Below are 55,886 nucleotides of genomic sequence, written 5' to 3' on the forward strand. Positions count from 1 at the left end.
CTCATGGGTTCAGACCGTCTCGGCCTCGGGGTCGGTGCGCTCCAACTCGTAGCTGGCCGCCACCAGCGCCAGGCGGGCGATCACGCCGTACATGTAGAAGCGGTTCGGGCCGTTGGTGCCGGGCTTGGCTTCCGGGTGGGTGACGTTGAACTGCTCGTCGAACGCCAGCGGCACGAAATGCATGCCGGGGGAGTTGAGGTTTTCGCTCGGGCCGCGGTCGGCGTGCACGCGGTAGAAGCCGCCCACCACATAGCGGTCCATCATGTAGACCACGGGTTCGCACACCGCTTCCTGCAGGCGCTCGATGCTGGGAATGCCTTCCTGGATGATGACGTCGTGCACCTCCATGCCTTCCTTCACCACGCTCATCTTGTTGCGCGTCTTGCGGTTGAGGTCTTTCACTTCGGATGCGTCGTGCACCATCATCACGCCCATGCCGTACGTGCCAGCGTCGGCCTTCACGGCAATGAAAGGTTTTTCGTGGATACCGTACTCCTTGTACTTCTTGCGCACCTTGGCCAGCACCGTGTCCACCGCGTCGGCCAGGCAGTTCTCGCCCTGGCGCTCCTGGAAGTCGATGTTGCCGCACTGGGTGAAGTAGGGATTGAGCATCCACGGGTCCACGCCGATGAGCTTGGCGAAGCGCTTGACCACATCGTCATAGCACTTGAAGTGGGTGGACTTGCGCCGCACCGTCCAGCCCGCCTGCAGCGGCGGCAACACATACTGCTCGTACAGCCCTGCGAGGTTGGCCGGCACGCCGGACGACAGGTCGTTGTTGAGCAGGATGGTGCAGGGGTCGAAGTCCTTGGTGCCCAGGCGGCGCTTGCCGCGCACCAGCGGCTCCAGCAGCAGCTCGCCGCCGTTGGGCAGTTGCACATGCTTGGGCTCGGTGATGGTGTCGTCCACCGTGCCCACATGCACCTTGAGCCCGGCCTGGTGGAAGATTTGCGTCAGCTTCGCCAGGTTTTCCAGGTAGAAGGTGTTGCGCGTGTGCTTCTCGGGAATCAGCAGCAGGCCCTTGGCCTCGGGGCAGATTTTCTCGATCGCCGCCATCGCCGCCTGCACCGCCAGCGGCAGCATTTCGTCCGACAGATTGTTCCAGCCGCCGGGAAAGAGATTGGTGTCCACCGGGGCGAGCTTGAAGCCGCCGTTGCGCAAATCCACCGAGGCGTAGAACGGCGGCGAATGCTCCATCCACTCCAGCCGGAACCAGCGCTCGATGGCGGGCTGGGCTTCGAGAATGCGCTGCTCGAGTTCGAGCACCGGGCCGCTTTCAGTGGAAATGAGATGGGGAATCATGCGAGAACGTATCGTTGGAGTTTGGGGGCGGCTGCATCAAGAGCCAAAGGCCGGGCGTCGAGCGCGGAACCCGCAAATTGTGACAGAGGCGCGTGATACCTGCCCGCGCACGTCTGACGGCGCCCCATCAAAAAGCCCGGCTCGAGGCCGGGCTGAACATTCCGCTGGAGATGCGGCCGGGGCGAGAGGATCACCCCGGATGAAAGCCAACTTGCAACTCAAGCCATGGCTCAGAGCACCTGCTCGCCATGCAGGCTGATGTCCAGACCTTCGCGTTCCTGCTCTTCGGTCACGCGCAGGCCGATGGTCATGTCGACCAGCTTGAGAATGATGAAGCTGACGACGGCGTCGTACACCACGGTGACCGCCACGCCCTTGGCCTGGATCAGCAGCTGGCCGATATTGCCTTCGAGCACGCCGGCGGTGCCGCCGATGGCCTTGACCGCGAACACGCCGGTGAGCAGGGCGCCGAGGGCGCCGCCGATGGCATGCACGCCGAAGGCGTCGAGCGAGTCGTCATAGCCGATCATTTCCTTCATGTACACCGCGGTCCAGAAGCACACCACGCCGGCGGCGATGCCGATGGCCAGCGCACCGCCAGGGCCGACAAAGCCGGACGCCGGGGTGATGGCCACGAGACCGGCTACAGCGCCGGAGCAGATGCCCAGGATGGTGGGTTTGCCGCGCGACATCCACTCCGCGAACATCCAGCCCAGAGCTGCAGAGGCGGTGGCGATCTGCGTTGCGGCCATCGCCATGCCGGCGCGGTCGCTGGCGGCAACTGCCGAGCCGGCGTTGAAGCCGAACCAGCCCACCCACAGCAGCGAGGCGCCGATCATCGTCAGGGTCAGGTTGTGCGGCGGCATGGCTTCCTTGCCGTAGCCCACACGCTTGCCCAGCACCAAGGCCGCCACCAGACCGGCCACGCCGGCGTTGATGTGCACCACGGTGCCGCCGGCGTAGTCGAGCACGCCGTCGCCGCCCAGCCAGCCGCCCGGACCCCACACCATGTGGGCGATGGGCGCGTACACGGCCAGCAGCCAGATGCCCATGAACCACAGCATGGCGGAGAACTTCATGCGATCCGCGAACGAACCCACGATGAGCGCCGGCGTGATGATGGCGAAGGTCATCTGGAAGGTCATGTAGGTCGATTCAGGGATGGTCGGCGCGAGCGGGTTCGCCGCGTCCAGGCCCATGCCATTGAGGAAGAACCGACTCAGGCCGCCGATGAAGCCACTGCCCGGGGTGAACGCCAGGCTGTAGCCGATGATCATCCACAGCACCGTCACCAGGCAGGTGATGGCAAAACTTTGCATCAGCGTGGCCAGCACATTCTTCTTGCGCACCATGCCGCCATAGAACAGCGCCAGACCCGGGATGGTCATCATCAGCACCAGCGCGGTGGAGGTCAGCATCCAGGCGTTGTCGCCGGAGTTGATGAACGCCGCGGGGTTGGGGGCTGCAGGCGCGGCTGCGGGGGCTGCCGCAGGCGCCGGAGCGGGAACCGCTGCCGGTGCCGCCGCGGCAGGTGGCGTGGAAGCCGGGGCGCTGGCCACCTGCGCCCAGACTGGCGCTGCGGTGGTCAAGGCGACCAGGCTCAGCGCGAGAGATGCGAGAAACTTTTTCATGTCGAGGACCTTTCTAGGAGGGCGGGTGTCAGAGCGCGTCGCCACCGGTCTCGCCGGTGCGGATGCGAACCACCTGTTCGAGAGCCGAGACGAAAATCTTGCCGTCGCCAATCTTGCCGGTGCGGGCTGAGTTTTCGATGGCTTCGATGGTGCGTTCGACCAGGGTTTCGGGCACGGCGGCCTCGATCTTCACTTTCGGCAGAAAGTCGACGACATACTCCGCGCCGCGATACAGCTCGGTGTGGCCCTTCTGCCGGCCGAAGCCCTTGACCTCGGTGACGGTGATGCCCGTCACGCCGATGCCGGACAAGGCTTCACGCACCTCGTCGAGCTTGAACGGCTTGATGATGGCCATGATCATTTTCATGGGTTGCTCCTTCCTGATGGGGGTGGGGGGTGGGTGCTCAGAACGAATAGACGCCTTGCAACTCGAGCGAAGTTTGCTTGGTGGTGGAAGCACCGTTCTTGGTGAAAACTGCCGCGTCGGACTTGTCTTGACGAATCTCCGCCGTGAGCTTGAAGTTCGACATGGGTGTGTAGTTCAGCGCCAGGGTCAGTTCCTTGAGCTTGTTGGACAACACGCCAGCAGGCAACACGCCGCCAGCGTTCGTTGTCACGATGCCGTTCTTGTCGTCGATGTATTCACCCCGAGCCGACAGCATGAACTGAGGATTGATGGCGTAGTTGGCATACAGGGCCAGTCCGTTGGCTTTGCCGGTACCCGTCGTGCCGTCGGGAAGCAGGGTGTTGTCCTTGGACAGAATGTCGACGTTGCCGACAAAGCTCAGGCTATCCGTTGCATTGATGGTGCCGACCAAGTCCAGCAGTTGCAGAACTCCGGTGGTGCTGCCGCCGTACAGCGGCGACTGCCCGCGGTAATACGCGCCGGAGTACGAGAACATCTTGTTCGGCGAGCCCGATGCGCCAAGCTCGATCGTCTTGGCGGTGCCGGCGGGCGAACTGGTGAAGTTCCAGCCGTTGTTGACGCCGGCCGTCAAGGTCAAGGCGCCGGAAACCGCGTAAGCCGCGCGCAGGCCCGTATGCGTGCCGGGCTCCATGTCCCAGAACAGCAGCGAACGGGAAATCTCGTTGTCGGCCGCAGGATTGAACACCTCGGCCCCGGCCAGGGTGGAGTACTTGCCGGCCATCACCGTGAGCGGCCCGGTGGCGTATTGCACGAAGGCATTGTTCAGATCGAATTGACTCGATGTGGTGTTGAACGGCCAGGTTTCGCCCCCGCGCAGGACCTTGGCATCTGAACCCGCGATGGCGGTCACCTGCGCGCCAGCGCCGGATGTCGGCAGATAGGCCAAGGTCACCGCCGCCTGGTTGAGCTTGAAGCCGTTCTGGCTGGTGTCGAAAGCGCGCAGTGCCGGCGTCGTATCGAAGTGGGTGTAGGTGGAAGCCACATACCCCGTGATGCTCAGTCCCGGTGTGGCCGCGAGCACCGCGCCCAGGCTGGGGGCTGCGGGAGCAGCGGGTGCGGTCTGAGCGGAGGCGAAACCGGTGTAGCCGTAAGCGGCAGCGATGCAGGCAGCAAGCAGTATTTTTTTCATCAAGGTTCTCCCGAAACGTTGGCAAGCATTGGAGTGGGGGGACAGTGGGACGGCGGGACAGTGGTGAGCCCAGGCTTGGCTTTGCAGCTTTCGTGCCAGGCCAGGCTGAATGCCTCCAAGCCCCTCCATACCCGTTCTTTCGGCCATGAAGGCCCAGTTTTTGGGCAAAATGCCCATGCGCAGTGCGTTTTCTGGTGCGCCGCATCCATAGGGCGCACGCATTCCGGGCTGTGCGCCGTTGTTGTGCGTACGGGATTTCCCGTATGACGCATGGCTCTGAATGCGAGGCTTCCATTCCGAATCGGCTGCGGTATCTGGCCTGGATGGCTTGATGCCAGCCACCTCGCATCGTTGCCTCCAACCCCGCACGGCGCTGCCGATCCCCGGTTGCGACAAGTTCCTTTCGCCAGATTTGCTTGTGCTGCCGCGATTACCGCCACAATGGCGGCTGACTCACCGATTCATCGCCTCACAACGCCCTTACGCCACCCCTTTCCCCACCCACCATGACCACATCGACCCCCAACTCGCCCAAGGCCTTCTTGCGCCGCGCTGCCGAGGCGCTGGACAAATCGCCGCTGAAAGACATGCAGCGCAATGCTCGCGCGCTGGCGCAGTCCGCCGCGGGACGCCTGGATTTGGTGACGCGCGACGAGTTCGACGCGCTGCAAGCCATGCTGGCCGCCTCCAGCCAACGCATCGCGCAACTGGAGGCGCAGGTTGCCGCTCTGGAAAACCCCCAGCAGTCCGCAAGCGGACTCCCCCCGAGTGAGGATGGGAAAACTTCGGGCGACCGGGCGTTTTCTCCTGAAGCGCCGCTGGCCACGCCCAGCGACAAACCGGCCGCGCCCTGACGCATGGCCCTGGCCCAGGTTGCCAGCCGCGCCCTGCTGGGGCTGGAGGCGCCGCCGGTTCAGGTGGAAGTGCATCTGGCCAACGGCCTGCCGAGCTTTTCCATCGTCGGCCTGCCCGAGGCCGAGGTGCGCGAAGCCCGCGACCGCGTGCGCAGCGCCCTGCTCAACAGCGGCTTCGCCTTTCCGGCGTCGCGGCGCATCGTCGTCAATCTGGCGCCGGCCGATTTGCCGAAGGAGTCGGGCCGCTTCGACCTTCCCATCGCCCTCGGCCTGCTGGCCGCCGAGGGCACGATACCGCCGCAAGCCCTGGTCGGCCACGAGTTCGCCGGTGAGCTGTCGCTGTCGGGCGCGTTGCGTCCGGTGCGCGGCGCGCTGGCCATGGCCTATGCCATGGCGCGACAGGACACCAGCGGCAACAACGCGCTGTGCTTCGTGCTGCCGGCGCAGAGCGCCGCCGAAGCCGCATTGGTCGCGCCCGACGCCGTGCTCGGCGTGCGCCATTTGAGCGAAGTGGTGGCTTACTTGTGCAAACAGTGCGCGGCCGCCAGCCTGCGCCCCGCCCCGCAGCCCCCGGCCCAGACACCGGAAGTGGCCGATATGGCCGAAGTGCGCGGCCACAGCGCCGCCAAGCGTGCGCTGGAAATTGCCGCCGCCGGCAACCATCACGCGCTGATGGTGGGGCCGCCGGGCAGCGGCAAATCCATGCTGGCGCAGCGCTTTGCCGGCCTGCTGCCGCCGATGCGGCCCGACGAGGCGCTGGAAAGCGCGGCGGTGCTCAGTCTGGTGGGCCGCTTCGACGTGGCGCGCTGGGGGCAGCGGCCCTTCCGCAGCCCGCATCACACCGCCTCTGCGGTGGCCCTGGTGGGCGGCGGCGGCGGTTCCGTGCTGCGACCGGGCGAAATTTCACTGGCGCACCAGGGAACCTTGTTTCTCGACGAACTGCCGGAGTTCGATCGCAGCGTGCTGGAAAGCCTGCGCGAACCGCTGGAAAGCGGGCGCATCCATATTTCGCGCGCGGCGCGCCAGGCGGAATTTCCGGCGCGCTTCCAGTTCATCGGCGCGATGAACCCCTGCCCTTGCGGCTACCTTGGCCACGCCACGCGCACCTGCCGCTGCACGCCCGAGCAGGTGGCGCGTTACCAGGGCCGCATCTCCGGGCCGCTGCTCGACCGCATCGATATCCAGGTGGAGGTTGGCGCGCTGGAACCCGACGAACTGCTGCGCCTGCCACAGGGGGAATCCAGCCACGCCATTGCCGCGCGGGTCGCTGCTGCGGCCGAACGGCAGATTCAGCGCCAGGGCTGCATGAATACGGCGTTGACGGGTGCGGCGCTGGATGACCATTGCGCGCTCGACGCGCATGCATCCAACTGGCTGGCGGGCGCCCTCAAGCGCCTGGGCTGGTCGGCGCGCGCCGCGCATCGCGTGCTGAAAGTGTCCCGCACCATCGCCGATCTGGCGGCCCAGGAGTCCATCGCCCTGGCGCATTTGGCTGAAGCCATGCAATACCGCCGGGTGATGGCCGGACGCTGACGGGCACCCCGGGGCGGCAGGTTGCCGCGCCCGTGATGGGGGTGTGGGGAATTCGGCAGCGCGGCCCGGGCGGTCCTTGAGCGTGGAAACTGCTCAGGCCGCACGGAATGCGGCCGCCCGCAAGCCAGGGCTTGCGCCCTCAAGGCAGGGGATTGAGCCCACCATTCGCCCCGAACTGCACGCGCTGGCCCATGGGCGGGGCCGCCCCCAGGGTTGTGGTGCGCACTTGACCGTCGTCCATGCGCACTTGCACGCGGTACACGGTCTGGGCATTGACGCGTTTTTGCACCTCGTTGCCGGCATAGCCGCCGCCCAGAGCACCGATGACCGTCGCCGCGGTGCGGCCGTTGCCACCGCCGACCTGATTGCCGAGCAAGCCGCCGACGACACCGCCAACCACGGCACCGATGCCGTTGGCCTGGCCGGGCTCCTGCACCGGCGTGACGGCAACCACGGTGCCGCAGCTGGCGCAGACCGGTGCTTGCGGCGCGGGGGCCGGGGCCTGCCCCGGTTGCGGCGCGAAGGTTTGCGGAGCAGCGTTGTTAGCGCGATCGGCCACGGGCCGGGTTTGCCGCGGCGTCTGGGTCACGCGGTTCGGCCGCTGCGACTGCGAATTGGCCGACTGCGAATTGGGCGGCTGCAGCGGCGCGAACTGCGATGCCCCGGGGGCCGCCGGGATGGCGTTGGTCACGGCCACAGCCGATTGCGCGCCGGTGCCGCCAGCCTGTGCCGGGATTGCTCCCGCCGGCATCGATGCGGTTGCCGTGGGCGCCAGTGGCTCGGCAGTGGGCGAGGCGGGGCCGGCGCTCAGCTTGTAGAGCACGGCGGCCAGCAGCACGACGATCAGGGTCCCGAGGACGCCGGCGGCGATCCAGACGGTTTTGAGTGCGGAGCTGCCAGTCGGTGGCTGTGGAGGAATTGGAGTTTGCATGATGCGTTCAGGAGTCACGGGCAAGGTGCAGGATAGCCCCGTGGCCATCTGCGCTGGAGGGCCAGCGCTTCGGGAGGATTCAAAGATCCTCGGTGCCGAGAGTCAGCGGGGCGCTTTTGAGCCCCCCCGGGCCAGCTTGTGGCGGCCTGCTTGTGGCGACCTGGGGGCGGGCTGCCCTGTTGTAACGAAATGGCGTGGGCAAAGTTGACGCCTGCCTCACGGCGGGCACTTCACGCCACGCGAGGGCTCCTTCAGCCTTCAGGCCACCAGCAACGCCGTCGGCTGGTCCAGCAACGCTTCGGCGGCAGCGGTGTAGGGCAGGTTCAGGGCCTGGGCCACGGCAGCGTAGGTGATGCGACCGGCATGCACGTTGAGGCCGGCGCACAGATGCCGGTCTTCGGCGCAGGCTTGCTTCCATCCCTTGTTGGCCAGCGCCAGCGTGAACGGCAAGGTGGCGTTGTTCAGGGCATAGGTGGAGGTGCGCGCGACGGCGCCGGGCATGTTGGCGACACAGTAGTGCACCACGCCGTCGACCACATAGGTCGGGTCTTCATGCGTGGTGGCGCGCGAGGTCTCGAAACATCCACCCTGGTCGATGGCGACGTCCACCACCACGCTGCCTGGACGCATGCGTCCGAGCTGTGCGCGCTTCACCAGCTTGGGTGCCGCGGCGCCGGGAACCAGCACGGCGCCCACCACCAGGTCGGCCTGGGTGACGGCAGCGTCGAGCGCGTGCAGGGTGGAGTACTGGGTGGTGACGCGGCCGTCGAACAGTTCGTCCAGCTGGCGCAGGCGGGGCAGCGATTTGTCGAGGATGGTGACGCGCGCGCCCAGGCCCACGGCCATGCGCGCGGCATGCGTGCCCACGGTGCCGCCGCCGACGACGACCACGTCGCCAGCCGGCACGCCGGGCACGCCGCCGAGCAGCACGCCACGGCCGCCACTGGCTTTTTGCAAGGCCACGGCGCCGACCTGCACGGCCATGCGCCCGGCCACTTCGCTCATCGGCGCCAGCAGCGGCAGGCCGCCCTGGGCGTCGGTCACGGTCTCGTAGGCGATGGCGGTGCAACCGCTGGCCATCAACAGTTTCGCCTGCTCGGGGTCGGGTGCCAGATGCAGGTAGGTGAACAGCAACTGGCCGGGGCGCAGCATGCGGCATTCGGCCGCCTGAGGCTCTTTCACCTTGACGATCATGTCCGCCTGTGCGAAGACGCTGGCGGCGTCGGGCGCAATGCCGGCGCCGGCTTCCTTGTAGTCGGCGTCGCTGGCGCCGATGCCGGCTCCGGCCCCGGCTTGCACCAGCACGCGATGGCCATGGTGGCTGAGTTCGCGCACGGCGTCCGGCGTGAGGCCGACGCGGTATTCGTGCACTTTGATTTCCTTTGGTACGCCGATCAACATGATGTTCTCCCCTTGGTTGTGCGTGGTTCTTTGCCGCTTGCAAAGATGGGGAAAGTATCGGTCCATGGACACGAAATCCGATTGCAAGATCGATGGGTCAAACCCTTGATGGGCGCAATTTTCTGTGGATTTTTAGGGTTGATGTGGCGCAGAATTGCGCACATTCGCCCGATGCCGCCGCCATGACCGAACTTGACCGTTACGACCGCTCGATTCTCACCCTGCTGCAGGCCGACGGCCGCATGCCCAATGCGCAACTGGCCGACAAGGTGGGGCTGTCGGCTTCAGCCTGCTTGCGCCGGGTGCAGCGCCTGGAACAAACGGGGGTGATCGCGCGCTATGTGGCGCTGCTGGATGCGCGCGCCATCGACCGCGCCACCACCGTGTTCATCGAGGTGACGCTGGACAGCCAGCGCGAGGAGGTGCTCGCGGCATTCGAGAAAGCCGCAGCGGCCAGCCGCGACATTCTCGAATGCCAGCTGATGGCGGGAGATTTCGACTACCTGCTGCGCGCCGCGGTGGAGAACCCGCAGGACTATGAGCGCCTGCACAAGCAGGAGCTGTCGCGCCTGCCGCATGTGGTGCGCATCAAGAGCAGCTTTGCGCTGCGCACCGTGGTCAAGCGCACGGACTACCCGGTGTGAGGATGGCAGTCTGAAAACCGGACGAGCCCGGAGCCGGCGCTGCAAACCTGGCGCCAGGCAAACGCCAGGAACGCTTCAAAAACGTCCATGCCTCAATGCGACAGGCGGCGCAGGATGTGCACGTAATAGTTGTTTTGCACTTCGCCCTGCTCCAGCCCGGCGCGGCTTTGTTCCACCACGAACAGCTCTTCGGCCATGCCGCGCTGCTTGACCCGGCGGCTCAAGCGGTAGGTGCCGTGCGTGGGCAGTTGCTCGGTGGCAACGAGGGCGATATAGCCCTGGCCATCGTCGTCCACGACGATGGCGTCAAAGCCCTGGGATGCGGCAACCGCCTGAATGGTGACCGGCTCCAGCCGGCACATGCCGAGGTGGTCGATGTAAATCTGCGCGATTTGCGCGATGTGCTCGCAAGTGAACCGCTGCCCGGCGACGAAGCCTGCCTGCGCCCTCGCAGTGCGCACGGCATTCGAGGGGACTTGGGGGTCGTCCGCTGGGGGGTCGTTCAGCGCCACGGCCGTGTGTTGCGCCGAGAGATTCTTGGAGGCATTGGTATGGGCCATGATCTTCATCCTTCGCTGCAATGGTGGGAGCCAAAGACCAGCCCCCCCTGGGCCGATCACATGGTTTGCACTGTAGGAATGAAGCCTGGAAAAGACTGTGAACGATTTCACGGAAAGACCAGAAACATCGCCGTCCTGCTTTCATGCTGTTGCGCGCCTGCGCGTCGGCCGCGCACGGCCGTCCGATGCGTTCTCGTTCCTGCGGCGGTGCTCACCAGCTGACTTCGCGCTCGGGTGCGGAGCTGATTTTGTGGATCGCCAGATCGGCCCCCTCGAACTCGGCCTCGGCGTCCAGCCGAATGCCCATCGCCAGCTTGAGCAGGCCGTAGACCACCAGCCCTGAAAGCAGGGCCCAGACCACGCCAGCCAGCGTACCCACCACCTGGCCCCAGAAGCTCACGCCGCCGATGCCGCCCGAGGCCGTCTGGCCGAAGATGCCGGCGGCGATGCCGCCCCAGGCACCACACAAGCCGTGCAGCGGCCAGACGCCGAGCACGTCGTCCATCCGCAAGCGGTTTTGCGTCAGGGTGAACATCCACACGAACAGCCAGCCGGCCACCGCTCCGGTGACCAGCGCGCCGAGGGGATGCATGATGTCCGAGCCCGCGCACACCGCCACCAGCCCGGCGAGCGGGCCGTTGTGGACGAAACCCGGGTCGTTGCGCCCGGCCACCAAAGCCGCCAGGGTGCCGCCCACCAGGGCCATGAGGGAGTTGATGGCCACCAGGCCGGAAATCTTGCTGATGTTCTGCGCGCTCATGACGTTGAAGCCGAACCAGCCGACGATCAAAATCCACGAACCCAGTGCGAGAAACGGAATACTGGATGGGGGATGCGGATTGACCCGGCCGTCCTTGTAACGTCCACGTCTCGCGCCCAGCAACAGAACGGCGGGCAGCGCGATCCAGCCGCCCATGGCGTGCACCACCACGGAACCCGCGAAGTCGTGGAAGGAAGCACCGAAACCCTGCTCGAACCAGGCCTGCACGCCAAAGCGATTGCCCCACATCGCGCCCTCGAACAGCGGGTAGACCACGCCGACGATGGCCGCGGTGGCCATGAGTTGCGGATAGAACTTGGCACGCTCGGCGATGCCGCCGGAGACGATCGCCGGAACCGCCGCGGCAAAGGTCAGCAGGAAGAAAAAGCGGGTGAGCTCAAAGCCGTCGTCCAGATTGAGCTGGGCGGCGGGCACCAGGAAATGCACCCCATAGGCAATGCCATAGCCGACGAAAAAATAGGCCGGCGTGGCAACCGCAAAATCGACCAGGATTTTCACCAGGGCATTGACCTGGTTTTTCTTGCGCACGGTGCCGAGTTCCAGAAAGGCAAAACCGGCATGCATGAACAGCACCAGGATGGCGCCGAGAAGAAGAAACAGGACATCACTGCTTTGTTGCAAGGCTTGCATGGAGGGCTTCCTCGAGGTCGGTTTTGCGCGGCAGCGGACAGGCATCCCGCAATCGGCGCAAAGGCCCAGAAAGCATGCAAGATTCGTTCCATTTCAGTGCATGCGCCCCTTGTTGGCGCTCATCGCGTGCCAGATTGATTTTTACATTGCACAAATCCCCCACAAATAAGCGCAATGCCCCGCATCCGTGCGAATGCGCCTCACATGAATGCATTTATTTGGGGCATTGAAAGCCGCAATGCACCGCTAAAGTGCTATTGCTTGCTAACGCCTGGATGGGCAACGACGCGGCATGACAACTCGAACCAGCCGCGCAACATGCGCAGCGCGGCAAGTGTTCCGGGCGCACAGCAGAGACTGCAGGCTGCGCGCAAAGCGCACCTGCTCATCATCGCCACCGCTCAACGGCCTGGACCTGCGGCCTCGTCAAGTTTGAGTGGCGTCATGCGGCACCGAGGCCTGGGGTCAAGCGCAGCGCTCGACGCACCTGCGAAGACGGCCCGGGCCTCAGTCCCGCAAGTCGCGGTTTGCGCGCGAAGCGCGCATGGTGTGGCGCAGGGCGAGGAGGACGCCACCAACCAGGGCGATGGCGGCAGCACCGACGAGATAGGCAAATAAGGGATAAATCGACATGGCTGATTCCGGATCGATCCGGTTCGCTCATCAGGAGCACGGACTCTCACGTTTCATGCCGAAGGCTTGCGCGCCCGGCATCCAATTCGGGCAGCGCGTCCGTTCGCACTGTGCCCCATTGTAAGTCCCGAACTGGGCGGCCAAGTTCCGCCCTAGGATGCAAGCTTTTGCATCCATGTCGGCACATCCCTCTCGCAAACCCGCCGTCTTCGCCCTGCTGGCGCTCACCCTGATCTGGAGCAGCAACTGGATCGTGATGAAGCTGGCGATGCTTGACAGCGGCCCGTTCAACTTCTCCGCGTTGCGCTACGCCGGTGGCACCGCCGTGCTGTTCCTGCTGCTGCGCCTGCGGGGCGAGCGCCTGACGCCGCCGCCACTCGGCCCCACGCTGCTCATCGGCCTGACGCAGACCGCCGGGTTCACCGCGCTGGCGCAATGGGCGCTGGTGCATGGCGGCGCCGGCAAAACGGCGCTGCTGGCCTACACCATGCCGTTCTGGACCGTGCTCCTGGCCTGGGCCTGGCTGCACGAGCGCCTGCGCCCCTTGCAAGTGGCCAGCCTGGCGCTGGCGGCTGTCGGGCTGCTGCTCGTCCTGCAGCCATGGAACGCGCATGTGGACCTGACGAGCGCTTTGATGGCCATCGGTGGCGGCATGAACTGGGCGGTCTCCACGGTGGCGGCGAAGCGCCTGTTCGCGCGACAGGGCAAGGCGCTGTCGCCGCTGCGCCTGACGGCTTGGCAGATGCTGGTCGGCACCTTCTTTCTGGTGCTGCTGGCCGGGTTCGTCCCCGAGCGCGCCGTGACCTGGACGCCCGGTTTCATCGCCGCCCTGGCCTTCAACGTGGTGCTGGCCTCGGGCCTGGCGTGGACGTTGTGGCTGCTGGTGGTGCAGCGCCTGACGGCCGGCGTGGCCGGGCTGTCCAGCCTCGCCATTCCGGTGACGGGCGTGCTGCTGGCCTGGGCGCTGCTGGGGGAGAGGCCGAATGCCGACGAGGGCGCAGGCATCGTCATCGTCGCGCTGGCTTTGCTGCTCTTGCTGCGCGCTTCGGCCGCGGCTCCGGCAACGGCCGCGCCGCAGTCGAGCAGTGACGCCGCGCGACGGCCGTGAACGTCCTCAGGCCCGCATCAGGGTGGATTTGCCGAACAGGCTTTCGATCAAATCCACCGCCACCTCGGCGGTACGGTTGCGCACGTCGAACGCGGGGTTGAGTTCCATCACGTCGAGCGAGGCCAGGCGGCCGGTGTCGGCGATCATTTCCATGCACAACTGCGCCTCGCGGTAGCTCGGGCCGCCGCGCACCGTGGTGCCCACGCCGGGGGCGATGTCGGGGTCGAGAAAGTCCACGTCGAAGCTCACGTGCAGATGGGTGTCGGCGCCCAGCCCGGTGAGCGCCTGATCCATGGTTTCGCGCATGCCGTGCTCGTCGATGAAGCGCATGTCGAATACCTCCAGGCCGACGCCGTGCACCAGGCGCTTCTCGCCGGCGTCCACGCTGCGGATGCCGATCTGGCGGATGCTGTCGGGCGCCATCGCCGGCACCTGGCCCGACAGCTCCAGCAGCTCGCGCGGCCCATGGCCGCAGAGGCAGGCCACCGGCATGCCGTGGATGTTGCCGCTGGGGGTGATGGCGCTGGTGTTGAAGTCGGCATGCGCGTCCAGCCACAGCACCCGCAAGCGGCGCCCCTGCTCGCGGCAATGCGCCGCCACCGCGCTGATGGAGCCGATGGCGAGGCAATGGTCGCCGCCCAGCAGCACCGGCAGATCGCCCGCAGTCAGCGCCGCGCGCATCGCGGCGTACACCGTGCGGTTCCACGCCGCCGTCTCGGGCAGATGGCGCCAGCCGTCCACCGGCGGCAGCCAGGGGTTGGCGGGGCCGCTCAGGTTGCCGTGGTCGTCCACCCGCAAGCCCAGCCCCTCCAGAGCTTCGCGCAGGCCCGCGACGCGCATGGCCTCGGGGCCCATGGACGCGCCGCGTGCGCCGGCGCCGATGTCGGTGGGCGCGCCGATCAGGCGAATGGCTCGGGCCATGGCGAGGCTCCCGGGCTCAGTGACTGTCGCTCTCGGCGCCGGCGCCGTTGTCCAGGCCCAGCTCGCGCCGCAGGATGGCCCAGGCCTCGTCGGCGGTTTCGACGAAGTGGAACAACTCCACGTCCTTGGCCGCGATCATGCCGGTCTGCACCAGGTGGTCGAAGTTGATGAGCGACGTCCAGAAGGCACGGTCGAACAACAGGATGGGGCGCTTGCGCACCTTGCCGGTCTGCGTCAGCGTCAGCACCTCGAACAATTCGTCCAGCGTGCCGAAGCCACCGGGGAAGCACGCCAGCGCCACCGAGCGCATGAGGAAGTGCATCTTGCGCAGCGCGAAGTAATGGAACTGGAAGCACAGCTCGGGCGTGATGTAGGGGTTGGGCTGCTCTTCGTGCGGCAGCACGATGTTCAGGCCGATGCTCTGGCCGCCCGCCTCGTCCGCACCGCGGTTGCCCGCTTCCATCACACCCGGGCCGCCGCCGGTCACGACGACGATGGGCTGCTCCAGGCTGCATGAGGCCTGCGTCACGAGTGCGGCGAAACGCCGCGCCTCGTCGTAGTGGCGCGACATCTCCAGCGCCTGCCTGGCACACGCCACGGCCTGCGCATCGCCTGCGGCCTCGGCCTGCTGCAGGCGCTCGCGGGCAAGCTCGGGCGTCAGGATGCGGGCACTGCCGAAGATGACGATGGTGGCTTCGATGCCATGCTCGCGCTGCACCATCTCGGGCTTGAGCAGTTCAAGCTGCATGCGCACCGGGCGCAGGTCGTCCTGCAGCAAAAAAGCGGTGTCGGTGAAGGCCAGGCGGTAGCTGCTTTCAGGCCCGGCATAGCGCGATGGCGACTTGAATTTGGCGGCCTCTTCCCCGGCCGAAGGGAAGTTGCGCGCGGCCAGTTGCTTGCGTTTTTTGTTCATGGCGCGAGCTTAGCGCGATGCGCAAAGACCATTGCGCCCATTGGTACGCAGCCTCGACATTTACATTTGCTTGCAGGCCCCTGCGCGCCTTGCCCGTAGATTCGTGCCTGCCCGATCTCGGGACCACAACAGCAGGAGACAAGCATGCAAACACGAACCGCGGCCGTGCCCGGTGCGCCCAGCAACACCACCACGCAGATTGCCGTGGCCAGCTTCATCGGCACGGCCATCGAGTTCTACGACTTCTACGTCTACGCCATCGCCGCGGCGCTGGTCATCGGCCCGGTGTTTTTTCCGCGCGATTCGCCCACGGCGCAATCGCTCAACGCCTTCGCCACCTTCGGCATCGCCTTCCTGGCGCGGCCGGTCGGCGCCTTCCTCTTCGGCCATTTCGGCGACCGCTTCGGCCGCAAGTCCACGCTCGTGGCCACGCTGCTGACCATGGGCGTTTGCACCACGCTCATCGGCTTTCTCCCCGGCTACGCCAGCATCGGCGAAGCGGCACCGTGGCTGCTGGCACTGCTGCGCATCGGCCAGGGCCTGGGTCTGGGCGGCGAATGGGGCGGCGCCGCCTTGCTCGCCACCGAGAACGCGCCCAGGCACAAGCGCGGCCTGTTCGGCATGTTCCCGCAGCTCGGTCCGTCCATCGGCTTTCTCTGCGCCAACGGCTTGTTCCTGCTGCTGGGCGTGCTGCTCACGCACGATCAGTTCATGGCCTGGGGCTGGCGCATTCCCTTCCTGGTGAGCGCCGTGCTGGTGCTCATCGGCCTGTATGCGCGGCTCAGGCTGAGCGAAACCCCGCTGTTCCGCCAGGCCGAAACACAGCGCGTCCGCGTGCCGCTGGCCGAGCTGCTCGGGCGCCATCTCAAGCCGCTGGTGCTCGGGTCGCTGTCCATCGTCGTGTGCTACGCCTTGTTCTACATCAGCGCGGTGTTCGTGCTGAGCTACGGCATCGGCACACTGCACATCCCCAAGCCCGCGCTGCAAGGCTGGCTGATGCTGGCCATCGTCTGCATGGCGGTGGCGACTGTCCTATCGGCCTGGCTGTCCGACAAGCTCGGGCGCCGCCCGGTGCTGCTGGCGTCTGCGGCCGCGGCCGTCGCCTGGGGCTTCGCGCTGGCGCCTTTGCTGGGCGCGGCCACGGCCGAGAGCGTTGGCATCTTCCTCTGCGGCGCGCTCCTCCTCATGGGCATGACCTATGCCCCGCTGGGAGCGATGCTGCCGGAGATTTTCCCCACCAGCGTGCGCTACACCGGCTCGGGCGCGGCCTACAACCTGGGCGGCATTCTGGGCGCGTCGCTGGCGCCTTACGCGGCGCAGGTGCTGGTGGCGCAAGGCGGCCTGAGCTGGGTGGGCGGCTACATCTCGGTGGCCGCGCTCGTCAGCCTGCTGGCGGTGCTGGGGCTGGGCGAAACCAGCAACCGGAATATGGCCGAAGTTGCTTGAGAACTTGGTGCCCGGGCATCAAGCCCCGGGCGCCAGTCCCAGGATCCACTGCGCCAGATCGTGCGCCTGGGCGCGGGTGAGCACTTGCTGGGCGCCGCCATACGCCGGCATGGGAATGACGCCCCAGGTGCCGGATTCGCCGTGGAGGATGGCGTTCTGCAAGGTCTCGAGCGCCCCAGGCTTGTTGGCGTAGCGCGCCGCGATGGCAGTGTAAGACGGCCCGACCTTCTTGTGCTGCAAGGCGTGGCAAGCCAGGCAGCCGGAGGACTTGGCCAGCGCCAGCATGGCGACCGCGTCGACCCTGCCCGTCGCGGCTGCCGGGGCTGCGGCCCATGCGGCAGCCGGCGCCGCGAGCACGGCCGCCAGCAGCGCCAGCCGCAACGCGGCGCATGGCCCGCCGCGCCGGCGTATCAATGCGCCACCACCGGCATCTGATGCCCCATGGCCGCACCCTTGGACAAGGCGGTGAGGTAGACCACCAGATCGACCATCTCGGGGCTGTTGTAGCCGGGCGGCGTGCCCACGATGCCGGAGCGCACGCAATGCACGATCTGCCGCTCCAGGGTGTAGACGGCGTGCTTCTTGGCCTTGAACTTGGGATAGTTGGAGGCCGAACCGATGAGGCTGGGGATGTGGGCGCCGCTGGGCATGATGCCCTCGGGCACGCCGCCGCCGGTATGGCAGGCGGCGCAGCTCATGAGGTGGTTGCCGAAGGCGCCTTCGGGCACCCAGGTCTGCGTGGTGCCGAAGCTGTCCAGCGCGAAGATCTTCGCGCCGTCCTGCACCGCCTGCTCCATCGAAGTGGCGGGCTTCACGGTCATGGGGCCCGCCTTGGGCGGCACGGCGGCGAAGCTCGCCCCTGCAATCCCCGCGCAAGCCAGCAGCAAGGCAACGCGCAGGGCGGCCGGGGCACGGCTGAGGAATGGTGGCTTCATGGGCATCTCCTGGAGTTGTGGGTTCGACGCTGAGCCGGGGCCGCCTTGGCCGCGACCTCGGCAGCCGCGCCGGATCTGGATCTGCGGGCTATTCTCCGGCCATGCCCGGCCCCTGCCTAGGCGGGCGGGCGTGACAGATGTTGCAAGGTGAAACCTCCGGGCCGTGCCAGCTCGTGCTAGTCCTGCGCCCGCGACCGGCAAGCCACCAGGCCGCGGCCTATACTTTCGCCCACGCGCCGATTTGCTCTGAGCTTGCGGGCGCTTAACAAATGCAGCTAAAACAGCGCGCTCCACCGGCCCGTTTTCGCTGCATCCCCTGCTGCCGAAACCGCCGGTTTTTTCATGGACACGCGCATGGCCCTCATCTCCGATCTTGGCGACCAGACGCCCAGCCGCATGGCGTTCGACGCGCCCTTGCCGCTGCAAAGCGGCGCTTCCCTGCCAGCCTACGAACTGGTGGTGGAAACCTATGGCCGGCTCAACGCCGACAAGAGCAACGCCGTGCTGGTGTGCCACGCCCTCAACGCCAGCCACCATGTCGCCGGCACCTATGGCGGCGACGAGAAAACCCGCGGCTGGTGGGACAACATGGTGGGCCCGGGCAAGCCGGTGGACACCGATCGCTACTTCGTCGTCGGCATCAACAACCCCGGCTCCTGCTTCGGCTCCACCGGCCCGGCCAGCATCGACCCCGCAACCGGCCAACCCTGGGGCAGCCGCTTCCCGGTGGTGACGGTGGAAGACTGGGTGGACGCGCAGGCGCGCGTGCTCGACCGCCTCGGCATCGAGCGCCTCGCCGCCGTGATGGGCGGCAGCCTCGGCGGCATGCAGGCGCTGTGCTGGGCCATGCGCCACGCGGCGCGGGTGGCGCATTGCGTCGCCATTGCCACCGCGCCGAATCTGTCGGCGCAGAACATCGCCTTCAACGAGGTGGCGCGGCGCGCCATCATCACCGACCCGGACTTCCACGGCGGCGACTTCTACGCCCATGGCGTGGTGCCGCGCCAGGGCCTGGCGATGGCGCGCATGGTGGGCCACATCACCTACCTGAGCGACGACGCCATGGCCAGCAAGTTCGGCCGCAACCTGCGCAACGGCGAACTCGGCTACGGCTTCGACGTGGACTTCCAGATCGAAAGCTATCTGCGCCACCAGGGCGAAAAATTCAGCGGCATTTTCGACGCCAACACCTATCTGCTGCTCACCCGCGCGCTCGACTATTTCGACCCCGCCGCGGCCCACGGCGGCGACCTCACCGCCGCACTCGCCCCGGCCACCGCACGCTTCCTGCTCGCCAGCTTCACCACCGACTGGCGCTTCGCCCCCGAGCGCTCGCGCGAGATCGTGCGCGCGCTCCTGGCCAACCGCCGCGAGGTGAGCTATGCCGAAATCGAGTCGCCCCACGGCCACGACGCCTTCCTGATGGACGAGCCGCATTACCACGACATGGTGCGCGCCTATTTCGACCGCATCGCCCACGACCTGAAGCTGGAGGGCGCGCGATGAAACCCGCCACGACTCAACCGCCCGGGACGACCCACGACCCGCGCCACGACATCATCGCCGCGCGCGTGCCGCGCGGCAGCCGCGTGCTCGACCTCGGCTGCGGCGACGGCGCCCTGCTCGCCCATCTGCGCGACGCGCGCGGCTGCTCGGTGCAAGGCGTGGAGATCGACCCCGACAAGCTGGTGGCCTGCGCCCGCCGCGACGTGGACGTGCTGCAACTCGACCTCGAACAGGGCCTGACCATGTTCGCCGACGCCAGCTTCGACGTCGTGCTGCTGATCGACTCGCTGCCCAACTTGCGCCACACCGAAGCCGCGCTGCGCGAAGCCGCCCGCGTCGGCCGCAGCGGCATGGCCAGCTTCGCCAACTTCGCCTACTGGCGCATCCGCCTGCGCGTCGCCGGCGGCCGCCTGCCCGTGACGGACGAGCTGCCCTACCAGTGGTACGACACCCCCAATCTGCGCGTCGCCACCCACGCCGACTTCGCCGGCCTCGCCACCAAATGCGGCCTGCAAGTGCGCGAAGCCTTCGGCGTGCAAGCCGGCCGCGAAGTCCACACCTGGCCCAACCTGCTGGCCTCGGAGGCGATGTTCGTCTTCAGCGCGGGTTGAGAGGCGGGGCCATGCTGCAATTCAGGTCGTCCTGCAATATGCACGACGATTTGCACTCAGAACGCCCCGCATGAACTCCATCAGCCTGCGCCTACCCGACGCGCTGGACGCCAACCTGGCCGAAGAAGCCCAGCGCGAAGGCCGGTCGCGATCGGAGATCGCCCGTGACGCCATTGCCGCCTGGCTGCAACAACGCCAGCGCGAACGCCTCACCGCCCAGATGGTGTCGGCCGCGCGCGAACTCGGCGCCGACGCCGCGGCCATGCGCGACGCGCGTGCATTGGCCAACGACCTCGCCGGCGGCGGCCTGCAGAACACGCTCGGCGACGAAGCTGGCGCGGGCCGTGATCCGGCGCGGCCATGGTGGGTGTGAGCGCCCCCAGGCCGCCGCATCGCAGCGGCCGCCCCCGAGGGGGACGAGAAAACTTGGGGCGGCCCGGCGTTTCTCATGAGCCCCGCCCCCATACGCCGCGGCGAAGTCTGGACGGCCAACCTCAACCCCAACAAGGGCGGCGAGATCGGCAAGGTTCGGCCCGTGCTGGTGCTGCAAGACACGGCGCCGACCCAGGCCGGTCTGGCGACCATCATCGTCGCCCCTTTGACCACCCAATCCCGCCCCACGCTTGCGCCGCTGCGGGTCGCCTTGCCCGTGCGCGAACGCATGCTGCTGCCCAGTTTCGTCATGGTGGAACATGTCCGCGCCATCGACCGCGACTGCCTCGGCGACGGCCCCTTGCTGCGTCTGGACGCGCAGGAACTGGCTCTGGTGGAAACCAGTCTGCGCGCGGTGCTGGGGCTGTGGTAGAGGCGAGGGAAAAGCATCATTACTCTTGAACCAGCTTGGATGTTAATTTTGCTGCTTTAACAAGATTATTACCATCATTTTTCTTGAGAACCATCCATACTGCCAACCCAATCAGACCACCACTGAACAAATAACTCCAAGACAAGGGTTCATTCAAAAACAGAAAACCCCATAGAACACCAAAAGGTGGGATGAGAAACGTCACGGTCAGCGATTTGATCGGTCCAATGTCAGCGATCAGTCTGAAATAAAGAATATAGGCGAGGGCAGTACAAATCAGTCCCAAGGCGCCAATGGCCGCCCACAGTTCGCTCCCACCCCAACTGGCCGGAGGATTTGTTGTCGCGGAGTAGGCAAAGAATGGGAATAGACATAATGTTGCTCCGATTTGACTCCCAAAGGCCACGAGTTTGCTGTCCAAGCCGCCGCGCTCGCTGATCCAGCGCTTGGTCAAAAAACCGGCAGCGCCATAACAGGCCGTTGCAATGAGGCAGGCCCCAGCGCCAAGCAAGACATGATGCGTCGCGGTCACGGGTCCCGTATCGACGAGCAGAGCAACGCCTGCGAATCCCAGTAAGACTCCGGCAACTCGGTTGCGCGTCAATTTCTCCGAGAAGAGCAGAGCGCCCAGAATGACTCCCATCAATGGCGTTGTTGCATTCAAGATCGCGGAATAACCTGCGGGCAAAATTCGAGCTGCGATGCTGTACATGAGAAAGGGGATGCCAGAATTGATCACACCCAAAATCAAGGTCGATCGAAATTTACCTTTGAAATTCCATCGTAGATGTAATGCAGCGAGAATAATGGCAAGTCCAATTGCACCGAGCAGGACCCTAAAAAATGCTGTCGGCAACGCACCCAGTGTGGGGGCGATCATTCGCATAAATAAAAAGCTTGCCCCCCAAATGGCGGACAGCAAAAGCAATCGCATGAAATCAGAAGTTCTCATCATCAGCTCCTAAACAAACATCCAGAAAATGCATCAACCATAATGCATGGCCTGCGCTAACAATTGGCGGCGAAATTTCATTGCAAAGTCAAATCGCTTGGCTTATATTAAAGCCACTGGAGGCTGTGTTCACAAACTATTATTTCTTTGCGACATCAGTTTTTCTAAATCAAAAATGAAATTTCTCCCATTGCATGCGCTGCGTTGTTTCGAGTGCGCTGGCCGCAGGTCGAGCATCAAAGAAGCTGCACAGGAGCTGCACATCACCCCGGCCGCGGTCAGTCAGCAAATCTCCAAGTTGGAGAGTCGACTGGGTGTTCAGCTCTTCGTCCGAAGCGTGCGGCGCATCACACTCACGGACGAAGGCCAGCGCTATCTTCAGTCCATCCGCTCGGCGTTTCGTCTGATTGACGACGCAACCCAAGCCTTGACTGGAAAGATGGGGCCGTTGACGATCACCGTGAGTTGCACGGTCGGCTTTGCCATGCAATGGCTGCTGCCGCGCTTGTCAAGCTGGGAGGTGCTGGCACCTGACGTCGAGGTGAGGATCAGCACTGGTAATCGGCTTGTGCACCTTGGTGCGGACGGCATTGACTTTGCCGTGCGGCATGGCCTGGGGCGCTATGAAGGATTGACCGCGGAATGCCTGATCGACGATCAACTCCAGCCGGTCTGTAGTCCCGAACTCCAGGGGGGCATGCAAGGCGCCATCACCATCGAAGATTTGCGCAACTTCACCTTGTTGCACGATGAGCACCGGCTGGATTGGGCGTTGTGGCTTCAGGCTGTTGGCGCCCAAGATGGGGACGGGAATCGAGGGCCTGTATTCGTGAACTCGAATGGTGTCATTGAGGCAGCCATCGCTGGGCGTGGCATCGCCTTGGTGCGCGAGTCGCTGGTGAAAGAAGAACTGACGAATCGGCGACTGGTGATGCCGTTCGGGACGAAGATCAAGTCGGGTATTGCCTACTACTTGGTGTATGAGCCGACAACGCTCGCTCAAGCGCATCACCAGCGATTTCGTGATTGGATTCATAAGGAAGCGGCGGATGGGATGGGCCTGCAGAGCCATCGATAAGCATGCAGGCTTTTCGCTCTCCATGCTCGATTTGATCAAGATATTTCGCCGCTTCATCAAACTGGTCTTCATTGAAAACGCGGACGCCCAACTTCGAGCACCCTTGACCTTGATATAGGCTGCAGTGACCCTCCACTTGAATCAAACACATCTGCACCGCCAAGGAGCACTAACCGCCCGCCCTTGGCAGTTTCGATTTCTGCAGGTCGTCGAGGCGTTGTCAATCCGCCCGCGATTTCCGGGCAGACTGCAACGACTCGTCCTTCTGCGAGCCAACGCTTCAAGATTGGATGGGCGCATGTCGCACGATCACCGTGGTAGCGCACGGGGGGTGACCGAGTAGGCACGAACTCACGAGAACAGATTGCATGATGGCCATTGCTCCAGAATCAACCCCGCATCGCCCTCACTTCACCCCCGCATCAGCCGCATGAACTCATCGCGCGTGCGGTGGTCTTCGCGAAAGCTGCCGAGCAGGGTGCTGGTCACCATGCTGACGCCGCGTTTGTGCACGCCGCGAGTAGTCATGCATTCGTGGCTGGCCTCGATCACCACGCCCACGCCGATGGGCTGCAGGGTGTCGTGGATGCACTGGGCGATTTGCGCCGTCATCTTCTCCTGCACCTGCAGGCGCTTGGCGTAGGCGTCCACCACGCGCGCCAGCTTGCTGATGCCGACGACGCGGTTGCTCGGCAGGTAGCCCACATGGGCGCGGCCGATGATGGGCGCCATGTGGTGCTCGCAATGGCTCTCGAACTCGATGTTGCGCAGCACGATGATCTCGTCGTAACCGGCCACTTCCTCGAAGGTGCGGGCGAGATACGCCGTGGGGTCTTGCGCGTAGCCGGCGAACCATTCCTGGTAGGCCTTGGCCACACGGCGCGGGGTGTCGCGCAGGCCTTCGCGCGCCGGGTCGTCGCCGGCCCAGCGCAGCAGGGTGCGGATGGCGGCTTCGGCCTCGGTCTGGGTCACGGGGGTGGGGTCGGTCGTGGGTTTCATGCGGGGTTTGAAGACTTTGGGGCTTGGCGAAAATCTGTCTGTGCCGTGCGGGGCAGGGCGCCGCATTCCCGGCTTGGTTCTGCCCAGTTTAGGGGGCTTTCCCAGGCACTTCAGACGCAGGCGGTTTCGACCTTGCCACCTCTGGGTCTTGCTCACGCGCAGTGCTCGCGACGCTGCGGCACCTCATGGACGGACTCTGGATTGCCCTGACCCTTGCGCTCTACGCCGCCGTGCCCGGTCTGGTGTGGTTTTGCGACCGCTTGCTGCAAAGGAACTGATGTGAACATGCTCGACTGGATTGGCGGCCTTGGCGCGCCGGCCCTGCTGCTTTACCTGCTGATTGCGCTGTTTCGCGCGGAGGATTTTTGATGACTCCCGAATTCTTCGTGCTGCTGGTGGTGGTGGGCGCAGCGCGCCCGCTTGGGCGGTTTTTCGGCTGGATCATGGACGGCGGCGCGGCCTGGTGGCCGCTGGCCTCGCAGGAAGCGATCAAGAAACTGGGCGCTGCTGGCGGCCATGGTGCTGGTGTTCGCGGTGGCCGTCACCGGTTTGGCCGCGGCCGAGCAGCAGGGCAACCCGGCCATCGCCGCGCTGAGGGTGAACCAGAGACACAACGTGCTGCAGTCCGGCGGCAATATGGAGGGCCAGCAAACCCGCTTCGGCATCGCCGCCTCGGCGCTGTTCGACGCGGTGACGACCACCACGATCACGGCGGCGAACCAGCCCACGGGCGGCGCCGCGTTCAGCGTGCGCTTGCCGCTGCAGACCGCGCCACAACTGGAGCCCTGGAGCCCGGTGGCGATGCCGAGCACGAGGCCGACAAGTCGCCAACCATGGCGCGCGGCCTGATCGACGCCGGCACGCGCAAGCCGGACCTCGTCATCCTCGACCTGGGTCTGCCGGATGGCGACGGCATCGACTTCATCCGCGACTTTCGCGGCTGGAGCGGCGCTCCGCTCATCGTGCTGTCGGCGCGCTCGGCCGAGGCCGCCAAGGTGGCCGCGCTCGACCAGGGTGCCGACGACGACCTCGGCAAGCCCTTTGGCGTGGCCGAGCTGCTGGCGCGGGTGCGAGCCCCTGCGCTTCGGCCGCGTGGAGCTGGACATGGTGCGGCGCCTGGTGAACCGCGACGGCGAAGACCTGCGCCTGACCGTGATGGAGTACCGCCTGCTGTGCGCCCTGGCCAGCCGCCCCGGCCTGGTGCTGACCCACCGCCAGCTGCTGCGCGAAGTCTGGGAGCCGGGCTATGTGGAGCATGGCCATTGCCTGCGCATCGACATGGGCCGCCTGCGCCACAAGCGGAAGACGACCCGGCCCGCCCGCGCCACCTGCTGACCGAGGTGGGCGTGGGCTACCGCTTCATGGCGGACTGAGCCGCGCGGCGTATCGGCCTCCTGCCCCTGCCTGCCATCCGGTCATGGCCCGGGACGACATCGGCGCATGGTGTAATCGGCCAGGCTTTTTTCGCCGCAACCTTCCCCGATACGCACAGACCATGGCCTCAACCCACGACGATCATCACCACGGCCACGCGCATGACGACCCCACGCAAGGTGGCGGTCATGCGCACCACGGCCCGAACACCAGCGCGCGGCGCCTGGGCTGGGCGCTGGCGGTGTTGCTGGCGTTCACCCTGCTGGAAGCGTTCGGCGGCTGGTGGTCCAACTCGCTGGCGCTGCTGTCGGACGCGGTGCACATGGCGGCCGACAGCGCCGCGCTCGGCCTGGCGCTGTTCGCGCAGCGCATTGCCACGCGCCCGGCCAACGCCCGTTTGAGCTATGGCTGGCAACGCAGCCCGGCCCTGGCGGCTTTCGTCAACGGCTTGGCGCTGCTGGCGCTCACGGCCTGGGTGGTGGTGGAAGCCGCGCTGCGCCTGTTCCAGCCGGAAGCGGTGCAGGCGGCATGGATGCTGGGCATCGCCATTGCCGGCGGACTGTCCAACGTGGCGGTGTTCATGGTGCTGTCCGGCGGCGCCTCGCTGAACGAGCGCGGCGCGCGCGCCCATGTGCTGGGCGACCTGCTGGGCTCGGGCGCGGCGGTGCTGGCGGCCGTCATCATCCTCGCCACCGGCTGGACCGTGGCCGACCCGCTGCTGTCGCTGTTCGTTTCCGCCATGATTTTGCGCACCGGCTGGGCCATCACCCGCGACAGCGCCCATGTGCTGCTGGAAGGTACGCCGGCCGGTTTCAACGAGGCCGCGGTGCGCGATGAACTGGCCCAAGTTCCCGACATCGCCGGCGTCCACCATGTGCATGCCTGGAGCCTGTCGGGCGAGCAGACGCTGGTGACGCTGCACGCCCAATTGCGCATGGGTGCCGATGCCGACGCCACGCTGCGCGCCATTCACCACCGCCTGCGTGAACACCTGGGCGTCGCCCACGCCACGGTGCAACTCGAATGCGGCGACTGCGCCGATGCGCCGCGCAACGATCCCGCCCATGGCTGCATCCCCGCGCCAGGCTCTGCCCACGTGGCGGCGCCCACCCCCCTGCACGGCCACGCGCATTGAGGCGGCGCGCGGTCGCCGCCACCAGAGCGCCCGAGGCGCGGATGCGATGCGCACGAGGGACTTGTTCAGCGTCGCCTTAGCATGGGATGACAAAAACCATGCAAGGAGGAGCCATGAACCCGCAGAGCTGCCTCAAGGGCGAATGCCCTCTCGGATGGACGACGCGCAGCGTCTAGGGAGCCCAACCATGAGCCTGCAACCTGCTTTGGGCGCGCGCCTGCAGCGCGACGCGCTGGGTCTGCCCCAGATTCTGGCCTCGACCCTGGCCAATATCGCCCCGGCGATGAGCTTCTTTTTCGGCTTCGCCACCATCGTCTCGGGGGCCGGTGTGGCGGCGCCGCTGACCATCATCGCGGCCATGGTCGTCATTCTGTTTCTCACCAACACCCTGGCCGAGTTCTCGCGCTATCGGCCAAGCGCCGGCTCCTTCGTCACCTTCATCGGCATGGGGTTCGGGCCTGCCGCCGGAGCCGCGGCTTCGGTGTTCGTGGTGTTCGGCTATGTCGTCGCGGCGTCGTCCGTGGTGGTGATCTCGGGCGGCTGGGCGCACGACACCTTGAAGCTGTTTCTCGGCTGGGACATTCCCTGGCAACCGATGAGCATCGCGGCCGCCGGCATCGTCGGTCTGCTGGTGTCGCGCGGCATCGGGCTGTCCACCCGCTGGGCTGCCGCGTTCTTCTACTTCGAGCTGTTGCTGCTGCTGATCGGCGCGACGGTCATGTTGATCGAAAACGCCTCCTGGCTCAGCCTGGCGCCATTCACCTGGAGCCAGCTCTCCGGCGGATTCAAGGGCCTGAGTCTGGGCTTTCCGCTGGCCATCTATCTCTTCATCGGCTGGGAAAATTCGGCGATGCTGGCGGAGGAAACCCGCCACCCCAGGCGCAACGTGCCGCGCGCCCTGGGCATCGCCACGCTGGCCATCGGCGCGCTCTATGTGTTCCTGGCCTACGCCACCGAAATTGCCTTTCACCACAACGCGAAGGCCATCGGCGCCTCGTCCATTCCCTTCGTCGACGCCCTCAAATCCTCGGCCGCCTTGCTGCTCATCGTGGCGTATCTGGCCGGCCTGAGCAGCATTTTTTCGTCGCTCATCGGCCTCACCAATTCGCAGGCGCGCATCTTGTTCAACTCGGGGCGCGAGGGCCTGCTGCCGGCGTTTTTCGGCGACATCAATCCCCGCCACAGGACACCCCAGGTGGCGATGTGGACCTTCATCGCCATTGCGGTGCTCATCGTCGTCGTGTTTGGCCACAACGTGCAGCCGGTCGACCTGTTCGGCTACACCGGCACGCTGGGCACGATTCCGATCATCATCACCTATCTGGTGACCAATCTGGCGCTGCCGATCTACATGCTCAAGCACCACCGGAGCGATTTCAAGGTCTCGCGCCACCTCGTGTTGCCGCTGCTCGGCACCGCGCTGATGCTGCTGCCTTTGTGGGGTTTGATCGAGCCCGGGCAACCGGCGCCCTTCAACGTCTTTCCGTCTGTCGCGCTGGCGGCGCTGGCGCTGGCGGCCATCTACGGTTATGTGCTGGCGCGGCGCCATCCGGATCTGGCGCAGCGCATTGGCAGCCATGTGGCCGATGCCTGAAGCCGCACGCGGCGTTGCGTGCCGGGCCGTTCAAACCCCCGCCGCGTCGCCCGTCTTGCTGCCGCCCTGTGGCCGCAGCAGCAGCAGCCGACGCGACATGCGCTGCAGCCCCAGCCACTGCTGCGCCCAGAAGCCACGGCCGTAATCCACGCCGCGCCCCAGCGGAGGCGGGAGTTGGTCGCGTATGCCCACGGGCTGGGGCGAGGTGGAGAAATCGACCGAGTGGAACAGCATGTCCCACCAGGGGAACAGCACGCCAAAATTGCAGCCGTAGAGCCGGGCGTTGTTCTGGTGGCCGAGTTCATGGCCGTAGCCGATGGCGTGATGCAAGCGGTGAAAACGCGGACTGACCAGCAGGCGCTCACCCAAGCTGCCGAAACTCATGCGGATGTTGGCGTGCTGCAGGCTTTGCAGCGCGCCTCCCACCAGGGTGAGGGCGACGAACTGGCCTGGCGGCACGCCGATGAGCAGGGCCAGGGAGGCGAAGAAGGCCTGCTGCAAGGCATCGTCGAGCAGGTGGTTGCGGTCGTCGGCCCAGAGGCTGAGTTGGCGCTGGCTGTGGTGCACGGCGTGCAGTTCCCACCACCACTGGATCTGATGTTGCCAGCGGTGGTACCAGTAGCCGGCGAAGTCCAGCACCACGAGATAAATGACGAAGCCGAGCAGCGCGTGGGTGCGCATGTGCGGCAGCAGCTCATCCAGGTTGAGGTTGACCATGCCGACCAGCCGCAGCCAGGCCTGGAGGTTGTCGAACGCCGGTTGCAGCACGAGGAAGAACACCAGCCCGACCAGGCCGAGGCGGTTGATGAGGGTGTAGATCACATCCACCCGCACGGCCTTGCGGTCGGCCCATTGCTCCATCGGGCGCACCGCTTCGAGCGGGCGCAGGATCAGGTAGATGACGGCCACTTGCACCGCGCCGGCCACCACCCAGAGGGTGCCGTCGTAGGCCAGGTCGTCCATGTCCATGAAGTGGAATTGATACAGCAGCGGCTGCACCAGGGTGACGAAAACCCAAGTTTGCGCGTCGCCCACGGCGTTGGCCAGGGCCAGCGATGCGGTGTTGAGCAGGGCGTCGAACATGGTGCTGCGTTCAGTTGGTTTCAGGCCGCGCGCGGCACGTGGGCCTGCTGCGCGGGCGAGAGGTTGTCGTAGAACGGGGCGCGGTCGTAGAAGTAGATGCCATGGGGCGATTTGCCGACCTCGATCACGTCCACCAGCTTGTGCGACTGCAGGTCGATCACGCCCACGGTGCGGTCGAAGCGGAAGGTGGTCCACAGCCAGCGGCGGTCGGCCGTGAGCTCCATGTCGTCCGGCCCGGGCTTGAGGCCGGTGATGTCGCCCACCTTGGTCAGCGCCTGCATGTCGAGGATGCTGATGGTGTTGGCCACGCGGTTGCTCACCAGCACATGCCGGCCGTCGGCCAGCGAGCGGAAGTTGTGCGCCGCCTTGCCCGTGACGATGCGCTTGATGATGCGGCGCTGGCGCCAGTCCACCGCCACCACGGCGTCGGCGCCGGTGAGCCCCACCAGCAGGGTCTGGTCCTGCGGCGTGAGCCAGACGCCGGCGGGGGTTTCACCCACTTTCAGGGTCCACAGCAGGGTTTGCGTCGGCAGGTGCAGGGCCGCCACTTCGTTGGTTTGCTGCAGGCTGATGAAGGCGATCTGGCTGTCGGCCGTGAACGCCATATGGCTCGGCAGCGCCTCGAGCGGCATGCGCTTGACCAGTTGCAGATCGCGCCCGCCCTGGTAGCTGTAGAGGTCAACCCGGTTCAGGCGCAGGCAGTTGGTGAGGAACCATTTCTTGTCGGGCGAGAAGCCGATTTGATAGGGGTCTTCAATGCCGGCGCGCGTGCCTTCCGGCTGGCCGCTGATGGGGTTGAGGAACACCAGGTCGTTGCCCACCGCGTTGGCCACGATCAGCAGCTTGTTGTCGGGCGTGGCCATGAGGTGATGCGGCTGCTTGCCCACCGGGAAGGTCTGCACCACGCGGCGGGTGGATTGCTCGATCAGGCTGATGGTGGCGTCGCCCGAGTTGAGCACCACCACCACGTCCGGCGGCAGGCCCGCAGCCCAGGCGGGAACGGCCCGCGCCAGGGCGGGAGCGAGGGCTGCCGAGGCAGCGGCTTTGAGAAACTGGCGACGCATGATGAGGGCCCCTGGCGGACAGGAAACGTGAAGAAGATAACTGTAACCTGTAACGCGCCAGGAGGACGATGTGTTGACCTGCGGCAAGCATGGGCATCTCGCCCCGGGGCGTCGCTGACTTGCGCTTCGGCCGCTGCGGGTTCCCTCCTGCGCCCATTTTGACCCTTCGGCATGGCGCCAACGACCGGCCAGCGGGGTGGTGCCGCGGCGCGGCGCGGACCGTGGCGACGCTTCAAGGGGGACCAAGGGGGCCAAAGGGGCACTCAACCCTGCGGCGCGTTCTCCCAGGCGGGCCAGTCGATCCACACCCGCGTGCCCTGCCCCAGGCTGCTGGCGGCGCCCACCCCGCCGCCATGCAGGCGAACAATGTTGCGCACCAGCGCCAGGCCCAGCCCCAGGCCACCGCGACTGCGGCTGCGCGCCGGATCGGCGCGGTAGAAGCGGTCGAACAGATAGGGCAGGTGCTCGGCGGCGATGCCGCAGCCGGTGTCGGCCACTTCAAGGCGCAGACACGCGCCTTGGGCTTGGACGGACAGCGTCACCACGCCGCCTGCCGGCGTGTGCGCCAGCGCGTTGCCGATGAGGTTGGCCAAGGCGCGCTGCAGCAACATGCGGTCGGCGCGCAGCGTCAGCCCGGCCGCAGCCTGCACCTGCAGGCGCACCCCGGCCTCGGCCGCGGCGGCATCGAAGAACTCGGCCAGGGCGTTCAGTTCATGCGCCGCGTCCAGCCGCTCCATGCGCAGCGCGGCGTCAGGCTGCTCGGTCTGCGCCAGGAACAACAAGGCCTGGATCATGTTCGACAAGCGCGCGCATTCCTCCACCGCCGACTCCAGCGCCTCGCGGTATTGCACCGGCTCGCGCGGGCGCCCCAGCGCCACTTCCAGCTCGCCCCAGAGGTTGGAAATGGGCGTGCGCAACTCGTGGGCAATGTCGGCGGAGAACTGCGAAATGCGGCCGAACGATTCCTCCAGGCGCTGCAGCGTGGCGTTGAACGACAGCGCCAGGGTGTGCAGCTCATCGGGCAGATGCTGGGTGTCCAGGCGCCGGTGCAGGTCTTGCGCGCCGATGTCGCGCGCGGCGTCGGCCATGTGGCGCAAGGGGCGCAGGCCGCGCCAGGCGATGGCGTAACCCGCGGCTGCGGCCACCAGAATGGCGGTGAGCAGGACCACCGTCAGGCGCAGGCGGTAGTCGGCCAGAATGTGCGACTCGGTGCTGCGGTTCAGCGCCACCTCGATGCGCATGGACTGCAGCGGCGCGCCGGCGGAAAGCCGCCCCATCACCGGCAGCATGGCGGTGAGGAAATGCAGATCGTGATGCAGTTGCACTTTGCGCAGGCTTGGCGCGCCATTGGCCTGCGGCGCATCGAAACGCGCCGCGTCGAGCGCCGGGTTGAAGCCGGGGGTCTGCAACAGCACCCGGCCATCGGCAGCGCGCAGCCGCAGGAACAGATCGCGCGGCGCGTCCGGCGGCAGCGGCAGGTAAGCCTCCTGGCGCAGTTCGTCGCTGTCGGCGGTGTGGCTGCGCAGCACCGCCACCGCGGTATCGAGCTTGCGCAGCACCGATTCGCGGTCTTCCTGCATCATGCGCGCGTTCAAACCCCAGTACACCCAGGTGCTGGCGGCCAGCAGGATGAGCGCCAGGGTGAGCGCGAACGCCACTGCCATGCGCGCCGCGAGCGAACGCGGCGGCAGGCCGTATTGGCGCAGGCGGCGCAGCGCAAAGCCGCCCCACCCCAGCCCTACCCACCCGTGGTGAGGGGGTAAACCGTCGCCCCCGCCTTGGCCTTGGAGTCGCTGATGAGAAAGCTGCTCCATCCCTCGCACCGCGCTGCTCCCTCCTCCCCCACCTTGTGGGGGAGGCTGGGAGGGGGAGGCGGCCGCCGCGGCCCTCCCCACCCCAGCCCTCCCCACGCGTGGGGAGGGGGTGTTCTCTCCTTCCCCACGCGGTCGTGCAGGCCTGGAGGGGAGAGCGGCCTCGCCGGCCTCGCCCGACTCACCGCGCATCGCGCGCCTCCAGCACATAGCCCACGCCGCGCACGGTGTGCAGCAGCGGCGTGGGATAGGGGTCGTCGAGCTTGCTGCGCAGGCGGCGGATGTGCACGTCCACCACATTGGTGTCGCTGGCGAAATTCATGTCCCACACCTGCTCGGCAATCAGCGTGCGCGACAGCACCTCGCCCGCGCGCCGCGCCAGCAGCGCCAGCAGGGCGAACTCCTTGGGTGTGAGCGCCAGCCGCTGGCCGCCGCGCTCGGCGCGCTGGCGATGCAGATCGACGCTGAGATCGGCCACCTCCACCACTTCGGGCATGCGCGCCGGCCCGCGCCGCAGCACGCTGCGCACCCGCGCCAACAACTCGGAAAACGCGAAGGGCTTGACCAGGTAATCGTCCGCGCCCAGTTCCAGCCCGCGCACGCGGTCGGCCACGCCGTCCCGCGCGGTCAGCATCAGCACCGGGGTGGCCAGCTTGCGCCGCAACTCGCGCAGCACGCTCCAGCCGTCGCGCCCGGGCAGCATGGCGTCGAGCACGACGAGGTCGTAAGGCTGGGTCAGGGCCAGATGCAGGCCATCGGTGCCGTCCGCGGCGACGTCGGCGACAAAGCCGTTCTCGCCCAAACCACGTTTGAGATAGGCTGCGGTCTTGGCTTCGTCTTCCACGATCAGGATGCGCATGCCCGAATTGTCAACCCGCGCCGGGCTTTGTCGCGTATCCGTCTGCAACATGACTAAATCGTCATGTTGTCGTCATGTTGGCGCCAGCGGTTGCGGCGCAACATCCAGCCATGCCAACTGACCTCATGCCGCCCCGCGTATCCAGCAAGCCATTGCTGGCTGGCCTGCTCGCCGCCTTGCTCGCCGGCTGTGCCAGCGTGCCGCCTCCTGCGCCCGGCGTCACGCCGCAGGCCAGCGCGCAGGCGCTGGTGCGGCGCAGCTTGTTCGACCGCGGTTTGCAACGTTTCATCACTTTGCAAATGAACGCACCGCGGCCTGCCGATCAAGCCTGGACGCTGCAACGCTTGAGTCTTGCCGCGCTGTACTTTCATCCCGCGCTGCGGGTGGACCGTGCCGGCGTGCAATTGGCCGAGGCTGATTTGCAGATCGCCAAGCAATGGCCCAACCCCAGCCTGCAGCTCGGCCTGAAATACGGCAGTGCGGCGGCGCTGATGGCGCCGAGCCCGTGGACCGTGGGCGCGGCCATCGGCCTGCTGCTGGAGTCGCACGCGCAGCGCCAGGCGCAGGCCGCGCAGGCCGCGGCCGGTGTGCGCGCGGCGCGCTTGCTGCTGCGTGGCGCAAGCTGGCAAGTGCGCTCGCGGGTGCAGCAGGCTTATGTCGCACTGTGGGCGGCACAGCAGCAGGCCCAGTTGCAACAGCAGGTGCTGGACGTCGCCCTGGAACTGCAAGGCCGCACCGCCGCCCGCGCCCAAGGTGGCTGGGACTCGCCACTGGCCGCGGCGCTGGCTCAAGCCGCCGCGCAAACCGCAGCCCTGCAACGCAGCCGCGACCTGGGGCTGGAACAGGTCGCGCATGCCGCGCTGGCCGCCGCGCTGGGCGTGCCCGACGCCGCCTTGCGCGCGGTGCACATCGACTTCTCCGCCCTCGACGCCGCCCCGCCACAGCCCGGCGCCGCACGCCTGACACAGCTGCGCGGCATCGCCCTGGCGCACCGCGACGACGTGCGCGCCGCCTGGCAGCAGGAACAGGCCGCGCAAGCCGCGCTGCAACTGGCGCAGGCGCTGCGCGACGGCGGCCCGCCGATGATTGCCCCCGGCGCCGAACGCGACCAGGGGGTGAACCGCCTGACCCTCGGCGCCCGCGTGCCGCTGCCGCTGTTCAACCAGCACCAGGGACAAATTGCCGCCGCCCGCGCCCGCCTGGCACGGGCCCGGGCGGTGCTGCAGCAGGTGCAAGGGCAGGTGCTTGAGCGCATCGAACAGGCCGAGGCCGCCTTGCAGGCCGCGCAAGACGAAACCCGCCGGGCCGACAGCCTGCGCGCGGCGAACCTGGAACTGCTGCAAGCCGACGAGGCCGCCCGGCACCAGGGCCTGATCGGCCCGGTGCAAGTGCTGCAGGCGAAGCTGCGCGCCCTCGCCACGGAACACGCCGCGCTGCAGGCCCGCACCGCGCAATGGCAGGCGCTGGGCGCGCTGCAGGCGGCTTTGCAGCATGAGCTCAAGCCACCGCATGCGCAGATGCGAAAAGCCGCGGCACCCGCCGCTGCTCCCTTGGCGCCGCAGCCCAAGACCTCGCCACATCTTTCCGCCGTGGCGTGGCACTCCCAATTTTCAGAAGCGCGATGAGCGCTGCGGCTGTGGCGTGCCGCCGCCCGCGATCAACGCCCAACGCTCTCGCACAAACATCGATGAAGCCATCATGCAAACACCTGTAAATCCGCTGTCATTGCCACGCTTCTTCACGCTGGCCGTGGCCGCCGCACTGACCCTCGGCACCACGCCGGTCCACGCCGCGCTGCCGCAGGCGGTGCAGTGGAGCCAGGCGCAAATCGTCAGCGCCGACCTGCAGATCCAGCACCTCGCGCCGGGCGCGTATCGCCAGACCTTCCAGGCCAGCGCCACGGTGCAAAGCCCGGCCGCGCTCTTGCGCAACCTGAGCGCGCTGGACATGGCGCGCGCGCGGCTCGCGGCGGCTCGCAGCAGTTTGCGACTCGCGCAATTGCAGGCGCAGCGGGCGCAGGGCTTGTTCCAGGCCGGGCAGAACATTGCGTTGGCCGAAGTGCAACAGGCGCAAACCGCGGCGCAAACGGCCCAGGCGCAGGTGGCTGTGGCGCAAGCCACGCTGCAGGCGGCGCAAGCCGAACTCACGGCCAGCCTCGGCCCGGCGCTGGCGGCGCGGCTGCAAACGGTCCCCGCGCTGCGCAGCGCCATCGCCAGCGGGCGCGAACTCATCGTCGATCTCACCCTGCCACCAGGGACCGATCTGCCTGCGGCAGCACAGGTGCGGCTGCATGTCCCCGGGGGCTCGGGCGAGCTGCGCGATGGCTGGCTTCCCGCCACCGTCATCGGCCCGGCGGCGGCGGCCTCGGCCCATGTGCAGGGGCTGCGCTTTGTCGCCACCAGCCCGGCCGCGAGTGGCCTGATGCCGGGGCTGCAATTGCTGGCGCAGGTGCAGTCCGGCCAGGCGCAACAAGGCGTGCTGCTGCCTGCTGGCGCCGTGGTGTGGTCGGGCGGGCAGGCGCTGGTGTTCACGTCCACGCCCGCCGCCAACAACGCGCGCCGGTTCACGCCCCACGCGCTGTCCACCGCCTGGCCGCTGCAAGCCGGTTACATGCAGCCCGGCTGGGCGGCGCTGGATGTGGTGACGCACGGCGCGGGCCTGCTGCTCACGCCGCCGCCCAAGCCGCAGGCCAAGCCCGCCGCGCATGACACAACCGCCGGGGACGACGACTGATGGCCCGCGCCCGTGGTTTGCAGGCGGCGCTGATCGGCGCCAGCATTCATCGCCGTGGCGTGGTGCTGACGCTGGCCGCGCTGTTGGCGGCGCTGGCGGTCAACTTCTCGCGCCAGGCCAGCACCGATGTGTTTCCCGAATTCGCCGCCAAGATGGTGAAGGTGCAGACCGAAGCTCCCGGCCTGTCGCCCGAGCAGGTTGAACTGCTCGTCACCGACCCGCTGGAAGCCGCGTCCAGCGGCATGCTGGGCGTGAAGCAGGTGGCGTCGAAAAGCCTGCCAGGCCTCTCCATCCTGAAGCTGTATTTCGAGTCGGGCACCAAGCTTCAGGACGACCGCTGGCGCGTGGCGCAGCACCTCGCCACCGTGCATCTGCCCACAGGCGTCGGTGCGCCGCAGCTGATTCCGCTGACCTCCAGCACCGGCACGGTGCTGATGGCCGGTCTCACATCGCAGCGCCACAGTCTGATGGACCTGCAGTCCATTGCGCAATGGCGCATCCGGCCGCAACTCATGGCGGTGCCGGGTGTGGACAACGTGCTGATCTTCAGCCAGCAGACACGCGCGCTGCAGGTGCGGGTGAATCCGCAGACGCTGCAGCGTTTTCACCTCGATCTGCAGGAGGTGCTGGCCGCCACGCAACACGCCACCGGTTTGCTGGGCGGCGGCTTCATGGCCACGCCCGAGCAGCGCGTGCTGCTGGTCAGCCACGGCCTCGCGCCCACGCCGCAGGCGCTGGCCGCCACGGTGCTGCGCGCCACGCCGCAAGGGGTGGTGACGCTGGGGGACGTGGCGCGGGTGGCCTACGCCTCGCTGCCCGCGATCGGCGGGGGCAGCGTCAGCGGCGAGCCCGCGGTGATCATCAAGATTCAGGAGTCTTACGGCGCCAACACCATGCAGGTGACGCGCGCGGTGCAGGCCGTGCTGCAGCGGCATCGCGCAGGTCTGCAAGCGCAGGGCATCACCCTGCACGGCACGCTGTTCAGGCCCGCCGACTTCATCACCATCGCCATGCACAACGTGCGCGACTCGCTCCTGCTCGGCGCGCTGTTGGTGGTGCTGGTCATCGCCCTCACGCTGCTGGACTGGCGCGCCGCGCTCATCTCCTCGCTCGCCATTCCGCTGTCGCTGCTGGCCGCCATCACGGTGCTGGTGTGGATGGGCGTGACGCTGAACGTGATGACCCTCGGCGGCCTGGCCATCGCCATCGGCGTGGTGGTGGACGACGCGGTGATCGACGTCGAGAACATCCTGCGGCGGCTGCGCGACAACGCCGTGGCCGAACAGCCGCAGCAGCCGCTGCGCGTCATCCTCGCCGCCTGCCTGGAAGTGCGCGGCGCGGTGGTGTACGCCACCGCCGCCGTGCTGCTGGTGGTGGTGCCGGTGCTGCTGCTGCCGGGGTTGTCCGGGCGGCTGTTCGCGCCGCTGGCGCAGGCCTATGCGCTGGCGGTGCTGGCCTCGCTGCTGGTGGCGCTCACCGTCACCCCGGCGCTGGCCGCGCTGCTGCTGGCGCGGCGCGGCCAGCGCCGCCCCATGCCGGACGGCACCAAGCCGCAGCACGGCACGTCCACGTCAATGCCCGCATCAGCGCGCACTTCAGCGCCCTTGCACACCCCCGCCCCGGTGCGTGTGGCCCAGCGCGGCTACACCGCCTTGCTGCGGCGGCTGCTGCCGTACTGGCTGCCGGCTTCCATCATCATGCTCTTGCTCGTCATCGGCGCGGCGCTGCTGGCGCGGGGCATGGGCGGCAGCTTTCTGCCGCCGCTGCAGGAAGGGCAGTACATCGTGCACATGCGGCTGGCGCCGGGCGCGTCCATTCAGGCCTCGCTGGACGAAGGTGCCCGCGTGGTGAAGGCGCTGGAGCAGTTGCCCCAAGTGCGCCTGGTCGCCCAGCACACCGGGCGCACCGCGCTGTCGTCCGACGCCTCCGGCACACAGAGCAGCTCGCTCGACGTCAACCTCAAGCCGGGGGCCGATTCGGCGCAGGCGCTCACCGCCATTCGACACGTGGTCGACGGCTTTGCCGGCGCCAGCTTCCGCATCAACAGCTTTCTCACCGAGCGCTTGGACAACACCGTGGCCGGCGGCGGCGCCGCCCCGCTGGTGGTGCAGGTGCTGGGCACCCATCTGACGGCGATTGACGCAGTGGCCAAGCGGGTTGCGGCGGTCCTGGCCGCGCTGCCCACCGCCACCGGCGTGCAACTGCAAACCCCGCCTGGTGTGCCGCAGCTCGACATCGCGCTCAAGCCCGAGGCGCTGCGCGCCTGGGGGCTGCAGCCGCTGCCGGTGCTGCAGGCCATCCACACCGCCTTTGCCGGCAGCAACGCAGGCACGGTGTTCCACGGTTCCGTTCCGGTGCCGGTGCGCGTGGTGCTGACGCGCAGCGCACGCAACAACCCGCAGGTGTTGGGCGACTTGCTCATCCACACCCCGTCGCTGGGTTTCGTCCCGCTGGCCCAGCTGGCCAGCATCAGCGCCACCAGTGGCCCGTCGGACATTCGCCACCTCGGCGAGCAGCGGGTGCAAACGGTGCTGGCATCGACCACCTCGGCCAACATCACCGGCTTCGTGCAGCGCGCCCAGGCCGCCATCCACGCGCAGGTTCAAGTGCCGCCCGGCGTCACCCTGCAGTTCCAGGGCGATGCGGCGCAGCGCAACGCCACGCTGCAGCGGCTGGGGGTGGACGTGCTCGGCGTGTTCGCCGGGCTGATGCTGTTGTTGTCCATGGCACTGGGGCGCAATGCCACCACCGCCGCTGGCGATGCGGCGGCGATCACCCCACGCCAGGCCGCATCCACCACCACGCGGCAAGTGCTGCTGGTGCTGCTGTCCGTGCCCGCGGCCTGGGCTGGCGGGGTGTTCGCCGCCTGGCTGGTGGGCGGCGTGTTGTCGCTGGGCGCGGTCATCGGCCTGCTGGCGCTGATGGGCATCAGCCTGCGCAACGCCATTCTCATCTTCGCCCACGCCGGCCAGTTGCAGCGCGAGCATGGGCTGGCATGGAACGCCGACACCCTGCTGCGTGCCGTGGCCGACCGCCTCGCCGCCATCGTCATGACCTCGCTGGTCACGGCGCTCGGCGTGCTGCCGCTGGCGCTCGGCCTGCATGCGCCGGGCCGCGAAATTGAAGGCCCCATGGCCGTGGCCCTGCTCGGCGGCCTGCTCACCAGCCTGCTGTACAACCTGTTCGTGCTGCCGCAACTGGCGCTGCGCTTCGGCGTGGCGCCGGCGCAGCGCGAAAGCCGTGCATGAATGCCGCGCATGAAACCCGGCGGGCAAGCCCCCATCAAACCAACTCAGCATGCCCACTTGGCCTGCCAACCAAGCCTGGCAGGAATGCCGCCTTCTCGTCCCCAGCCGACGCGCCGCGATGGGCGCTGCCGTCCTTCCCCTTCGATCCCGTCGCCAAGGATATTGCCATGACCAATGCCACCCTCGCATCCCGCGCCCTGCGCGCCGCTGGACGCCCGCTGCCGGCCGTTGCCGCGCTGCTCGCCTGCGCCCTGTTCGCCCCGCTCAGCCAGGCGGCCACGGCACCGGCCCACAAGCCCGCGCCGATCTATATCCACATGAACGGCGCCAATATGTTCCTGGAAAACGTGGTGGCAGTGCGCCCCGGGCAAGACGTGGTGTTCGTTGACCAGGACACCGGCGCGCACGCCATCGTCGGCTACAACCCGCTCACCGGCAAACCCAGCCCCCGCTTCGACGGCGCTGTGGAAGGCACGCCCGGGCCGGGGCACAAGGTGAGCACCTACGCAATAGCCTTCCGCCAGCCGGGATTGAAGTTCTATTACTGCTCCGTTCACGCCGAACTGATGAAGGAACCGGGCGGCCGCACCATGCCGAAAAAGCGCCCCACCGTCCACGGCTTCGGCGACCCGATGGCCGGCCTGATCATCGTCACCACCGACCCGCACCTGCTGGCCGACAATCCGGCAACGACGCACGAGAAGATTCTGCCAGGGTATTTTGGGGGGTGAGGTTTGAACGGCGGGACACGATTGGTCCCGCCCGCCGCAGCGCTTGACCAGGGCTAGAACGTGTACCTAACTCACTCGGAGCACACACGATGCGGACCAAGATCGTGATTGACGACAAGCTGATGAAGGACACGCTGCGAGCGACCGGCCTGAAGACGAAGCGCGAGGCCGTGGAACTCGGTTTGCGCACGGTGCTTCGGCTTCGCCAGCAAGAAGAAATCCGCTGTTTCCGCGGCAAACTGACCTGGGAAGGCGACCTCGATGCCATGAGGTCCGACAAGTGATCCTGGTCGATTCCAGCGTCTGGATCGACGACTTCCGTGGCTCCGCAACCCCGCAAACCGACAAGCTCGACAGCCTGCTCGGCAATCAACCCTCGGCCGTGGGCGACTTGATCCTGACCGAAGTCCTGCAAGGCTTCCGCCGCGACCAAGACGTCAACAAGACCGAGAAATGGCTCACGTCCCTGGTTGTTGCTGAACTCGGCGGCCAAGACCTTGCGATTCAAGCCGCCAAGAACCACCGGGCCCTGCGCGCCCTGGGCATCACCGTGCGTAAAACCATCGACACCGTGATCGCCACGCGCTGCATTTTGAAAGCGGCCACACGCTGCTGCATTGCGACCGGGCCTTTGATCCATTCGTGACGCATCTTGGGCTGCGGTCTGTGTTTAAGGAAAGCTGATGCTCAAACTCGCCGGAAGCTCTTGATCTCTGATGGGTTGGACCATGTGGTCCTCGTTGACCACTCACCACACTTTCGCGCTACCCACCCAGGCGCAGACGCTGGTCGATGCGGGTCATGTTCATGGGTGGCTGATGAAGGACAGCTTGCCTCCGCCCGACACGGATGACCGGACACAATGCAGCAACAGGACTGGGCCAACATGTGTAAACGGCGCCGTTCGGGCTTCGGCCCGACAAACAGCAACCAACAAGCTGGCGCGGCGGGGGACCAACCCAGACCGGCGAACGGGCTGGCATGATTGATCCTGGGCGCGCCTCCGGCCGCCAATTTGCAGAGGCCCCGAGTTCTGAGAAGTCTTCGGGCGACCGTGCGTTTTCTCATGAAGGCACCACCATGAATACTCGATCCACCCCCACCTTGCGCACACTGGCAGCGCTGGGCCTGCTGGGCGCAGGCGCCCTGGCGCATGCGGAGGGGCCGCCGGTGAGCATTCAGTTCAGCATCGGCACGCCGCCGCCGGTGTATGCCCCACAGCCGATTTATGTGCAACCTGGCTACCCGCCTCCGGTGGTCGTGGCGCCGCCGTCGATGGTGTGGGTGCCGGCGCTCGGGGCGTATGTCGCCCTGGGAGTGCAGCAGCCCATCTTCTACCTCGGCGGGGTGTATTACTACAACTATGGCGGCGGCTGGTACCGCGGGCCGCATTACGGCGGGCCGTGGTACCGCCTGCCCGGCCCGCCACCGCAACTGCGCCGCTTCCACGACCGCGACTGGGGCCGCTACCAGGAGCAGGCGCGCCAGTATGGCCGCGACCCGCATTGGCGCCATTTCCGCGCGGCCGGCGACACGCAACAGCGACCACACGGGCCGCCGCAAGGCTATGGCCCTGGACGCGGCCCGGAGCATGGGCCTCAACAAGGTGGCCCTGGGCAGGGTCATGGGCAGGACCACCAACAAGACCATGGCCGCGGCAACGGCGATGGCCGTGGTCCGGATCACGGCCAGGGTGGACCTGGCCAGGGTGGCCCAGGTCACTGAAAACCAGGCACTGCGCGCTGCCAATCCGGCGCATGGCTCCAGGCAGGACGCTCGTGGCCGGAGCGCTCTGGGCGCAACAGAAACAGATCTTCAAACTGCGCACATCGACGGGACAAAAACCGGAGCTAGATTGGCCCTGCCCGAAACCTCTCCTCGTGGCAAACCGAGCTTGAGGCCAGGCACGTTCCCCCGCGTACCTGGCCGTTTTTTTCCGGGGTGTCGGCAGGAACTGGACTGGATCGCTACAGTCGAATTGTGAGAGGTGCATGATGATGGACGACTCCTTTTTTTTACATCGCATCGGGCGCGTGGCTGGCGGCGTGTTCGGCTTGCTGGCGGCGTTGGCTCTGGCTTTGACCCTGTCGCTGATCCTGGCTCCGGCCGCGCAGGCGCAGGGGCGTATGTACTGGAGCACCAGCGTGGGCACGCCGATGTATGCCGACTGGGACGGCGGCGACTGGGGCGGCGGTGATTGGGGTGACGGTTGGGATGGTGGCTGGGGCGACGATTGGGGCCCGGGCTGGAATGCCTGGGTCTATGCGCCGCCCTTGGTGGTGCAGGCGCCGCCGCAACGCATCCAGGTGCAGAACCTGCCCCTGGGCCCGGCTCCGCCCTCCTACTGGTATTACTGCAGCAACCCGGCCGGGTACTACCCGCAAATCGCCACCTGCCCGGCAGGCTGGGCGCAGGTCCTGGCGCAGCCAGCGCCTCCGGCGCCCACGGCCCCACCGGCCAAGCGCTGACTGGGGCGGCGATATGCAAAGCCCCGGCGCGCGCATGCCCCTCGGCTTCAGCCGCCCTTCAGCAAGGCACTGAACAATTTCCGACAATCCGGTTTTGTCTGCTTCCCCGAACTGCTGCTTCTCCCCTTCGTTCCCACCTCTGATTTCTCTACTACCCTTTCGACTCGCAGGATGAACACCATGCGCAAACTTCCCTTCCTCGGCCTGGGTGCCGTGGCCTCGGCCTTGTTGCTCGCCGGGTGCGCCTCCGCGCCCTTGGGTCCGACCATCGCCGTGATGCCGGCGCCAGGCATGCCGTTCGAGCAGTTCCAGGCCATCGATGCCTCCTGCCGCAACTTCGCGGCGCAGCGCATCGCCGGCTACAGCCAGTCCGCGAGCAATTCGGGTCTGGTCTCGGGCGCCACCGGCGCTGTGCTGGGCGCTGCAGCGGGCGCCCTGATCGGCGGCAACAGCCAGGGCGCCGGCGTGGGCGCGGGCCTCGGGCTGCTGGCCGGCAGCGCCGGCGGTGCCGGCACCTACAGCGACACCCAGGGCGGGGCGCAACGCGCCTACAACATCGCCTACCAGCAGTGCATGTACTCGCGCGGTGCGCAGGTGCCGGGTTATGCGGCGCCGCGCTATGTGCCGCCGCCCAGCTACGCGCCCCCCGCGCCGGGCTATGCGCCGCCGCAACCCGCCTACCGTCCAGCGCAGCCATAAACCCGCCCGCCAGCGCAATCGGGATACTCAACCTGGGGATACCGATTCTGGTTGGTGACCCTGATTGGCCGCTGCCCGATTCCCGGAGGACTCGCGCCTCCGGGACCGCATGGCCCCGATGCGTGGAACAGCGGACGCAGGGCATGGCTCGATGGCGCGTCGCCTCTGCCATGGCATTGGGCGCCTCCGATGCCGAAACATCCCCTCACATTTCAGCCAGCCAAGCGCCCAAAAATGCGGCTTTCGGCGATTATCATCCCGCGCTGCAATGACTGAACCCACCTTCCAGCCGGACAAACCGGCGCCCTCGCCCGCCTCCCCGCCCCGCAAACCCCAGCCGCGTTCCCGCAAGCCCGCGCGCCGCGGCCTGCCGCGCTGGGCGTCCATCATCCTCGGGCTGGCGCTGCTGGGCCTGGCCGGCGCGCTGCTGCTGACGGTGGGTGTGGTGATGCTGTGGCCGCGCCTGCCCGACCTGAACAAAGTCACCGACTATCGCCCCGACCTGCCGCTGCGGGTGTACACCGCGCAGGGCACGCTGATCGGCGAATTCGGCGTGCAGCGCCGCGCCGTCATTGCCTACGACCAGGTGCCCAAGCAGCTCAAGCAGGCGGTGCTGGCGGCCGAGGACTCGCGCTTTTTCGAGCATGGCGCGGTGGACTTCACCGGCGTCATCCGCGCCGCGCTGGCCGACTTCGGCGCCGGTGGCGCGGTGCAGGGCGCGTCCACCATCACCATGCAGGTGGCGCGTGACTTCTACCTCTCGCCCGAGAAAACCCCGCTGCGCAAGTTCGTCGAAGCGCTGATGGCCTACAAGATCGAGAACACGCTGAGCAAGGATCAGATTCTCGACCGCTACCTCAACCAGGTGTATCTGGGCCAGCGCGCTTATGGCTTCGCCGCCGCTGCGCAGGTGTACTACGGCAAGCCGCTCACCGAGTTGAGCCTGGCGCAGATGGCGGTGCTGGCCGGGTTGCCGCAAGCGCCCTCGGCCTACAACCCGCAGAACAGCATGAAGCTGGCCGTATGGCGCCAGCATTACGTGCTCGGGCGCATGCTGGCGCTGGGCGACATCAGCAAGCAGCAGTACGACGACGCCATCGCCGCGCCGCTGAACGTGCTCGCCGGCCAGGGCGTGCTGCACTACAGCGTGGACGCCGATTACGCAGCCGAGGCGGTGCGCCAAATCATGGTGGCGCGCTTCGGCGAAGCCGCTTACACCGACGGCTACAAGGTCACCACCACGCTGTTGGACAAGGACCAGACCGCCGCCAACGCCGCGGTGCGCGCCGGCCTGCTGGCCTACGACCGGCGCCAAGGCTGGCGCGGTCCGGAGCGCCACATCGACCTGCCAGACGGCGAGCACGCCGCCACCCAAGCCGCCGTGGCCGCGCTGAAGAACGCGCACGACGTCGGCGGGCTGAAAGCCGCCGTGGTGTTGCAGGTGAGCCCCAAGACCGTGGTGGTGGTGCGGCGCGACGGCCAGCAGGAAACCATTACCGGCGACGGCCTGACGTTCTGCCACCCCGGCCTGTACGGCAAGGCGCCGGCCGCCAAGCGCGTGGTGGTGGGCAGCGTGGTGCGCCTGCTCAAACTGCCCAAGGGCGGCTGGGAAATTGCGCAACTGCCGCTGGCGCAATCGGCCCTGGTGTCGCTGCAGCCACAGACCGGCGCGGTGCAGGCCTGGGTGGGCGGCTTCGACTTCAACCACGAGAAGTTCGACCATGTGAACCAGGCCTACCGCCAGCCCGGTTCCAGCTTCAAACCCTTCATCTACTCGGCCGCGGTGGCCGAGGGGCTGGCGCCGTCCACCATCATCGACGACGCGCCCATCTCCATCAACCCCGGCGCCGGCCAGCCGCTGTGGCAGCCGCACAACTACGAGAACCACTTCGCCGGACCCATGCCGGCCGCTGCCGCGCTGGCGCATTCCGACAACGTCTGCGCCGTGCGCGTGGTGCTGGCCGTGGGCGTGCCGTATGCGCGCGACCATGCCTCGCAGTTCGGCCTGCCGCTCGACCAGATTCCGCCCTACCCCACCATGGTGCTGGGCGCCGGCAGCTTCACGCCGCTGCAGATGGCACGCGCCTACGGCGTGTTCGCCAGCGGCGGCTATCTGGTGCAGCCCACGCTCATCAGCACCGTGGTGGACGCGCGCGGCAATGTGCTGTTCACCGCGCCGAAAACGGTGCTCGGCCAGCCCGATGCGCCACGCATCATCAGCCCCGGCAACGCCTACCTGATGACGCGCATGATGCAGGACGTGATTCACTACGGCACCGGCGCCGCGGCGCAGGCGCTGGGCCGTACCGATCTGGCCGGCAAGACCGGCACCACCTCGCACTTTTTCGACGCCTGGTTCGACGGCTACAACCACAACCGCGTGACCATCACCTGGGTGGGCTACAACCAGCCGCGCAGCCTGGGCCGCGGCGAGCAGGGCGCCAGCGTGGCGCTGCCGATCTGGATGCAATACATGCGCACCGCGCTGCAGGGCGACCCCGACATCCCCTGGGCCGCGCCGCCTGACGTGGTGCAGATCCCGGTGAGCCCGGCCACCGGCTTCGCCTCGGTGGGCCGCTTCGCCGTGCCCAACGCCAAAGAGGCCTATTTCCTGCAGCAATACCCGCCGCTGGACCCGGCCGCGGTGCCGGCGCAGTTGCTGGGCGCCGCCCCGGGCGCGTCGGCCGCTGCCGCGGTGGGTACGGCTGGCGGCCGGCTCACCTCCGGCTTCGGCGAGCCGATCACCAGCGGCACCCCGACGCCGAGCGCCAGACCCGCCGCCAAAGCCCAGCCGGTTCCGCAGCAGAACAACGCCCCCTTCATCGTGCTGCCGGGGCTCGGCAAGTAAGCCGGGCCGCGCCCATCGGGTCGGGTCGGGTCGGGTGGGGTGCGCCGTACGGCCTCCTGCGTGCCTTGGGCCGCTGGCCTGCGGCAGTCAAGCCCAGGGGAACTTTCAGCCCCGGCCGGCGGCTCCAATCCGCATGACTCGTGCGGGCGGGATTTTGCTTACAACCATTGCCGCCCGGCCTGCCTAAGATTGGCCAGTTCGGCGCGATCTGCCCTGCTCTTCCCACAACTTGCACCCATCATTCGGAGATCGTTCATGTTGCGTTTCCTGCGTCACGCCCGGCCGGCTGCGGTCCTGTTGCTGGCCTGCCTGGTCCCCATGGCGCCGGCTTTTGCGGCCGGCTTCACCTTCACCCCCTACCCCACGGGCAAGCCGCTGCCGCTGGCCAAGGTCACGTTCGAGAACGCCCAAGGCAAGCCCATGACCCTGGCGGACTTCAAGGGCAAGGTGGTGCTGCTCAATATCTGGGCCACCTGGTGCCCGCCCTGCGTGCATGAAATGCCCACGCTGAACAAGCTGCAATCCGTGCTGGGCGGCAAGAACTTCGAAGTGGTGCCGCTGTCGATCGACAAAGGCGGCATCTTCACCGTGAAAAGTTTCTACCAGGACAACTTCATCGACCATCTGCCCATCTACGTTGACCCCACCAGCCACGCGCTGGACATGCTCGACATTCTCGGCACACCCACCACCATCCTGATCGACAAGCAGGGCCGCGAAGTGGCCCGCACCCTCGGCCCGGAAGACTGGGACAAGCCGGCGGTCATCGCCCAGATCAAGCGCTACATGGCCGCGCCGGCTCCGGCCAAAACCGCCGCATTGGCCCACACCCTGCCAACCCTGGCTGCGCTGGTTCCGGCGTCGGGAACCGACAACACCAAGGCCCTGGTGCTGCGCTGAGCGCGACGAGCCACGCGACCCTGAGGCGACGCTGAACAAGTCCCCGTGATGCAGCGCGATGCAACCTGCGCGGAGACAGTCCGGCGAGGTCGCATGCGGCCTCGTTCGCCGATCAGGTGCGCGGAGCGAGTCTGCCGATCCGTCCGCTGACCGCTCGCCGACGCCCCCTTCACCACGTCCATGCATCACGTCCACCTGAAGCGTCAAACCCAAGCCCCGCCGCACTGTTCGCCACACCGCGATGTCCATGTCCACCGAAAGCCTGCCCAGCCCCGCGCGACGCGTGGATGAAGCCTGGCCGGCGGCGGTCAAGCTCGTCATGGGGGCGCGCTTTGGCCGCAGCGTCGGCCAGGGCGCGCTGGTGGTGGGCTTCTCCCTCTACCTGCACGCGCTGAACTGGAGCGCGGCGGCCATCGGCGCGGTGCTGTCGGCCGGGCTCTTGCTCGGCGTGGCGCTGACCCTGCTGATCGGCCCGGCCAGCGACCGGCTCGGGCGCAAACAGTTCCTGCTGGCGTACGAGGGCGTGCTCATCCTGAGCGCGCTGTTGGCGCTGGCCAGCAGCGCCACCTGGGTGCTGACCTTGGGCGCGGTGCTCGGCGGCTTCGGCCGTGGCGCCAACGGCGCGGCCGGTCCCTTCGGCCCGCTGGAACAGGCCTGGCTGGCGCAGGATCTGGCGCCGGCGCAGCGCTCGCGCGTGTTCAGCCTGAATTCCACGCTGGGCTTTTTCGGCATGGCGCTGGGCGCACTGCTCGCCGGGCTGCCCGCGCTGTGGGGCGGTTTGCTGCCCGGTGCGCTGGCCTATCGCCCGCTGTTCGTGCTGCCCCTGATGGGCTCGGCCATCGGCCTGGCGCTGATCTGGCGCGCGCCGGATGTGAAGCGGGCGCGGACCAAACCGCCGCTGTCCGCATCGGCCACGGCCATGCCGGATGCCGACACCGAGTTCCAGGCCGTGGAGGGCGGCGGCCACAGTGCCACGCTGGACACGCCCGCGGCCCATGGGGAGAAAGCGCAGGGCCGCGGGCACTCCGCCACCCACGCCGAAGAGAACCGCATGCTCTGGCGCCTGGGGCTGGCCAATTCGCTCAACGGCCTGGGCATCGGCCTGGTGGCGCCGCTGATGGCCTACTGGTTCCTGCGCCGCTTCGACCACGGCCCGGCCACCATCGGCCCGGCGCTGGCGGCGAGTTTCGTCCTCGCCGCCGTCGGCGCGCAACTCGCCCAGCGCTTCGTGCCGCGCTATGGCGTGGTGCGCACGGTCGTGGGCATGCGCGGGGCGGGGCTGCTGCTCATGGTGCTCACGCCCTTCATGCCGGTGTTTGTCCTGGCGGCCGGGTTCTGGGCAGTGCGCGCCGCCTTCAACCAAGGCACGCTGGGAGTGCGCCAGGCGCTGACCATGGGGCTGACGCGCCAGCACCGCCAAGGCCTGGCGGCAACGGTGAACAACGTCTCCATCCAGGTGCCGCGCGCCATCGGCCCGGCCATCGCCGGCCTGATGCTGCACCAGGGCTGGTTGACCGCGCCGTTCATTGTGGCGGCGGGGTTTCAACTGGCCTACCTCGTCGCCTACCAGCGGTTCTTTGGCGACATGGAAAAGCCTGGCACCTGAGCGTCTGCAGGGCCGCGCAGGTGTCCTGAGGCCACATGCCTTCCGCCTGACCGTGCAAGACCGGCGCGCCAGGCGGCCCATCATTGCCCATGCGATTTCTCGCGATCTCGCTCCAGGCTGCGCAGGCCTCGCAGGCCAATGCTACAAACGGGCCACCGTCGTCACCCGTTCCCACCGAGCCCGCCCCACCATGTGCAAGTTTCGTCTTGTCGTCGCTCTTCTCGCCTGCGGCGTCGCCCCCCTGACGTTGGCGGGCACGCAAGCCGTGCAATGCATGCCGGCCGACGGCGCCAGCCAGGTCGATCGCGTCGTGCAGCCCGGCGTGCGTCTGGCCTCGGCGCAAGCTGCAGCGGCGCTCACACCGGGGCGCTTGCAGTTGCGCACACCGATTGGCACGCTCGTCACGGGGCTGCTGAAAGTCAGCGGCGACACCGCGACCTTCGAGCCGGCCGCGCCACTGGCCGGTTGCACCCGCTACACGCTGGACTTCAGCGCCGCGCACACGCCCGGCGCCCTGCCCGTCACGCCCGTGCGCAGCAGCTTCACCACGGCCTGCAGCGACTGGACACCGCCCACGGAAATCGACGATGCCCGCACCGCCCGCCTGGCGGACCGCCCGGCCAGCGGCGTGCAGCTTGCGAGCGGCGCGAGGGGCGCCATGGTGGCCGCCTGGTTCCAGAACGACGGCGTGCGCAACGCCATCGAGCTCAGCCGCTTCGCGCCAGCAACCGAGTTCTGGAGCGCGCCTGTCGCCATCGACCTGCGCGGCCCCGGGGCTGGCGCCGCCAACATTCCGGCGCTGGTGGCCGATGCGCGCGGCGAGGTCACCGCCGTGTGGTTCCAGGCCCTGCAGGGACACAACACCATCCAGGCCCGCCGCCTGGCCGCCGACGGCGATGGGTCGCCCCCGGTTCGGCTCGACGATCCGGCGTTGTCGGGCAACGCCACCAACCCGCAACTGGCGGCGAATGCCGCGGGAGATGTGGCCGTGGTGTGGCAACAGCCCGACGGCCACCACACCGGCATTTTCGCCAGCGGTTTCAGGGTCTCGGCCGGGCATTGGCAGCCCGCCATGGCGCTGGACCACAGCGGCGCCAATGCCTACAACCCGGTCGTGGCGGCGAGCGCGGACGGCGGCTTCATCGCCGCGTGGCAACAGGGTGCGCGCGGGCATGAGGCGGTGATGGTGGCGCAGTTGCCGGACGATGCAGCGCATGGCGCCACGGGCAGCAACCCGTGGACGCGGCCATGGCGCATCGGCCCCGCCGGCGTGCGGGCGCAAAACCCCGCGCTGATCGGCAACCCGCAAGGCGGGGCGACGGTCGCCTGGGTGCAGGGCAGCGGCGCGCTCCGGCGCATCGCCGTGCGCCAGCTCGCCGCCGGGCAGCGCAACGCGCCGCTCACCGCTTCGCCAGTCACGCTCATGCAAAGCCCCGCTTTCCGCGGCGCCGCCCTGGCCCCGGCGCTGGTGAGCGACGCCGCCGGCAACATCACCCTGGCGTGGGAGCAGGCCGATGTCGCCGCCCCGGCGCAGGCGCGCTACGCCATCCTCGCCAGCCGTTTCGACGCCGCCACGCGCCGCTGGAGCACGCCGGTGCAGTTGGACGACCCGAAACAGGCCAGCGCCGGCAACCCGGTGCTGGTGGCCGACAGCGCCGGCAACGTCACCGCCGCCTGGTACCAGGACGGCCCGCGCGGCATGCAGGTGCAGGCTGCGCGCTACGACCCGAGCGCCGCACGCTGGAGCGCCGCAACCCTGTTGTCGGACGCGCGCACCACGGTGGAAGCCAGCTTCCCCGCCCTGGCGGTGGACACCGCCGGCAGCGTCACCGCCGCCTGGCAGCAGTACAACGGCTGGCGCACGGTGGTGATGGCGAGCCAATTGCCTTGAGTTCCCAAGGCAACGAAGGGGACGCTCGCGCATTCGAGGCGGCCCACCAAAAAATCAGGCACCGACGGACGCAAGGTCTGAACGGTGCCTGACGGCTCTGCTCCCATGGGCGGGAGCGGTTTCACGCCGCAGCGTGTGGCTGGATCAGAGAACTCCCTCGGTCATGGGCAATGGCGCCTCCTTCTTGTGGTGAGTCTGGTTCGACTCTACGCCGCTGCCTGCCGCCATGCAAGCCCCGATCGCGCCCCATGCATCGCCGCGTTGCTCGGTGGCAAAACAGGCCGAACGAGGCGCCATCGCCTTGCCTCCCGTTACCGCCTCCAAGGCGACCCGAATCACGCCCCACCCGCCTTGAACTGCTTGCGCAAGCCCTGCCAGCATTGGGCATAGCCGCGCTGCAACAACGGGGTTTGCAGCGCCCAGGGGGTGGGGTGGATGACCTGGCGGGTTTCGAACATGAAGGCCATGGTGTCGGCCACCTTGTGCGGCTGGGTGGTGTCGGCGGCGCTGGCGCGGGTGAAGGTTTCGGCGTCGGGGCCGTGGGCGCTCATGCAGTTGTGCAGCGAGGCGCCGCCGGGGACGAAGCCTTCGGCCTTGGCGTCGTACACGCCATGGATCAGCCCCATGAATTCGCTGGCGACGTTGCGGTGGAACCAGGGCGGGCGAAAGGTGTTCTCGGCCACCAGCCAGCGCGGCGGGAAGATGACGAAATCCAGATTGGCCGTGCCCGGCGTGTCGCTGGGGGAGGTGAGCACGGTGAAGATGCTCGGGTCGGGGTGGTCGTAGCTGATCGAGCCGATGGTGTTGAAGCGCCGCAGGTCGTACTGGCAGGGGGCGTCGTTGCCATGCCAGGCCACCACGTCCAGCGGTGAGTGGTCGATGGGCGCGCGCCACAAGCGGCCCTGGAATTTGGCGACGAGTTCGAACGCGCCGTCGACATCCTCGTACGCGGCATGCGGGGTGATGAAGTCGCGCGGATTGGCCAGGCCGTTGGCGCCGATGGGGCCGAGTTCGGGCAGGCGCAGGAAAGCGCCGAAATTCTCGGCGACATAGCCGCGCGCCACGCCGTCGGACAGGGCCACGCGAAAGCGCACGCCGCGCGGAATGAGCGCGATCTGCTGCGGCCCGATGTCCAGCCGCCCGAGTTCGGTGTCGATGCGCAGCCGTCCTTGTTGCGGCACGATCAGCAACTCGCCATCGGCGTCGTAGAAAAACCGGCCGTGCATGTCGGCATTGGCGGCGTAGAGGTGGATGCCGACGCCGCTCTGCGCATCCGGGCCGCCGTTGCCGGCGTAGGTGACGAGGCCGTCGATGAAGTCGGTGGGCTGCGAGGGCAGCGGCAAGGCGTCCCAGCGCGACTGCGTCGGCGGGGTTGGCGCTGCGCCGAAGGCATGGGTGAACAGCGTGGGCGGCAGCAAGGTGAAGTCGCCATGCACGGCGGCGGGGCGAATGCGGTAGAGCCAGCTGCGGCGGTTGGCCGCGCGCGGCGCGGTGAAGGCCGTTCCCGAGAGCTGTTCGGCATACAGACCCAGCGGCGCGCGCTGCGGCGAGTTGTGCCCCAGCGGCAGCGCGCCGGGCTCGGCCTCGGTGGCGAAGTGGTTGCCGAAGCCGCAGAGGTCGGCGGCGGGGTTGGTGGCGACATGCGTGGCGTCTTGCGCGGCGGATGGGACTGGCATGCTGATCTCCGGGATGGGCGGGCTTGGCGCGTGGCAAGGCTGGCACCGCACGTTACCTCGACCATCCTAGATATTTCCGTTGTCGATCGGATCAATAATGCCCATTCACGCCATGAATGGACAGCCGCCATGCGACAACTGCGCGATCTTGACCTCAACCTGCTGCTGGTGCTGCGCGAAATCCTGCAGCAAGGCAGCGTCTCGGCCGCGGCCCGCGCACTGCGCCTGTCGCAACCGGCCACCAGCAATGCGCTGGCGCGGCTGCGGCGGCAGTTCGACGACGACCTGTTCGTGCGTGGTCCGCGCGGCATGCAGGCCACGCCGCTGGCTTTGCTGCTGGCCGCGCCGCTGGACGAGGCGCTGCAGCGCCTGGCTGCGGCCGTCAACCAGCCCACCCGCTTCGACGCGGCCAGCAGCAGCCAGCGCTTCACCCTGGCGCTGACGGACGTGGGCGAGGTCTATTTCATGCCTGCGCTGCTGGAGCATTGCGCCCGCGTGGCCCCGGCGCTGGCCATTGGCAGCGTGCGCGCCGGGGGGCAAAACCTGGCCGAGGCGATGGCGGCCGGGCGTATCGACCTGGCCATCGGCGCCTTCGAGGACATGGCCCCCGGCCTGCTGCAGCGGCGCCTGTTCAGCCAGCCTTACGTCACCCTGCTGCGGCGCCAGCACCCGCTGGCGCGCGAACTCAGCGGCGGCCGCATTCCGCTGGCAGCGTTCAAGGCGGCGCGCCACCTGCTGGTGGACAACCCGGCCAGCCCCTACGGCCAGATCGCGCAGGCACTGACCCGCGCCGGGGTGCGCAACTTCGCCCACTACAGCGTGCCGCATTTCGTCGCCGTGCCGTACATCGTCAGCCAGGCCGATTTGCTCGTGACGGTGCCGCGCAAACTGGCCGAACGCGCCGCCGCGCCCTTCGGGCTGGTGATGCTCACACCGCCGCTCCGCCTGCCGCGCCTGACCACGCATGTGTTCTGGCACCGCCGCGTGCAGGGCGACGCCGCCAACATCTGGCTGCGGCGGCAACTGGTGAGCCTGTTCGCCGAGGCGGGGTGAACGGGGAGCGGCCCTGGCAAAGCCGCGCATCTGCCCTGCCACGCGCCAAAAGCCATGGATGTTTCCCCAATCCGTCGCCGTCCGAACCGCTCCCAACCCTCCACACGCATGGGGAGGGGCCGGCTCATCCCCACGTCGTTGGGGAGGCTGGGGGGCATCCCTCAAGTTCGCGCAGCGCCGCTCTCACCTCCCCCGCCCTGTGGGGGAGGTGAGCGGCGCCTCGACACGCCCCGAAGGCTCGCAGACCGCAGCGGCGCCCAAGCAGGCATGCCTTATGCTCGTGTGACCGTGTATGACGGGCGCCGCATGGTGCGGCGTTGCCACGCGGCACCCATGAGCGCCCCATCCACAAGCGGTGTGGGCGCGATCTCCACCCAGCGCATGACCGGTCTCGAAATCACCCTGCTCTACCTGGTCGCCGCCGTGCTCGGCGTGGCGCTGTTCCGCTATTTCCAGCTTCCGGCCATGCTGGGTTATCTGGCGGTGGGGGTGGTCATCGGGCCGAACGCGCTGGCGCTGGCGGGTGACCCGGCGACGGTGCAGCACCTGGCCGGATTCGGCGTGGTGTTCCTGATGTTTTCCATCGGCCTGGAGTTCAGCCTGGCGAAGATTCAAGCCATGCGCAGCCTGGTGTTCGGCCTGGGCGCGGCGCAGGTGGGCGCCACCATCGCCCTGGTGGTGGCCGGCAGCGTGTTGCTGGGTTGGCTGGCGCCGGGCTGGTGGGAGCGGCCGCTGAGCTATGGCGTGGTGCTGGGCGGGGCCATGGCGATGTCGTCCACCGCCATCGTCGTGAAATTGCTGGCGGACCGGCTGGAGCTGGAGTCCGAGCATGGGCGGCACATCATGGGGGTGCTGCTGTTCCAGGATCTGGCGGTGGTGCCGCTGCTGGTGATCATTCCGGCGCTGGCCACGCCCGGCAGCCATCTGCCCATGACCCTGGGCTGGGCGGCGCTGAAGGCAGCGGTGGCGCTGGGCGTGATTCTGCTGGCCGGCGGGCGCCTGCTGCGGCCCTGGCTCAAGCTGGTGGTGCGGCGCAAGTCGGACGAGCTGTTCATGCTCAACCTGCTGCTCATCACGCTGGGGCTGGCCTGGCTGACGCAACTGGCCGGGCTGTCGCTGGCGCTGGGGGCTTTTCTCGCCGGCATGCTGATTGCCGAAACCGAATTCCGCCATCAGGTGGAGGCCGACATCCGCCCGTTCCGCGACGTGCTGCTCGGGCTGTTCTTCATCACCATCGGCATGCTGCTGGACTGGCGCCTCGTCCTGGCGCAATGGTGGGTGGTGCTGCTGCTGGCGCTGCTGCCGCTGCTGGCCAAGACGGCCGTGGTGTTCGCGGTGGAGCAGCGGCGCGCCACCCCGCCGGGGCTGTCGCTGCGCACCGCGCTGTGGTTGGCGCCGGCCGGCGAGTTCGGCATCGTGCTGCTGAATCTGGCGGCAGCGCATCGTCTGCTGCCACCGCAGTTGCTGAGTCCGGTGCTGGCGGCGGCGGTGTTGTCGATGCTGGCTGCGCCGTTTCTGGCGCAGCACATCGACGCCATCGTGCTCAAGCTGGTGGCGAATGAATGGATGCTGGCTTCGCTGCAGCTCACCGACATCGCCCGCAAGACCATCAAGACCCAGCGCCACGTCGTCATCTGCGGCTACGGGCGCTGCGGCCAGAACCTGGCGCAGTTGCTGCAGGAGGAAGCCATTCCCTATGTCGCGCTCGACCTCGACCCCGACCGCGTCGCCAAGACCCGCGCCACCGGGCGCAACGTGGTCTTCGGCGACGCCGCGCGCCTGGCCAGCCTGCAGGTGGCCGGCCTCACGCGCGCCAGCGCCGTGGCCATCACCTATGTGGACAAGCGCTCGGCGCTGCGCGTGCTGCAACTGGTGCGCGCCCATGCGCCGCAGGTGCCGGTGATCGTGCGCACGCGCGACGACTCGGGCCTGGACGAGCTGCGCGCCGCCGGCGCCACCGAGGTCGTGCCCGAGGTGCTGGAAGGCGCGCTGATGCTGGCCTCGCAGACCATGGCCGTGGTCGGCGTGCCGCTGCCGCGCGTGCTCACCCGGCTGCGCGCGGCGCGGGCCGAACGCTACGGCCTGCTGCGCGATTATTTCCACGGCATCGACGACCCCGGCAGCACGGTGGAGCAGCGCGAGCAGGCGCGGCTGCAGCCCCTCACCCTGCCCGCCGGGGCGCTGGCCGTGGGCTCCAGCCTGGCCACGCTCAACCTCCACGGCGCCCATGTGGCGCAGGTGCACCGCGCCGATGGCCATGTGCTGCAAGCCGAGCCCGAACTGGTGCTGGCCGCCGGCGACACCATCGTGCTCTCGGGCTCACCCGAAGCCCTGGCCCTGGCCGAGGATGCCCTGCTGGGGGGCGATTGAGCCGATTGGCCTGCGTGGCGACCCGGCAGAACCAGCCCCGCGGCGCGACACGTTGCCGAGCTCATGCAGCGGCAGCGGCTTGCCCTTGGCCACGCCCCGCAGGTCGGTGAACTGCGCCGGCAGGGTGTTCGCGCCTTGTGCGCTGCGTTGCCCGGAGAGTTGCCACGCCTCCATCGCCGTCGCGCGTTTGTCAGCGACCCGCGTCCAGCAGCGCGGCTTGCAGCACGTCCAGCGCTTCAGCGAACAGGGCGTCGGGAATGGTCAGCGGGAACAGGAAGCGCAGCACATTGCCGTTCACACCGCAGCTCAGCAGGATGAGCCCGCGCTCCAGCGCCGCGGCTTGCACCCGCTTGGTCATGTCGGCGTCGGGTGCGCCGGTTTTCGGATCGGCAAACTCCACCGCCACCATCGCGCCCAGTCCGCGCACATCGCTGATCCGTGGCACCTGCCCGCGCAGACTGGTCAATCGCGCCTGGAGCTGGTCGCCGAGCTTCTGGCCGCGTGCGGGAAGTTGTTCCTGCTCCATCACCTCGATCACGGCGTGCGCTGCGGCGATGGCCAGCGGATTGCCCGCATAGGTGCCGCCCAGGCCGCCGGGTGCGGGTGCGTCCATGATCTCGGCACGGCCCGTCACCGCCGACAGCGGCATGCCCGAAGCCAGTGATTTGGCGATGGTCATCAGGTCGGGAAGCACGCCGGTCTGCTCGAAGAAATGCTCCATCGCGAACATCTTGCCGGTGCGCCCGAACCCGGTCTGCACCTCGTCGGCGATGAGCACGATGCCATGCTCATCGCAGAGCTTGCGCAGCCATTTCACGGCTTCGGTCTGAATCATATTGAAGCCGCCCTCGCCCTGCACCGGCTCGAAAATGATGGCCGCCACGCGGGAGGATTCGATGTCGGCCTTGAACAGATGCTCCACGGCCTTCCTGGTCTCGTCCAGCGAGGCGCAATGGCAGGGAAACGGCGCGTGATAAATCTCGGGCGGGAAGGGGCCGAAGCCGGCCTTGTAG

The 55,886-nt window shown here is 67.7% G+C and carries 51 protein-coding genes and 2 pseudogenes (1 of these 53 running past the window's edge); 30 read left to right on the forward strand and 23 right to left on the reverse strand.

The window, feature by feature from the left end:
- Positions 1–9: 9 nt before the first annotated feature.
- The 4 genes from gshA to ACYCUK_RS02870 all read right to left on the reverse strand — a co-directional run bounded on the left by gshA (position 10) and on the right by ACYCUK_RS02870 (position 4,489).
- Positions 10–1,302, reverse strand: a complete 1,293-nt coding sequence (gene gshA / locus ACYCUK_RS02855; RefSeq protein WP_461593332.1) for a glutamate--cysteine ligase — start codon at positions 1,300–1,302, stop codon at positions 10–12.
- Between the two features lie 230 nt (positions 1,303–1,532).
- The gene (locus ACYCUK_RS02860; protein ID WP_461593333.1) at positions 1,533–2,933 is read right to left on the reverse strand and encodes an ammonium transporter; all 1,401 of its coding nucleotides are present in this window, start codon (positions 2,931–2,933) and stop codon (positions 1,533–1,535) included.
- A 28-nt stretch (positions 2,934–2,961) separates the two neighbouring features.
- Entirely contained in the window at positions 2,962–3,300 is a 339-nt protein-coding gene (locus ACYCUK_RS02865) for a P-II family nitrogen regulator (protein WP_112484988.1), read from the reverse strand.
- A 37-nt stretch (positions 3,301–3,337) separates the two neighbouring features.
- Positions 3,338–4,489 carry an outer membrane beta-barrel protein gene (locus ACYCUK_RS02870; RefSeq protein ID WP_461593334.1) on the reverse strand — a complete coding sequence of 384 codons (1,152 nt, stop codon included), beginning with the start codon at positions 4,487–4,489 and terminating at the stop codon, positions 3,338–3,340.
- Between the two features lie 506 nt (positions 4,490–4,995).
- On the opposite strand from ACYCUK_RS02870, the gene ACYCUK_RS02875 reads away from it, so the two are divergent.
- Complete coding sequence (locus tag ACYCUK_RS02875; protein ID WP_461593335.1) at positions 4,996–5,343, forward strand: accessory factor UbiK family protein; 348 nt, start codon at positions 4,996–4,998, stop codon at positions 5,341–5,343.
- 3 nt (positions 5,344–5,346) lie between these two features.
- A complete protein-coding gene (locus ACYCUK_RS02880) occupies positions 5,347–6,876 on the forward strand; it encodes a YifB family Mg chelatase-like AAA ATPase (RefSeq protein WP_461593336.1) in 1,530 nt (509 codons plus the stop codon).
- A gap of 139 nt (positions 6,877–7,015) precedes the next feature.
- Here ACYCUK_RS02880 and ACYCUK_RS02885 read toward each other — a convergent pair whose 3' ends face one another.
- Positions 7,016–7,807: an outer membrane lipoprotein gene (locus tag ACYCUK_RS02885; RefSeq protein WP_461593337.1), complete on the reverse strand. Its 792-nt coding sequence runs from the start codon at positions 7,805–7,807 to the stop codon at positions 7,016–7,018.
- 258 nt (positions 7,808–8,065) lie between these two features.
- Entirely contained in the window at positions 8,066–9,208 is a 1,143-nt protein-coding gene (gene ald, locus ACYCUK_RS02890) for an alanine dehydrogenase (RefSeq protein WP_461593338.1), read from the reverse strand.
- Positions 9,209–9,390: 182 nt separating this feature from the next.
- Here ald and ACYCUK_RS02895 point away from each other — a divergent pair, with 182 nt between their 5' ends.
- Positions 9,391–9,852, forward strand: a complete 462-nt coding sequence (locus ACYCUK_RS02895; RefSeq protein WP_112488130.1) for an Lrp/AsnC family transcriptional regulator — start codon at positions 9,391–9,393, stop codon at positions 9,850–9,852.
- Between the two features lie 92 nt (positions 9,853–9,944).
- On the opposite strand, the gene ACYCUK_RS02900 is transcribed toward ACYCUK_RS02895, so the two are convergent.
- The 3 genes from ACYCUK_RS02900 to ACYCUK_RS02910 form a co-directional block, all read right to left on the reverse strand.
- Positions 9,945–10,412 carry a hypothetical protein gene (locus ACYCUK_RS02900; RefSeq protein WP_461593339.1) on the reverse strand — a complete coding sequence of 156 codons (468 nt, stop codon included), beginning with the start codon at positions 10,410–10,412 and terminating at the stop codon, positions 9,945–9,947.
- Between the two features lie 211 nt (positions 10,413–10,623).
- The gene (locus ACYCUK_RS02905; RefSeq protein ID WP_461593340.1) at positions 10,624–11,823 is read right to left on the reverse strand and encodes an ammonium transporter; all 1,200 of its coding nucleotides are present in this window, start codon (positions 11,821–11,823) and stop codon (positions 10,624–10,626) included.
- A 507-nt stretch (positions 11,824–12,330) separates the two neighbouring features.
- Complete coding sequence (locus ACYCUK_RS02910) at positions 12,331–12,456, reverse strand: hypothetical protein (protein ID WP_461593341.1); 126 nt, start codon at positions 12,454–12,456, stop codon at positions 12,331–12,333.
- Positions 12,457–12,631: 175 nt separating this feature from the next.
- Here ACYCUK_RS02910 and ACYCUK_RS02915 point away from each other — a divergent pair, with 175 nt between their 5' ends.
- Positions 12,632–13,564: a DMT family transporter gene (locus ACYCUK_RS02915; RefSeq protein WP_461593342.1), complete on the forward strand. Its 933-nt coding sequence runs from the start codon at positions 12,632–12,634 to the stop codon at positions 13,562–13,564.
- Between the two features lie 6 nt (positions 13,565–13,570).
- On the opposite strand, the gene rocF is transcribed toward ACYCUK_RS02915, so the two are convergent.
- The gene (rocF, locus tag ACYCUK_RS02920; RefSeq protein WP_461593343.1) at positions 13,571–14,485 is read right to left on the reverse strand and encodes an arginase; all 915 of its coding nucleotides are present in this window, start codon (positions 14,483–14,485) and stop codon (positions 13,571–13,573) included.
- 16 nt (positions 14,486–14,501) lie between these two features.
- Complete coding sequence (locus tag ACYCUK_RS02925) at positions 14,502–15,398, reverse strand: LOG family protein (protein ID WP_461593344.1); 897 nt, start codon at positions 15,396–15,398, stop codon at positions 14,502–14,504.
- Between the two features lie 144 nt (positions 15,399–15,542).
- On the opposite strand from ACYCUK_RS02925, the gene ACYCUK_RS02930 reads away from it, so the two are divergent.
- Positions 15,543–16,844: an MFS transporter gene (locus ACYCUK_RS02930; RefSeq protein WP_461593345.1), complete on the forward strand. Its 1,302-nt coding sequence runs from the start codon at positions 15,543–15,545 to the stop codon at positions 16,842–16,844.
- 18 nt (positions 16,845–16,862) lie between these two features.
- Here ACYCUK_RS02930 and ACYCUK_RS02935 read toward each other — a convergent pair whose 3' ends face one another.
- Both ACYCUK_RS02935 and ACYCUK_RS02940 read right to left on the reverse strand, forming a co-directional pair.
- The gene (locus tag ACYCUK_RS02935; protein ID WP_461593346.1) at positions 16,863–17,258 is read right to left on the reverse strand and encodes a c-type cytochrome; all 396 of its coding nucleotides are present in this window, start codon (positions 17,256–17,258) and stop codon (positions 16,863–16,865) included.
- Positions 17,255–17,779 carry a c-type cytochrome gene (locus ACYCUK_RS02940; RefSeq protein WP_461593347.1) on the reverse strand — a complete coding sequence of 175 codons (525 nt, stop codon included), beginning with the start codon at positions 17,777–17,779 and terminating at the stop codon, positions 17,255–17,257. The genes ACYCUK_RS02935 and ACYCUK_RS02940 overlap by 4 nt, the downstream gene beginning before the upstream one ends.
- Positions 17,780–18,133: 354 nt before the next feature.
- On the opposite strand from ACYCUK_RS02940, the gene metX reads away from it, so the two are divergent.
- From metX to ACYCUK_RS02960, 4 genes are all read left to right on the forward strand, one after another.
- The gene (gene metX, locus ACYCUK_RS02945) at positions 18,134–19,285 is read left to right on the forward strand and encodes a homoserine O-succinyltransferase MetX (RefSeq protein WP_461593348.1); all 1,152 of its coding nucleotides are present in this window, start codon (positions 18,134–18,136) and stop codon (positions 19,283–19,285) included.
- Positions 19,282–19,896, forward strand: a complete 615-nt coding sequence (gene metW / locus ACYCUK_RS02950; protein ID WP_461593349.1) for a methionine biosynthesis protein MetW — start codon at positions 19,282–19,284, stop codon at positions 19,894–19,896. The genes metX and metW overlap by 4 nt, the downstream gene beginning before the upstream one ends.
- Before the next feature lie 70 nt (positions 19,897–19,966).
- Positions 19,967–20,269, forward strand: coding sequence for a ribbon-helix-helix protein, CopG family (locus ACYCUK_RS02955; protein WP_461593350.1), 303 nt, complete (start codon positions 19,967–19,969; stop codon positions 20,267–20,269).
- A gap of 75 nt (positions 20,270–20,344) precedes the next feature.
- Complete coding sequence (locus tag ACYCUK_RS02960) at positions 20,345–20,701, forward strand: type II toxin-antitoxin system PemK/MazF family toxin (RefSeq protein WP_461593351.1); 357 nt, start codon at positions 20,345–20,347, stop codon at positions 20,699–20,701.
- A 19-nt stretch (positions 20,702–20,720) separates the two neighbouring features.
- Here the strand turns inward: ACYCUK_RS02960 and ACYCUK_RS02965 are convergent, their stop codons facing one another.
- Positions 20,721–21,653, reverse strand: a complete 933-nt coding sequence (locus ACYCUK_RS02965; protein WP_461593352.1) for a DMT family transporter — start codon at positions 21,651–21,653, stop codon at positions 20,721–20,723.
- A 97-nt stretch (positions 21,654–21,750) separates the two neighbouring features.
- Here ACYCUK_RS02965 and gcvA point away from each other — a divergent pair, with 97 nt between their 5' ends.
- Positions 21,751–22,731 (forward strand): transcriptional regulator GcvA, encoded by a 981-nt coding sequence (gcvA, locus tag ACYCUK_RS02970; RefSeq protein WP_461593353.1) that lies wholly within the window; start codon positions 21,751–21,753, stop codon positions 22,729–22,731.
- A gap of 68 nt (positions 22,732–22,799) precedes the next feature.
- Here the strand turns inward: gcvA and ACYCUK_RS02975 are convergent, their stop codons facing one another.
- Positions 22,800–23,078 (reverse strand): 2-thiouracil desulfurase family protein, encoded by a 279-nt coding sequence (locus ACYCUK_RS02975; RefSeq protein ID WP_461593354.1) that lies wholly within the window; start codon positions 23,076–23,078, stop codon positions 22,800–22,802.
- Positions 23,079–23,142: 64 nt separating this feature from the next.
- Complete coding sequence (folE, locus tag ACYCUK_RS02980; RefSeq protein WP_461593355.1) at positions 23,143–23,730, reverse strand: GTP cyclohydrolase I FolE; 588 nt, start codon at positions 23,728–23,730, stop codon at positions 23,143–23,145.
- A 285-nt stretch (positions 23,731–24,015) separates the two neighbouring features.
- Between folE and ACYCUK_RS02985 the strand changes: the two genes are divergently transcribed.
- From ACYCUK_RS02985 to ACYCUK_RS03005, 5 genes and pseudogenes are all read left to right on the forward strand, one after another.
- On the forward strand, positions 24,016–24,099 hold the full coding sequence (locus ACYCUK_RS02985; RefSeq protein ID WP_461593413.1) for a potassium-transporting ATPase subunit F: 84 nt from the start codon (positions 24,016–24,018) through the stop codon (positions 24,097–24,099).
- Between the two features lie 147 nt (positions 24,100–24,246).
- Positions 24,247–24,579, forward strand: coding sequence for a potassium-transporting ATPase subunit KdpA (locus ACYCUK_RS02990; protein ID WP_461593414.1), 333 nt, complete (start codon positions 24,247–24,249; stop codon positions 24,577–24,579).
- A pseudogene (locus ACYCUK_RS02995) lies at positions 24,498–25,103 on the forward strand (winged helix-turn-helix domain-containing protein); the annotation flags it as partial. The gene ACYCUK_RS02990 and the pseudogene ACYCUK_RS02995, both read left to right, overlap by 82 nt.
- 122 nt (positions 25,104–25,225) lie before the next feature.
- Positions 25,226–26,239 carry a cation diffusion facilitator family transporter gene (locus ACYCUK_RS03000; protein WP_461593356.1) on the forward strand — a complete coding sequence of 338 codons (1,014 nt, stop codon included), beginning with the start codon at positions 25,226–25,228 and terminating at the stop codon, positions 26,237–26,239.
- 187 nt (positions 26,240–26,426) lie between these two features.
- Complete coding sequence (locus tag ACYCUK_RS03005; protein ID WP_461593357.1) at positions 26,427–27,833, forward strand: APC family permease; 1,407 nt, start codon at positions 26,427–26,429, stop codon at positions 27,831–27,833.
- A gap of 30 nt (positions 27,834–27,863) precedes the next feature.
- On the opposite strand, the gene ACYCUK_RS03010 is transcribed toward ACYCUK_RS03005, so the two are convergent.
- From ACYCUK_RS03010 to ACYCUK_RS03025, 4 genes are all read right to left on the reverse strand, one after another.
- Positions 27,864–28,904 (reverse strand): sterol desaturase family protein, encoded by a 1,041-nt coding sequence (locus ACYCUK_RS03010; protein WP_461593415.1) that lies wholly within the window; start codon positions 28,902–28,904, stop codon positions 27,864–27,866.
- Positions 28,905–28,936: 32 nt separating this feature from the next.
- Positions 28,937–29,980, reverse strand: coding sequence for a YVTN family beta-propeller repeat protein (locus ACYCUK_RS03015; protein WP_461593358.1), 1,044 nt, complete (start codon positions 29,978–29,980; stop codon positions 28,937–28,939).
- Positions 29,981–30,243: 263 nt separating this feature from the next.
- A complete protein-coding gene (locus tag ACYCUK_RS03020) occupies positions 30,244–31,794 on the reverse strand; it encodes a heavy metal sensor histidine kinase (protein ID WP_461593359.1) in 1,551 nt (516 codons plus the stop codon).
- Between the two features lie 178 nt (positions 31,795–31,972).
- The gene (locus tag ACYCUK_RS03025) at positions 31,973–32,650 is read right to left on the reverse strand and encodes a heavy metal response regulator transcription factor (RefSeq protein ID WP_112488124.1); all 678 of its coding nucleotides are present in this window, start codon (positions 32,648–32,650) and stop codon (positions 31,973–31,975) included.
- A 110-nt stretch (positions 32,651–32,760) separates the two neighbouring features.
- On the opposite strand from ACYCUK_RS03025, the gene ACYCUK_RS03030 reads away from it, so the two are divergent.
- The 13 genes from ACYCUK_RS03030 to ACYCUK_RS03090 all read left to right on the forward strand — a co-directional run bounded on the left by ACYCUK_RS03030 (position 32,761) and on the right by ACYCUK_RS03090 (position 49,774).
- Positions 32,761–34,275 (forward strand): TolC family protein, encoded by a 1,515-nt coding sequence (locus ACYCUK_RS03030; protein WP_461593360.1) that lies wholly within the window; start codon positions 32,761–32,763, stop codon positions 34,273–34,275.
- A gap of 73 nt (positions 34,276–34,348) precedes the next feature.
- Entirely contained in the window at positions 34,349–35,383 is a 1,035-nt protein-coding gene (locus ACYCUK_RS03035; RefSeq protein ID WP_461593361.1) for an efflux RND transporter periplasmic adaptor subunit, read from the forward strand.
- Positions 35,383–38,631 (forward strand): efflux RND transporter permease subunit, encoded by a 3,249-nt coding sequence (locus ACYCUK_RS03040; RefSeq protein ID WP_461593362.1) that lies wholly within the window; start codon positions 35,383–35,385, stop codon positions 38,629–38,631. The genes ACYCUK_RS03035 and ACYCUK_RS03040 overlap by 1 nt, the downstream gene beginning before the upstream one ends.
- Before the next feature lie 167 nt (positions 38,632–38,798).
- Entirely contained in the window at positions 38,799–39,362 is a 564-nt protein-coding gene (locus tag ACYCUK_RS03045) for a cupredoxin domain-containing protein (RefSeq protein ID WP_461593363.1), read from the forward strand.
- An 89-nt stretch (positions 39,363–39,451) separates the two neighbouring features.
- A complete protein-coding gene (locus tag ACYCUK_RS03050; protein WP_461593364.1) occupies positions 39,452–39,646 on the forward strand; it encodes a type II toxin-antitoxin system VapB family antitoxin in 195 nt (64 codons plus the stop codon).
- A complete protein-coding gene (gene vapC, locus ACYCUK_RS03055) occupies positions 39,643–40,008 on the forward strand; it encodes a type II toxin-antitoxin system VapC family toxin (protein WP_461593365.1) in 366 nt (121 codons plus the stop codon). The genes ACYCUK_RS03050 and vapC overlap by 4 nt, the downstream gene beginning before the upstream one ends.
- A gap of 434 nt (positions 40,009–40,442) precedes the next feature.
- Positions 40,443–41,087 carry a hypothetical protein gene (locus ACYCUK_RS03060; RefSeq protein ID WP_461593366.1) on the forward strand — a complete coding sequence of 215 codons (645 nt, stop codon included), beginning with the start codon at positions 40,443–40,445 and terminating at the stop codon, positions 41,085–41,087.
- A 266-nt stretch (positions 41,088–41,353) separates the two neighbouring features.
- Positions 41,354–41,830: a hypothetical protein gene (locus ACYCUK_RS03065; protein WP_461593367.1), complete on the forward strand. Its 477-nt coding sequence runs from the start codon at positions 41,354–41,356 to the stop codon at positions 41,828–41,830.
- Between the two features lie 180 nt (positions 41,831–42,010).
- Positions 42,011–42,529, forward strand: a complete 519-nt coding sequence (locus ACYCUK_RS03070) for a hypothetical protein (protein WP_112488119.1) — start codon at positions 42,011–42,013, stop codon at positions 42,527–42,529.
- Positions 42,530–42,797: 268 nt separating this feature from the next.
- Entirely contained in the window at positions 42,798–45,377 is a 2,580-nt protein-coding gene (locus ACYCUK_RS03075) for a penicillin-binding protein 1A (RefSeq protein ID WP_461593368.1), read from the forward strand.
- Between the two features lie 255 nt (positions 45,378–45,632).
- Entirely contained in the window at positions 45,633–46,277 is a 645-nt protein-coding gene (locus ACYCUK_RS03080) for a TlpA family protein disulfide reductase (RefSeq protein ID WP_461593369.1), read from the forward strand.
- Between the two features lie 241 nt (positions 46,278–46,518).
- A complete protein-coding gene (locus ACYCUK_RS03085; RefSeq protein WP_461593370.1) occupies positions 46,519–47,883 on the forward strand; it encodes an MFS transporter in 1,365 nt (454 codons plus the stop codon).
- 190 nt (positions 47,884–48,073) lie between these two features.
- The gene (locus ACYCUK_RS03090) at positions 48,074–49,774 is read left to right on the forward strand and encodes an Ig-like domain-containing domain (protein WP_461593371.1); all 1,701 of its coding nucleotides are present in this window, start codon (positions 48,074–48,076) and stop codon (positions 49,772–49,774) included.
- A gap of 335 nt (positions 49,775–50,109) precedes the next feature.
- Here ACYCUK_RS03090 and hmgA read toward each other — a convergent pair whose 3' ends face one another.
- The gene (gene hmgA / locus ACYCUK_RS03095; RefSeq protein ID WP_461593372.1) at positions 50,110–51,450 is read right to left on the reverse strand and encodes a homogentisate 1,2-dioxygenase; all 1,341 of its coding nucleotides are present in this window, start codon (positions 51,448–51,450) and stop codon (positions 50,110–50,112) included.
- 129 nt (positions 51,451–51,579) lie between these two features.
- On the opposite strand from hmgA, the gene ACYCUK_RS03100 reads away from it, so the two are divergent.
- Positions 51,580–52,503 (forward strand): LysR family transcriptional regulator, encoded by a 924-nt coding sequence (locus tag ACYCUK_RS03100; protein WP_461593373.1) that lies wholly within the window; start codon positions 51,580–51,582, stop codon positions 52,501–52,503.
- Positions 52,504–52,884: 381 nt separating this feature from the next.
- Positions 52,885–54,873, forward strand: a complete 1,989-nt coding sequence (locus tag ACYCUK_RS03105; RefSeq protein ID WP_461593416.1) for a cation:proton antiporter domain-containing protein — start codon at positions 52,885–52,887, stop codon at positions 54,871–54,873.
- Here the strand turns inward: ACYCUK_RS03105 and ACYCUK_RS03110 are convergent.
- Entirely contained in the window at positions 54,823–55,047 is a 225-nt protein-coding gene (locus ACYCUK_RS03110; protein WP_461593374.1) for a hypothetical protein, read from the reverse strand. The two genes, ACYCUK_RS03105 and ACYCUK_RS03110, sit on opposite strands and share 51 nt — an antisense overlap.
- A gap of 16 nt (positions 55,048–55,063) precedes the next feature.
- Positions 55,064–55,886 (reverse strand): annotated as a pseudogene (gene gabT / locus ACYCUK_RS03115) (4-aminobutyrate--2-oxoglutarate transaminase) (it continues 467 nt past the right edge of the window).

Source organism: Thiomonas sp. (assembly GCF_054608695.1).

What these genes read in the sequence shown, in the direction of transcription:
- gshA (WP_461593332.1), bottom strand. Translation starts at nt 1,302, where the DNA reads ATGATTCCCCATCTCATTTCCACTGAAAGCGGCCCGGTGCTCGAACTC.
- ACYCUK_RS02860 (WP_461593333.1), bottom strand. Translation starts at nt 2,933, where the DNA reads ATGAAAAAGTTTCTCGCATCTCTCGCGCTGAGCCTGGTCGCCTTGACC.
- ACYCUK_RS02865 (WP_112484988.1), bottom strand. Translation starts at nt 3,300, where the DNA reads ATGAAAATGATCATGGCCATCATCAAGCCGTTCAAGCTCGACGAGGTG.
- ACYCUK_RS02870 (WP_461593334.1), bottom strand. Translation starts at nt 4,489, where the DNA reads ATGAAAAAAATACTGCTTGCTGCCTGCATCGCTGCCGCTTACGGCTAC.
- ACYCUK_RS02875 (WP_461593335.1), top strand. Translation starts at nt 4,996, where the DNA reads ATGACCACATCGACCCCCAACTCGCCCAAGGCCTTCTTGCGCCGCGCT.
- ACYCUK_RS02880 (WP_461593336.1), top strand. Translation starts at nt 5,347, where the DNA reads ATGGCCCTGGCCCAGGTTGCCAGCCGCGCCCTGCTGGGGCTGGAGGCG.
- ACYCUK_RS02885 (WP_461593337.1), bottom strand. Translation starts at nt 7,807, where the DNA reads ATGCAAACTCCAATTCCTCCACAGCCACCGACTGGCAGCTCCGCACTC.
- ald (WP_461593338.1), bottom strand. Translation starts at nt 9,208, where the DNA reads ATGTTGATCGGCGTACCAAAGGAAATCAAAGTGCACGAATACCGCGTC.
- ACYCUK_RS02895 (WP_112488130.1), top strand. Translation starts at nt 9,391, where the DNA reads ATGACCGAACTTGACCGTTACGACCGCTCGATTCTCACCCTGCTGCAG.
- ACYCUK_RS02900 (WP_461593339.1), bottom strand. Translation starts at nt 10,412, where the DNA reads ATGGCCCATACCAATGCCTCCAAGAATCTCTCGGCGCAACACACGGCC.
- ACYCUK_RS02905 (WP_461593340.1), bottom strand. Translation starts at nt 11,823, where the DNA reads ATGCAAGCCTTGCAACAAAGCAGTGATGTCCTGTTTCTTCTTCTCGGC.
- ACYCUK_RS02910 (WP_461593341.1), bottom strand. Translation starts at nt 12,456, where the DNA reads ATGTCGATTTATCCCTTATTTGCCTATCTCGTCGGTGCTGCCGCCATC.
- ACYCUK_RS02915 (WP_461593342.1), top strand. Translation starts at nt 12,632, where the DNA reads ATGTCGGCACATCCCTCTCGCAAACCCGCCGTCTTCGCCCTGCTGGCG.
- rocF (WP_461593343.1), bottom strand. Translation starts at nt 14,485, where the DNA reads ATGGCCCGAGCCATTCGCCTGATCGGCGCGCCCACCGACATCGGCGCC.
- ACYCUK_RS02925 (WP_461593344.1), bottom strand. Translation starts at nt 15,398, where the DNA reads ATGAACAAAAAACGCAAGCAACTGGCCGCGCGCAACTTCCCTTCGGCC.
- ACYCUK_RS02930 (WP_461593345.1), top strand. Translation starts at nt 15,543, where the DNA reads ATGCAAACACGAACCGCGGCCGTGCCCGGTGCGCCCAGCAACACCACC.
- ACYCUK_RS02940 (WP_461593347.1), bottom strand. Translation starts at nt 17,779, where the DNA reads ATGAAGCCACCATTCCTCAGCCGTGCCCCGGCCGCCCTGCGCGTTGCC.
- metX (WP_461593348.1), top strand. Translation starts at nt 18,134, where the DNA reads ATGGCCCTCATCTCCGATCTTGGCGACCAGACGCCCAGCCGCATGGCG.
- metW (WP_461593349.1), top strand. Translation starts at nt 19,282, where the DNA reads ATGAAACCCGCCACGACTCAACCGCCCGGGACGACCCACGACCCGCGC.
- ACYCUK_RS02955 (WP_461593350.1), top strand. Translation starts at nt 19,967, where the DNA reads ATGAACTCCATCAGCCTGCGCCTACCCGACGCGCTGGACGCCAACCTG.
- ACYCUK_RS02960 (WP_461593351.1), top strand. Translation starts at nt 20,345, where the DNA reads ATGAGCCCCGCCCCCATACGCCGCGGCGAAGTCTGGACGGCCAACCTC.
- ACYCUK_RS02965 (WP_461593352.1), bottom strand. Translation starts at nt 21,653, where the DNA reads ATGAGAACTTCTGATTTCATGCGATTGCTTTTGCTGTCCGCCATTTGG.
- folE (WP_461593355.1), bottom strand. Translation starts at nt 23,730, where the DNA reads ATGAAACCCACGACCGACCCCACCCCCGTGACCCAGACCGAGGCCGAA.
- ACYCUK_RS02985 (WP_461593413.1), top strand. Translation starts at nt 24,016, where the DNA reads ATGCTCGACTGGATTGGCGGCCTTGGCGCGCCGGCCCTGCTGCTTTAC.
- ACYCUK_RS02990 (WP_461593414.1), top strand. Translation starts at nt 24,247, where the DNA reads ATGGTGCTGGTGTTCGCGGTGGCCGTCACCGGTTTGGCCGCGGCCGAG.
- ACYCUK_RS03000 (WP_461593356.1), top strand. Translation starts at nt 25,226, where the DNA reads ATGGCCTCAACCCACGACGATCATCACCACGGCCACGCGCATGACGAC.
- ACYCUK_RS03005 (WP_461593357.1), top strand. Translation starts at nt 26,427, where the DNA reads ATGAGCCTGCAACCTGCTTTGGGCGCGCGCCTGCAGCGCGACGCGCTG.
- ACYCUK_RS03015 (WP_461593358.1), bottom strand. Translation starts at nt 29,980, where the DNA reads ATGCGTCGCCAGTTTCTCAAAGCCGCTGCCTCGGCAGCCCTCGCTCCC.
- ACYCUK_RS03020 (WP_461593359.1), bottom strand. Translation starts at nt 31,794, where the DNA reads ATGGAGCAGCTTTCTCATCAGCGACTCCAAGGCCAAGGCGGGGGCGAC.
- ACYCUK_RS03025 (WP_112488124.1), bottom strand. Translation starts at nt 32,650, where the DNA reads ATGCGCATCCTGATCGTGGAAGACGAAGCCAAGACCGCAGCCTATCTC.
- ACYCUK_RS03030 (WP_461593360.1), top strand. Translation starts at nt 32,761, where the DNA reads ATGCCAACTGACCTCATGCCGCCCCGCGTATCCAGCAAGCCATTGCTG.
- ACYCUK_RS03035 (WP_461593361.1), top strand. Translation starts at nt 34,349, where the DNA reads ATGCAAACACCTGTAAATCCGCTGTCATTGCCACGCTTCTTCACGCTG.
- ACYCUK_RS03040 (WP_461593362.1), top strand. Translation starts at nt 35,383, where the DNA reads ATGGCCCGCGCCCGTGGTTTGCAGGCGGCGCTGATCGGCGCCAGCATT.
- ACYCUK_RS03045 (WP_461593363.1), top strand. Translation starts at nt 38,799, where the DNA reads ATGACCAATGCCACCCTCGCATCCCGCGCCCTGCGCGCCGCTGGACGC.
- ACYCUK_RS03050 (WP_461593364.1), top strand. Translation starts at nt 39,452, where the DNA reads ATGCGGACCAAGATCGTGATTGACGACAAGCTGATGAAGGACACGCTG.
- ACYCUK_RS03060 (WP_461593366.1), top strand. Translation starts at nt 40,443, where the DNA reads ATGAATACTCGATCCACCCCCACCTTGCGCACACTGGCAGCGCTGGGC.
- ACYCUK_RS03065 (WP_461593367.1), top strand. Translation starts at nt 41,354, where the DNA reads ATGATGATGGACGACTCCTTTTTTTTACATCGCATCGGGCGCGTGGCT.
- ACYCUK_RS03070 (WP_112488119.1), top strand. Translation starts at nt 42,011, where the DNA reads ATGCGCAAACTTCCCTTCCTCGGCCTGGGTGCCGTGGCCTCGGCCTTG.
- ACYCUK_RS03075 (WP_461593368.1), top strand. Translation starts at nt 42,798, where the DNA reads ATGACTGAACCCACCTTCCAGCCGGACAAACCGGCGCCCTCGCCCGCC.
- ACYCUK_RS03080 (WP_461593369.1), top strand. Translation starts at nt 45,633, where the DNA reads ATGTTGCGTTTCCTGCGTCACGCCCGGCCGGCTGCGGTCCTGTTGCTG.
- ACYCUK_RS03085 (WP_461593370.1), top strand. Translation starts at nt 46,519, where the DNA reads ATGTCCATGTCCACCGAAAGCCTGCCCAGCCCCGCGCGACGCGTGGAT.
- ACYCUK_RS03090 (WP_461593371.1), top strand. Translation starts at nt 48,074, where the DNA reads ATGTGCAAGTTTCGTCTTGTCGTCGCTCTTCTCGCCTGCGGCGTCGCC.
- hmgA (WP_461593372.1), bottom strand. Translation starts at nt 51,450, where the DNA reads ATGCCAGTCCCATCCGCCGCGCAAGACGCCACGCATGTCGCCACCAAC.
- ACYCUK_RS03100 (WP_461593373.1), top strand. Translation starts at nt 51,580, where the DNA reads ATGCGACAACTGCGCGATCTTGACCTCAACCTGCTGCTGGTGCTGCGC.
- ACYCUK_RS03105 (WP_461593416.1), top strand. Translation starts at nt 52,885, where the DNA reads ATGACCGGTCTCGAAATCACCCTGCTCTACCTGGTCGCCGCCGTGCTC.
- ACYCUK_RS03110 (WP_461593374.1), bottom strand. Translation starts at nt 55,047, where the DNA reads ATGGAGGCGTGGCAACTCTCCGGGCAACGCAGCGCACAAGGCGCGAAC.